Origin of the sequence: Pseudomonas sp. YuFO20, from assembly GCF_035064975.1 — a bacterium.
GTDB lineage: Bacteria > Pseudomonadota > Gammaproteobacteria > Pseudomonadales > Pseudomonadaceae > Aquipseudomonas > Aquipseudomonas putida_AE.
The window spans coordinates 55347-106656 of record NZ_JAXDEO010000022.1; the positions used below are offsets into that span (position 1 = coordinate 55347).

Here is a 51310-nt window from a genome sequence, read left to right on the forward strand (position 1 = left end):
CGCGTTGTTCGACGAGGTGGTCAACCCCTTCTATGGGGCGCCGCAGTCGATCTACTCCGACCATTTCCAGTGGCAGGACGGCACCACCGGCAAAATGGCCTACAAACTGGAGGTTCCACCGCTCCACCCGGCACTGGCGACGACGCTGCTGGGCGGTTTCGGCCAGGAAAACGCGCAACACATGGCCAATCTGCCGCATACCCACGCCATGCTCGCGCTGCTGCGCGACGGTTTTCACCCCGACAGCCAGGGCGGCACTGTGCAGTTGCGCGGCGACGACACCCCCGTGCTCGATTATCAGGTGTCTGCCTATGCCTGGGACGGATTGCGCCGGGCCTTCCACAGCATGGCCGAAATCCAGTTTGCTGGCGGTGCCAGGGCCGTGATGCCGATGCACGCCGACGCGCGTTATGTGAACACCCTCGCCGAAGCTCGCACCTTGATCGACAGCTTGAGCCTGGAGTTGTACCGCACGCGGCTCGGCAGTGCCCATGTTATGGGCGGCTGCGCGATGGGCGAAGAGCCGAAAAATGCCGTCGCCGACAGCCTCGGCCGGCATCATCAACTGGCCAATCTGTCGATTCATGACGGCTCGCTCTTCCCCACCAGCATTGGCGCAAACCCGCAGTTGTCGGTCTATGGGCTGACGGCGCAGCTGGCGACTTCCCTGGCCGAGCGTTTAAAAAACCCATGAAAAATACGATTATTCTGATCGTCTATAGTGCGTTCTTACCCAAAAGGCGACTTGGCCGACCGGTTAGGCTGCGATACCATCCGAATCCCCAACGCACTCCCGCCAGGACGACGCGATGAACCGAGTGTTGTACCCAGGTACCTTCGACCCTATTACCAAGGGCCATGGCGATCTGGTCGAACGCGCCTCGCGCCTGTTCGATCACGTGATCATTGCTGTCGCCGCCAGCCCGAAGAAAAACCCGTTGTTTCCCATGGAACAGCGTGTGGAACTGGCTCGCGAGGTCACCAAACATCTGCCGAACGTAGAAGTCGTCGGCTTCTCGACGCTGCTGGCGCACTTTGCCAAAGAGCAGAATGCCAACGTGTTCCTGCGTGGTTTGCGCGCCGTGTCGGACTTCGAATACGAGTTCCAGTTGGCCAACATGAACCGCCAGCTGGCCCCGGATGTGGAAAGCCTGTTTCTTACCCCGTCCGAGCGTTATTCGTTCATTTCTTCGACCTTGGTCCGTGAAATTGCAGCCCTGGGCGGCGATATCACCAAGTTCGTGCACCCAGTGGTGGCGGACGCCCTGACCCAACGCTTCAAGAAGTAATACCCGGACTGTAGGACCCGGCTTGCGGGCGATCAATATTACGCGGTATACCCTGACACACCGCCATCGCCAGTAAGCCGGCTCCTGCAGAACGTCGCGCCCGCGTGCATAGCGCTCACCAATGCGGCACAATTACGCGCATTGATTTATTGCGCCCGGGCCTGCCGCCCCGGCTGGAGTTAGCATGTCCCTGATCATCACCGACGATTGCATCAACTGCGACGTCTGCGAACCCGAGTGCCCCAACGCCGCCATTTCCCAGGGCGAAGAAATCTACGTGATCGACCCGAACCTGTGCACCCAGTGCGTCGGCCACTACGACGAACCGCAGTGCCAGCAGGTCTGCCCAGTGGATTGCATTCCGCTGGACGAAGCCCATCCGGAGACTGAAGAGCAGTTGATGGAGAAGTACCGCAAGATTACCGGCAAGGCTTGAGTCAGCTGTTTTTGTAGGGTTGATACCGGCCCCTTCGCGAGCAAGCCCGCTCCCACAGGGGGAGCGCATTCCAAATGTGGGAGCGGGCTTGCTCGCGAAGGCGTCAGCAGCCTCACTAACATGTAACTGACCTCACTCCCGCCGCGCGAGGGTTTTCAGCGCTGACAGCGCGGGCAAAACACGCTGGCGCGCTGCCCGAGTTTCACCTCACGCAACTGCGTACCACAGACCTTGCAGTGCTCGGCACCACGGCCGTACACGAACAGCTCCTGCTGGAAATAGCCCGGCTGCCCATCCCCGCCGATAAAGTCGCGCAGCGTGGTGCCGCCACGCTCGATGGCGGCTGCCAGAATGCGCTTGATCTCGATCGCCAGCTTCAGATACCGCGCCCGGGAAATGCTCCCGGCTTCGCGACGCGGGTCGATACCGGCGGCGAACAACGCTTCGGTCGCATAGATATTGCCGACGCCGACCACCACCGCGTTGTCCATGATGAACGGCTTGACCGCCATCGAGCGCCCGCGGGACAGCTGGAACAGCCGCTCGCCGTCGAACAGGTCGGTCAGCGGCTCCGGCCCCAGGCGAATCAGCAGCTCATGATTGAGCGGATCTAGGCTCCACAGCATTGCACCGAACCGCCGCGGGTCGGTGTAGCGCAAGGCCAGGCCCGATTCCAGCTCGATATCCACATGCTCATGCTTGGCGGCCGGCAGGCCGGCTTCCACCAGGCGCAAATTCCCCGACATGCCCAAATGGCTGATCAAGGTGCCGACCTCGGCATTGATCAACAGGTACTTGGCGCGCCGCTCCACCAACACGATGCGCTGGCCCGACAGACGCACATCGAGGTCTTCGGGAATCGGCCAGCGCAGGCGCCGATCACGCACGATCACCCGGCTGACGCGCTGGCCTTCCAGGTGCGGCGCAATCCCGCGGCGGGTGGTTTCGACTTCTGGCAGTTCAGGCATGGGGCTCTCGAATCAGGCGCTCGGTGAGAAGAGATTCGCCCCTCAGCGGTGAGCGCCGAGGTCGCGAATCGTCTGCTTGAGGGTTTCGAAATCGTAATCCGAGAGGCCGACGTAATCGAGCACCAAATGACCGATGCTGTTCCACTCGTGGTCTTCGGGCTGGTTGCCCAGCACCCGGTAAGACGCACAAATATGCTCGGCCATTTTCAGGATCGCCAACAGGTTTTTCAGGGCGCTGTTGCGCGATGACTCATCGCTGAATATCGCCAGGGCATTGTGATGATTGGCGATCGCGGCAGACACGTGATCCGGCAGGCGCCAGGACTTGGCCGTGTAGTACCCGACCACGGCGTGGTTGGTATTGAACGCCTGGTTCTCGGTGTCCACCACCCGGCAATCGGGACCGGCGTTGGCATAGGCCTGTTCCAGCACGCTCATGTAGTTGGGGAACCGCTGCAGCATCAGCGGCACGCCACAATCGTGGAACAGCCCCAGGGCATAGGCTTCATCGCCGGCCTGGGCGCCAATGCGCTTGGCCAGGGTCAGGCAGGTCATCGCCACGTCCTGGGCGGTGTCCCAGAACCGGTTCAGGGTGACGATGGTGTCGTCGTTCATCTCGCCCTTGATCGACTGCGCGTTGATCAGGTTGATGATCGAACGGCTGCCCAGCAGATTCACCGCGCGCTGGATCGAAGCGATCTTGTTGCTCAGGCCGTAATACGGCGAGTTGACGATTTTCAGCAGGGAGCCAGAGAGCCCCGGGTCCTGGGAAATCAGCTTCGCGATCACTTCCAGATCCGGGTCGGGCATGTACTGCTCCATCTGCAGATCCACCATGATCTGCGGTTGGGCCGGCACACTGATGCCTTGCAGGGATTGCTGGATTTGTTCGGGCGTCAGCTCTTGGGACATAAGTACACACTCTGGGACAGGCGCAGATTCTAACCTTTATGACATTGGATCCGACATACCAGCGAGCACATCGCCGGAACTTTCATTCCAGACCCGGCTTCGGACTTTGTAACGCTCACGGGCGAATCATTCTCTCAAGTCAGGAGCTTTTTCATGTCCAATTCCCTGAATGGCAAACGCGTCGCAATATTGGTGACCAATGGTTTCGAGCAGGTCGAACTGACCGGGCCGAAAGAAGCGCTGGAGCAGGCCGGCGCCCAGGTCGACATACTTTCCGCGAAGGAAGGCCAGGTCAAAGGCTGGAACCACGATAAACCGGCGGACGACTTCAAGGTCGACCGGACATTCCGCTCGGCCAGCATCGAGGAATACGACGCCGTGGTCCTGCCTGGCGGCGTGCAGAATTCCGACACCATCCGCATCGACCAGGATGCCCAGCATCTGGTCAAGATGGGCGCCTCTGCCGGCAAGCCCATCGCGGTCATCTGTCATGGCGGCTGGCTGCTGGTTTCGGCCGGGCTGGTCAATGGCAAGACCATGACCAGCTACAAGACGCTCAAGGACGATCTGGTGAATGCCGGCGCCCACTGGGTCGACAAGGAAGTGGTCACCGACGGAACACTGATCAGCAGCCGCCAGCCGGATGACATTCCGGCGCTCAACCGTGAGTTGATTCAGCTGTTGTCGGCGTAGTACCCAAAACCGCTATCGCGAGCAAGCTCGCTCCCACAGGGCAACGTATTCCCCTGTGGGAGCGGGCTTGCTCGCGAAGAGGCCATCAGCGTTTCATCGCCCATAGAACCCGCCGCAAGCTTCAACACGCTATACTCCCGCTCTTTTTTCCGGAGCGACGTCATGTCCCTGCCTAGCCTGCGCCTCAAAGCCAACGCCGACCGCCGTCTGCGCAACGGTCATTTGTGGGTCTACAGCAACGAAATCGATGTAGCCGCGACCCCTTTGCACGGTTTCAAGGCCGGCGACCAGGCGATCCTCGAAGCCGCCGGCGGCAAGCCGCTGGGCATCGTCGCCATGAGCCCGAACAACCTGATCTGCGCGCGCCTGCTGTCGCGCGACATCAAGCTACCGCTCGACAAATCGCTGCTGGTGCATCGCCTCAACGTGGCCCTGTCGCTGCGCGAGCGGCTGTTCGACAAACCGTTCTATCGCCTGGTCTACGGCGACTCCGACCTGCTGCCAGGCCTGGTGGTCGACCGTTTCGGCGACATCCTGGTGGTGCAGATCGCCTCGGCGACCATGGAAGCCCACAAAGACGACGTGATCGCGGCACTGACCCAGGTGCTCAAGCCAAGCGGCATCCTGTTCAAGAACGACTCCGCCGCCCGTGACGCCGAAGGCCTCACCCGCTACGTCGAAACCGTCTTCGGCCTGGTGCCGGAGTGGGTCGCGCTGGAAGAGAACGGCGTGAAATTCGAAGCGCCGGTCATCCAGGGCCAGAAAACCGGCTGGTTCTACGACCACCGCATGAACCGCGCACGCCTGGCACCCTACGCCAAGGGCAAGCGCGTACTCGACCTGTACAGCTACATCGGCGGCTGGGGCGTGCAAGCGGCCGCGTTCGGCGCCAGTGAAGTGTTCTGCGTCGATGCCTCGGCCTTCGCCCTCGACGGCGTCGAGCGCAACGCCGCACTGAACGGTTTCGCCGAAAAAATGACCTGCATCGAAGGCGACGTTTTCGAAGCCCTGAAAGAGCTGAAAGCCAGCGAAGAGCGCTTCGACGTGATCGTGGCCGACCCGCCCGCGTTCATCAAACGCAAGAAAGACATGAAAAACGGCGAAGGCGCCTACCGCCGCCTGAACGAGCAAGCCATGCGCCTGCTCACCAAGGACGGCATCCTGTTCAGTGCATCGTGCTCGATGCACCTGCCCGAAGACGACCTGCAGAACATCCTGCTGACCAGCGCCCGCCACCTGGATCGCAATATCCAGATGCTCGAACGCGGCGGCCAGGGCCCGGATCATCCGGTGCACCCGGCGATTGCCGAGACGCGTTACATCAAGAGCATTACTTGCCGGTTGCTGCCAAACAGCTGACAACACCCCCTGTAGGAGCGAGCTTGCTCGCGAAAAACGTCAACGATAACGTGGGCTGCCTGGTTATCCGCGGTGCCTATTCGTTTTTCGCGAGCAATCGAGCGTCGACCGGCTGCTCCTACAAGTCAGATCCAGATGGCATCCCACAGCGAGTAGTCGCCAACATGGGCTACAAGTCCCGCTCGCATGGGGTTGGCAATGATGTATCGGGCTGCCGCTTTCAAATCCTCATCGCGACGCAACGCGCGGTCGAAGTAACCTTTTTGCCATAGCGTCTCCTGGCGACCTCTCTCTTTGTTAATGGCGCGAGCACTTCGAGACTTGACTGATTGCATCAGCTTCGGCAAATCACCGTTATGCAGTTCAATCAGCCAGTGAAAATGATCCGGCATGACCACCCAGGCTATAGAGGTGGCGTCGCCAGATTCCTGTGCCCTCCTCAACTCGTGCACCACCAATCGACCAATGCGCCAATCCTTGAAGATCGTTTGCCGTTCGTGGGTGACTGCAGTCAGCAGATAAATACGTCCGGATTCCGACTGTTGACCGGTGCGCAAATGGTGGGTATGTGGTGGGTTGGACATTCCGTTGTCCTCCTGAGTCATTGAAAGAGAAACGGTAGGCGGCTCTGGAGAAGTTGTCGTGGTGACAGTGGGTCGAGATGTGTCCATTCGCGCTTCGGAATGCACGTACCCCCTGTAGGAGCGAGCTTGCTCGCGAAAAACGTCAACGATAACGCGGGCTGCCTGGTTATCCGCGGTGCCTATTCGTTTTTCGCGAGCAATCGAGCGTCGACCGGCTGCTCCTACAGTAGATTCAGACTTGTCCTACGCTCCCCCGCATTGACTTCAGCCCCCATCAAATCAATCCTCGCCTCCCCCCTCGCGGATCGAGAGCGAAGTTTGATGAATCGCCCCATTCACGCCAAAGAAAAATCGTCGTTCATCCTGTTGTTGATGGCTATGACGCTCCTCGCCGTATTCCCTCTCGACGTGGTTCTACCCTCGTTTCCCGCGCTGTCCGAGCACTTTCGTACCACCCCCACCGATATCGCCTTGTCGGTCAGCCTCTTTGCCATCGGCCTGGCGTTTTCGCTTTTGTTGATCGGGCCGCTGTCGGATATGTTCGGGCGCAAGAAGCTGTTGCTCGGAGGGATAGCCTTGGCGGCAGTGGGTGCGACGGGCTGTCTGTTCGCCAGTGATTTCACCTGGTTCCTGGTATTTCGCGTGGTGCAGGCGGTGGGCTGCGGGTCGTTTGCCTTGTCTCAGGCGCTGGTCCAGGATCTGTTCGCCGGCCGGGAGCTGGAGCGCCTGCGGATCTGGATGACCACCGCCGGCGGGATTTTCATCTCCAGTTCGCCGCTGATGGGCACCTGGCTGCAGTTGCATCTGGGTTGGCAGGGCAGTTTTTATGTCTTCATCAGCCTGGCGATCATTGTCTGGTTGAGATCCTGGTTTCTGCTTAGGGAAAGCCGCAGTAGTGAACGCGCACCACGGCGATTTTTCGGCGCCTATTGGCTGCTCCTTTCGGACATCCGCTTTACCGGTTACTGGCTGATTTCCGCCCTCGCCTTCGCCTGCCATTTCTCCTTTCTCATCATCTCACCGATCATTTTCATGGAGCACCTGGACCTTTCCGCCTACCAGTTCGCCTGGGCGCTGCTGTTATATGGTGCGGCCTATGTGATCGGCGGGGTTGTTGCCAGCATCCTGCATCGCCATCTGGAAGGCGGCACGCAAATCATCATCGGCCTGGGTCTGATCGCCCTGTCGGGGCTGGTGATGCTGTGGCTGGCCTGGCAGTTCGGCCTGTCGGCGGCCACTGTGCTGATCCCCATGCTGATCTGTACCGCGGGCACCACCGTTTCCCGGCCCATCGCCAACTCCAGGGCGATGAGTCTCTACCCGCAACACGCCGGCACCTCGACCTCGGCCGGCAGCCTGATGATTTTCATGTGTGGCGGCTTGGTCAGTGCGGTGATCAATCTGGCCAGCGAACACCTGACCACCGCGCTGGGCTTGTGCTTTTTGATCCTGAGCGCGGTAGGGCTGGGATTGAACGCTTTGATCAGTCGGCGTGCGTTGAGCAGTAGCAAAATAACCACGACGGTGTAGGCCGCACGTCTCGTGATGGCTGTCTGCACGCTCGCAGCCATTCCCTCCTGCCGCCAGCCGTGTAGAATCGCGAACATTCATCGCCAGTCATCCCCGGCGGGTTTATGAGCTCAAGCTGAAGCGCGCGGCGATCCCGCAAAGTTATCGGCAACTTCCGGACACGCGGCCATTTCTGAGTGTTCCAGACGTCAATAGAAGCTCACTTCCCTTTTGATACCTGATTAGCCGCCCGGAGTGCTTCATGCCTGATTACCGCTCGAAAACATCCACCCATGGCCGCAACATGGCCGGCGCCCGCGCACTGTGGCGCGCAACGGGGATGAAAGATGACGACTTCAAAAAGCCGATCATCGCCATTGCCAACTCCTTCACCCAGTTCGTACCGGGCCACGTGCACCTGAAAGATCTGGGGCAACTGGTCGCCCGCGAAATCGAACGCGCTGGCGGTGTGGCAAAAGAATTCAACACCATCGCCGTCGATGACGGCATCGCCATGGGCCACGACGGCATGCTGTACTCGCTGCCGAGCCGCGAGATCATCGCCGACTCCGTCGAATACATGGTCAACGCCCACTGCGCCGACGCCATCGTTTGCATCTCCAACTGCGACAAGATCACCCCTGGCATGCTGATGGCGTCCCTGCGCCTGAACATCCCGGTGATCTTCGTTTCCGGCGGTCCGATGGAAGCCGGCAAGACCAAACTCGCCAGCCACGGTCTCGACCTGGTCGACGCCATGGTGATCGCCGCGGACTCCAGCGCTTCTGACGAGAAAGTCGCTGAATACGAGCGTAGCGCCTGCCCAACCTGTGGTTCGTGCTCCGGCATGTTCACCGCCAACTCGATGAACTGCCTGGTCGAGGCCTTGGGCCTGGCATTGCCGGGCAACGGTTCGACCCTGGCCACTCACAGTGACCGCGAGCAGCTGTTCCTGCAGGCCGGGCGCACCATCGTCGAGCTGTGCAAGCGTTACTACGGTGAGAACGATGAGTCGGTGTTGCCGCGCAACATCGCCAACTTCCAGGCGTTCGAGAACGCCATGACCCTGGACATCGCCATGGGAGGTTCCACCAACACCATCCTGCACCTGCTGGCCGCTGCCCAGGAAGCCGAGATCGATTTCGACCTGCGCGACATCGACCGCCTGTCCCGTCACGTGCCGCAACTGTGCAAGGTCGCGCCGAACATCCAGAAGTACCACATGGAAGACGTGCACCGCGCCGGCGGGATCTTCAGCATCCTCGGTTCGCTGGCCCGTGGCGGCTTGCTGCACACCCAGCTGCCGACCGTGCACAGCCGCAGCATGGAAGAAGCCATCGCCAAGTGGGACATCACCCAGACCACCGACGAAGCCGTGCACCACTTCTTCAAGGCAGGTCCCGCAGGCATCCCGACGCAAACCGCGTTCAGCCAGTCGACCCGTTGGGACACCCTGGACGACGACCGTGAAAACGGCTGCATCCGCAGCGTCGAACACGCTTACTCGCAAGAAGGCGGCCTGGCCGTGCTCTACGGCAACATCGCCCTGGACGGCTGCGTGGTGAAAACCGCCGGCGTCGACGAGTCGATCCACGTGTTCGAAGGCAACGCGAAGATCTTCGAAAGCCAGGACAGCGCCGTACGCGGCATCCTCGCCGACGAAGTGAAGGAAGGCGACATCGTCATCATCCGCTATGAAGGCCCGAAAGGCGGCCCGGGCATGCAGGAAATGCTCTACCCGACTTCCTACCTGAAATCCAAAGGCCTGGGCAAAGCCTGCGCCCTGCTCACCGACGGCCGTTTCTCCGGCGGCACCTCGGGCCTGTCCATCGGCCACGCTTCGCCTGAAGCGGCTGCCGGTGGCGCGATTGGCCTGGTGCAGGACGGCGACAAGGTACTGATCGACATCCCGAACCGCTCGATCAACCTGTTGGTCAGCGACGAAGAACTGGCCGCACGCCGGGTCGAGCAGGACAAGAAAGGCTGGAAACCGGTTGAAGTGCGTCCACGTAAAGTGACTACTGCACTGAAGGCTTACGCCCTGCTCGCGACCAGTGCCGACAAGGGTGCTGTGCGTAACAAGGCGATGCTTGACGGGCTGTAAGGCTTAAGCGTCGAACAAAAAATGCCCCGCCCAGTGCGGGGCATTTTTTTGCCTGCGTTAATCCTGCGGGTCGAGGTTATCCAGCGCCTGGTTCACCGCCAGCTCGCCCAGCATGATGACCTGGGCAATACCCAGCATCGTGCTGCGTTGAGAGCCTTCCAGCAGTGCGGCGAAATCGCTGGCCATGACATTGGCCGAGGCGAGGGATTCGCAGGCGTGGGCCAGGAGGGTTTCGGTGTCGAGTCCGGGGGCGATGATGAAGGTTCGGCTGGGTTTTCGTGGGGTGGCGTTGATTTGGGTGGACAGGTTGTCGGTGTCCGGTGGATCAGGGGTAATTTTCAGCATTGATGATTCTCCTGGAGGTAAGGAGCCATCACCTTCGCTACCAAACGAAAGGTGGCAGCCATACGCAGGTTGGTAGACCGGTCCAGGGAGCCGGCGCGCTCGAAAGCGCCCCACGCATGACCACCATAGAAGCAGAGACGAAAAAACCTGCCAAAGGTGTAGTCATGCGCCTGGAAAATCCGGGCTACCAAACCCGATCGCTGATGGGCAGCGACACGGAGAAGATAGAACCCGCCAAACAGGCGCACAAGTCGGCGGATTCTGAAGTAGTCGTAGTCCTTTACGCAAGAACGTGCAGGTTGCGACTGTAGGAAGAAGTTGAGCAAGCAGAGGCTTTCATTGCACCGGCTGGCCTCATCGCGAGCAGGCTCGCTCCCACAATGGGTCTTCAGCGGACATGCCATGTGTGACCAATAGGGATCAACTGTAGGAGCGAGCTTGCTCGCGATGAACGCAAGGACACCGCGTAAAACCAGGAAGTACGCGTTATCGTTAACGACCATCGCGAGCAAGCTCGCTCCTACAGTGAATCAAAACCCTTACTGGATCTCTTGCGGTGTAACGATCACCCAATTCTTGTCTGCGGTCACCGGCAAGCCTTCCTTGGCCTGGGCCGCGGCGTTCTTGGCCATCATGCCCTGGATCTGGGTCATGTACTTGTCCTTGCGGTTAACCCACAGGTGGATGCCGCCCTTGGCCACGTCGACGCTGTGGAACAGCATGTAGCCATCGCTGGTGGGGGTATCGCCGCCGACCAAGACCGGTTTTTTCCATTCGTCGATGTAGGTCAGGATTGCCGCTTGTTTACCCGCCATCCAGGTCGCCGGGGTCCACAGGTACGGGGTCAGTTCCAGGCCCAGGTTGGCCTTCTCGTCATATTTACCGGCGGTGATCTGCTTGCGCGCGGTGGTCAGCTCACCGGTCTTGGTGTCCTTGAGCAGCAGCGACACGCCGATCACGTTCTGCGGTTTGACGTTGTAGCCATACTTCGGATCGGCCGCGACCATGCGCACCAGCTCTTCGGAGGCGGCGGTCATGACATAGACCTCGATGCCGTTCTCCATCAGTTTGTTGTAGAGCTCTTGCTGGCCGGTGAAGATTTTCGGCGGATTGACGTCGAGTTTCTTGACCACATCACCTTCGTAATAAGTGGCCGGCACCGGTTTGCCGGACGCCATCATCTCGTCGACATAGCCCTTGAGTTCTTGCAGCGTAAAGCCGGAGAACACTTGCGCGACCCATGGATAACACACCATGTCGTCGACTTCGCAGAGGCGGTAGTAATAGCTGAACAGGCTCTCCTTGTGGTCGGCGGTGTCCTTGAACGGCATCAGTTTCAGGGAGGGGTCGAGCTTGTCGCGGGTGATCAGGCCCTTGTTTTCCATGAACGGCAACAAAGACTCTTCAAGGTCGTAGCGGTAACTGGTGTTGTCCATGTCGAACACCGCGTAGTTACCCTTGTTGGCATTGGCCGCGATCATCGCGTCCAGCGCCTTGGCCTGATCGGCTGGCCAGTGCTTCAGATCCGTGGCGAGTACCTGGCCGGCAAGGCCCAGGCAAAGTGCGGCAACCAGAAATTTCGGTGCGAACTTCATCTGCGTTTCTCCCTGAGTGAAAGAGATCGACGCTAACAAATAACTGTGACAGTCCTCGTCTGTCAGCGACCGCCAACGTGCGTATCGCGTCAGCTGCATCCCCGGGAGCGACACCGGCTTATTCCAAAAACGACAGTCACCAGACGTTTTTGATATTAATTCATTGTAAATCAAGCTGTTAGGCTTGCCGGTTCGCAGCTGCCCCGGAAGGTAGCTGGCACAAGTCACTTTCGGAGTCCTCATGAATCTGCCGCTGATTCTCAATCTGCTGGTGTTCCTCGCCCTGCTCCTGGGCCTGGCACAAACCCGCCACACTACCTGGAGCCTGGCGAAAAAAGTCCTGCTCGCCCTGGTGCTGGGCGTGGCGTTCGGTGTGGCGTTGCACACTGTCTACGGTGCCGGTAACCCGGTGTTGAAAGCCTCGATCGGCTGGATCGACCTGGTGGGCAACGGTTATGTGCAGCTACTGCAAATGATCGTGATCCCGCTGGTATTCGCCTCGATCCTCAGCGCTGTGGCTCGCCTGCACAACGCCTCGTCGCTAGGCAAGATCAGCGTCCTGACCATTGGCACGCTGCTGTTCACCACCGCCATCGCGGCCTTGATCGGCATCGGCCTGACCAACCTGTTCGGCCTGACCGCCGAGGGCCTGGTGGCCGGCACCCAGGAAATGGCGCGCCTGCAAACCATCCAGACCGACTACGCCGGCAAGGTCGCGGACCTCAATGTGCCGCAGTTGCTGCTGTCGTTCATTCCGCAAAACCCGTTCGCCGACCTGGCGCGGGCCAAGCCGACGTCGATCATCAGCGTGGTGATCTTTGCGGCGTTCCTCGGGGTCGCGGCTTTGCAGCTGCTCAAGGATGACGTGGAAAAAGGTCAGAAAGTGATCAACGCCATCGACACCCTGCAAGCCTGGGTGATGCGCCTGGTTCGCCTGGTGATGAAGCTGACCCCGTACGGCGTGCTGGCGCTGATGACCAAGGTGGTCGCTGGCTCCAACCTGCAGGACATCATCAAGCTCGGCAGTTTCGTCGTGGTGTCCTACATCGGCCTGGGCCTGATGTTTGTGGTGCATGGCGTGCTGGTGTCGGCGGCGGGGATCAACCCGCTGCGGTTCTTCCGCAAGATCTGGCCGGTGCTGACCTTTGCGTTTACCAGCCGTTCGAGCGCCGCGACCATCCCGCTGAGCATCGAAGCGCAGACCAGCCGGCTGGGCATCCCGCAATCCATTGCCAGTTTCGCCGCTTCGTTCGGAGCGACCATTGGCCAGAACGGTTGCGCCGGCCTGTATCCGGCGATGTTGGCGGTGATGGTGGCGCCGACGGTGGGCATCAACCCATTGGACCCGTTGTGGATCGCGACGCTGGTGGCGATTGTCACGCTGAGTTCGGCGGGTGTGGCTGGCGTCGGCGGGGGCGCGACCTTTGCCGCGTTGATCGTGTTGCCGGCGATGGGTTTGCCGGTGTCACTGGTGGCGTTGCTGATTTCGGTCGAGCCGTTGATTGATATGGGGCGTACGGCGTTGAACGTCAGTGGTTCGATGACGGCCGGGGCGATTACCAGCCAGGTGATGCAGCAGACAGATAAAGAGCTGCTGGATGCGGATGAGCATTCGGCGTTGGCGCACGCTTAAGTCTTTCATTGCCTGAGCGGGCCTCTTCGCGAGCAAGCCCGCTCCCACAGGGGATGTGTGTCGTTCACAGATCCAATGTGGGAGCGGGCTTGCTCGCGAAGCTTTCAGGCTTTTTCCCAGACTTCGAAGTTGTACGCTGGCTTGTCATCCACAGCCGGATTTTCGGTGTTGGACACCAGCTTCCACTGCCCCGGATCAAACTCCGGAAACCACGCATCCCCTTCCGGGCTCAGCGCCACTCGGGTCAGGTACAACCGATCGGCCTGCGCCAACCCCTGCGCATACAACTGCGCCCCGCCAATCAGCATCAGCTCATCGACGCCCTGCTCCTTCGCCCACTCTTCAGCGCGAACCACGGCCGCCTCCAGCGACGGATAAACCTCCGCGCCTTCGAGCACCAGATCCGCCTGACGGCTGACCACGATGTTCAAGCGTCCCGGCAACGGGCGACCGAGGGAATCCCAGGTCTTGCGGCCCATGATGATCGGCTTGCCCAGGGTGGTGGCCTTGAAGTATTTGAAGTCCCCAGGCAGGTGCCAGGGCATGCTGTTGTCGACGCCGATCACGCGGTTTTCACCGAGGGCTGCGATCAGGCTGAGGGGGAGTGATTTAGTCATGCCGGCGAGGATACCAGAGCCGCGCTTCCCCCGATAAGCGCCACAGCGGTTATGCTCACAGTTCAATTAAGCGACGGGATGCTGCGTGACTGAACTGAATACTCTCTGGCTGACAGAAACCATCCGCCTGCGCGAAGAACACGCCGGGCCCCTGGAAGATCTGGAAGCCAACCGATTGGCCCGCAGCGCCGGCGGCGATCTGCCGACGCGCATTCAACGCCGGGCCCTGTGGCTGGCCGAGCGCGATGGCCTGGCTGATGCCCTCAAACACTGGCAACAAGGCGCGCGACTGGCGCTGATCGTTATGGCGGTGCTGGCCGTGGTCAGCGGCGCCGGCCTGGCCTTTGCCGCCATGGGCGACGGCCTGCACCCGGTGAATGTGTTCTGGGCGCTGGGCAGCCTGCTCGGGCTCAACTTGATCCTGCTGCTGAGCTGGGCCCTCGGCCTGGTGTTCGCCGGCGAACACGGCGCCAGCCTCGGGCGCCTGTGGTTGTGGCTCAGCGAAAAACTCGCCCGGGACGCCAAGGCCGCGCAACTGGCGCCAGCCCTGCTGCTGTTGCTGCAACGCCGGAAACTCAATCGCTGGGCCATCGGCGTACTGGTCAATGGCCTGTGGTTATTGGCGATGCTCAGTGCCCTGGTGATTCTGTTGACGTTGATGGCCACCCGACGCTACGGCTTCGTCTGGGAAACCACGATCCTCAGTGCCGACACCTTCATTGCCGTGACCCAGGCCCTCGGCGCGCTACCGGCCTTGCTCGGCTTCAGCGTGCCCACCGAGGAAATGATCCGCGCCAGTGGCGACGCCGCACTGAACATCGAAAGTGCCCGCCAAGCCTGGGCGGCGTGGTTGGTGGGTGTGTTACTGGTCTACGGCGTAGTGCCGCGCCTGGTGCTGGCGCTGTTTTGTCTGTGGCGCTGGAAGTCCGGCCGCACAAGCCTGCAGCTTGACCTGAACCTGCCAGGTTATGCCCAACTGCGCGAACGGCTGATGCCCACCAGCGAACGCCTGGGTGTCAGCGATGCCGCGCCAGCACAACTTCATCGAGTGCAAAGCGGCGTCAGCGAACAGCACAGCGATGGCGCACTCTTGGTCGCCATCGAGCTGGACGACGACCGTCCGTGGCCGCCCCAACTGGCGAAGAACGTCAGCAACGCCGGGATCCTCGACAGCCGCGAATCGCGCAACAAACTCCTCGAGCAACTGAGCCGTTTTCCTCCTGCGCGCCTGGCGATCGCGTGCGATCCACGGCGCTCGCCGGATCGCGGCAGCCTGGCGCTGATCGCCGAACTGGCCCGCAGCGCCAGCGCCACCCGCGTGTGGTTGTTGCAGGCGCCGCCCGGGGAAGCGCTGGATGCCGAACGCCTGGGCGACTGGCATGTGGCGCTGCAACAGCTGGAATTGCCGTTCGCCGATTGCGCTCCGATGAACTGGCTGGAGACGGGTCATGACTGACACCAGCAAGCAGCCCCTGAAACTCGCCGTGGTCGGCCACACCAACGTCGGCAAAACCTCGTTGTTGCGCACCCTGACCCGCGATGTCGGTTTCGGCGAAGTGTCCCACCGCCCCAGCACCACGCGGCATGTCGAAGGTGCGCGCTTGTCGGTGGACGGCGAGCCGTTGCTGGATCTTTACGACACGCCCGGCCTGGAAGACGCCATCGCCCTGCTCGACTACCTCGAACGCCTGGAGCGTCCCGGCGAGCGACTGGATGGCCCGGCGCGGCTGGCGCGTTTTCTTGAGGGCAGCGAAGCCCGGCAGCGCTTCGAACAGGAGGCCAAGGTGCTGCGCCAGTTGCTGGCGTCGGACGCCGGACTCTATGTGATCGACGCCCGGGAACCGGTCCTGGCCAAGTATCGCGATGAGCTGGAAGTGCTGGCCAGCTGCGGCAAACCCCTGCTGCCGGTGCTGAATTTTGTCAGCAGCGCCAACCACCGCGAGCCGGCGTGGCGTGAAGCCCTGGCGCGCCTTGGTTTGCATGCGCTGGTGCGCTTCGACAGCGTCGCACCGCCGGAGGACGGCGAGCGCCGGCTCTATGAAAGCCTGGCGCTGCTGCTGGAAACCGCACGGCCACAACTGGAACGCCTGATCGCCGACCAGCAGGCACAACGCCTGGCCCGTGAGCGCAGCGCCGTGCGCCTGATTGCCGAATTGCTGATCGATTGCGCCGCTTGCCGGCGCAGCGTGGTCAGCGATGTGCAGCAGGAACAGCAGGCGATCGATGAGCTGCGCAAAGCCGTACGCCAACGCGAGCAGCGTTGTGTCGAAGCGCTGCTCAAGCTCTACGCGTTTCGCCCGCAGGACGCCGCGGCGAGTGATCTGCCGCTGCTCGACGGGCGTTGGGGCGATGACTTGTTCAACCCCGAAACCCTCAAGCAACTGGGCGTGCGGGTGGGCGGTGGTATCGCTGCCGGTGCCGCCGCGGGGGCCGGCGTCGACTTGCTGGTCGGCGGCCTGACGCTCGGTGCTGCCGCGCTGGCCGGGGCGATCGCCGGTGGCGCCCTGCAAACCGCGCGCAGTTATGGCAGCCGCTTGCTGGGCAAGATCAAGGGCCAGCGCGAACTGACGGTGGATGACAGCGTGTTGCGGCTGCTGGCGTTGCGTCAGCGGCAACTGCTGCAAGGGCTGAACGCCCGTGGGCATGCGGCGATGGACAGCATTCAGGTGGCCACGCCGCAGGACAAGAGTTGGCGGGAAGGTAAATTGCCCGAGGCCCTGAACAGGGCGCGGGCGCATCCGCAGTGGTCTTCGCTTAATGCGCATCCGAAGTTGAATCAGGCGGAACGGCAGGAGCAGGTTGAGGTACTTGCGCAGCAGCTCTAGTGGCCTGACCGGCCTCTTCGCGAGCAAGCCCGCTCCCACATTGAATTTGCGGCGATCACAGATCCAATGTGGGAGCGGGCTTGCTCGCGAATGCAGCAACTCGGTATCACAGGCTTTACGCCGCCAGCAGGCGCGATGCTTTGCCCTTCAACACCGCCAGATCAATCACCGGCACATGCATCTCCTTGGCCAGCTCATCCCACTGACGCATGCGCAAACTGACCGCGCACAACGGGTCCTGCTCGAATGCATCGGCCTCGGCCTCGGACATCACGCCGCCCTGATATTCCAAGGTCCGACGGCTGGCTTCGCTCAGCCGCTCGTAGTACCCCGGCTCTCTGAGCGTCAGATAACGCTTGGCCTGCACGTGGTACTCCACCAACCGCGCCATCCGCTCGCTGAAACCTGCACGGCGCAAATAATCAGCGCCCAACCGCTCATGACTCACTATGCCGAAGCCGCCCATGTTCTCGCCACTGTCGGTACAGATATGCCCGATGTCGTGAAAAAACGCCGCCAACACCACTTCGTCATCGAAGCCTTCGGCCATCGCCAGTTGCGCGGCCTGGGACATGTGCTCGATCTGCGACACCGGCTCGCCGATGTAATCGCTGTCACCGAAGCGCTCGTACAAAGCGAACACGTCGGCGATCACTTGCTCGTTGCGTTGCATCAGATTTCTCCCAACAGGGTGGCGACGTTACGTTCGGCCATGGCCGGCCCGACGCTCATGCCAACGCCGGTGTGCATCAATGCCACAGCCAGGCCTTTTGCCGGACGCAGGAACGAAAACGGTCCCGGCCCCTGTGAACCATAGACACCCTGCCAGCGTTCGACCACTTGCACTTTGCAGCCCAGCGTCTGCTCGGCCAACTCGATCATCCAGTCGTCGACCTGCTCGGCATTGAAGGGCGACGGATCACTGCCGTAATGGTGGGAGTCGCCAATGATCAACTCGCCATAGGGCGTCGGGCTGATCAGCAGGTGAATGCCATTTTCATGCAAGTGCGGCGCGTGCCGGAGAATCTCGGCCTGCACCGCTGCGGCTTCGGGCAAGTCGGCGAAGGCACCGTAATGCACGCAGCTCAAACCGGTGAGCACTGCGTGTTGCAGGTTAAGGTTGATCTGCGGCCGGGCGCGGAGCATCTGCAGGCGGCAGATTTGCGGGTCGAGCTGGGCGATCTGCTCGGCCAGCAACGTCTGATAGTCGTGACCGGAACAGAGGATAATCTGCTCGCCACTGAAACTGCCGGCGGTGCTGTGCAGGCGGCCCGGTTCGATGTCGCGCACCAGGGTGGAGAAGTGAAACTCGACGCCCAGGTCGCGACGCAAAAAGTCGATCAGCGCCGGAATCGCTTCACGCGAATACAGTTGCTGGTCGTCCATGCCGTGCAACGCCGCGCGGTGATGGCGGAACTGGCCGTTGTACAGATCACCCAGTTGGGCGTCACGCAGCAGCTCGACGCGGTAGCCGTGTTCCACGGCGCGACCGGCGCAAAAGGCTTCCAGCAACTGTTCTTCGGCTTCGGTGCGGGCGAACAGGTATGAGCCGTTGCGCTTGAGTTGCAGGCCGGCGAGCTGCGCCCAGTCGCCCCAGATGTCGCGACTGGCCCGGGCCAGCTCCAGCATCGGGCCCGGGGGTTGGCCGGTGACCAATGCCTGGCCGAAGTTGCGCACCGATGCGCCTAGAGGTGTTGCGCTGCGTTCGAAAACCCTGACCTTGAGACCGCGCTTGGCGGCGGCATAGGCATGGGACAGGCCCAGGATGCCGGCGCCGATGATCAGCATGTCGTTGTGTTGTGTCATCTAGAGGTGCTCTGAATGAGAGACCGCCTTCGCTGGCAAGCCAGCTCCTACAAGGGGTATGCGTTCGCCTGTAGGAGCTGGCTTGCCAGCGAAGAGGTCCTGTCAGCCGATGAAGATCTTACTTGGCAGCCACTTTCTCGGACTTGCCGTCATAACGCTTGCGCCATTCGCTCAGGATCTCGTCACGGTTTTTCGAAGCCCAGGCGAAGTCGTTCTTGATCAAACGCTGCTCGTAGTCCGCTGGCAGTTCGGTCTGCGGCTTGGCAATGCCTGGCTGCGCAAGAACCGCGAAGTTCTCCTTGTACAGATCCATCGCTTCGGCGCTGGCGGAGAAATCAGCCAGTTTCTTCGCCGCTTCTTCATGTGGAGTGCCCTTGATCACGGCCGTCGCTTCGATCTCCCAGCCCAGGCCTTCCTTCGGCAGGATGATGTCCAGCGGTGCGCCTTGGCGTTTCAGCTGAACAGCCGGGTATTCAAAGGAAATGCCGATCGGGAATTCCCCTGCCGCCGCCAGTTTGCAAGGCTTGGAACCAGAGTGAACGTACTGGCCGATGTTCTGATGCAGGCCGTCCATGTACGCCCAGCCCTGCTTCTCGCCGAAAGTCTGCAGCCAGGCGCTGACGTCGAGGAAACCGGTGCCGGACGATGCCGGGTTAGGCATGACGATCTTGCCTTTGTATTCAGGCTTGGTCAGGTCCTGCCAGCTCACGGGCTTGGTCAGGCCCTGTTTCTCGGCTTCGACGGTGTTGAAGCAAATGGTCGCGGCCCAGACGTCCATGCCGACCCAGGCTGGCGGGTTGGCGGCGTCGCGGTAGTTCGCGCCGATCTTGCCCAGGTCTTTCGGGGCATAGCTTTGCAGCATGCCTTGCTGGTCGAGGATCGCCAGGCTGGAAGCGGCCAGGCCCCACACGGCGTCGGCCTGCGGACGGGCTTTTTCGGCCAGCAGTTTGGCGGTGATGATGCCGGTGGAATCGCGCACCCACTTGATTTCGACGTCCGGGTTGGCCTTCTCGAAAGCTTCTTTGTAGGTCTTCAGTTGCTCGGCTTCGAGGGCGGTGTACACCGTCAACTCGGTTTTCGCCGCAAAGGCGTTTAGGCTGAAAGCGGTGAGGACAGCAGCGGCCAGGGCCATAGGCTTGAACATGATCTTTTCCTGTATGTGAGTTGAGGGTATGAATCAGTGACCGGGCGCGGTCTGCCGCCAGGCTAGCGAGCGGCGCAGCAAACCGCGCGAAGCCCAGGCCAGCAGCAGGGACACGCCCGCCGAGGTGAACAGAATCAGGGTCGACATCGCCGCCGCACCGCCGACGTTGCCGGCGTCGTCCATGTTCAGCACCGCGACCGCCGCGAGGATGGTGTCGGGGCTGTAGAGGAAGATCGCCGCCGAGACGGTGGTCATCGCCGAGACGAACAGGTAGCGCACGATGTCCAGCAGCGCGGGCAGACAGATCGGCACGGTGACCCGCAGGTAGTGCCGATACAGCGGCGCCTTGAGCGACAGTGCGGCGGCTTCGAACTCGGCATCGAGTTGGCGCAGCGCGGTGGTGGCGGTCATTTGCGCAGTGGTCAAATAGTGAGCAATGGTGCAGACCACTAACAGCGTCATGGTCCCGTAGAGCACATGCAGCGGGTTGCCGGTGAGGTTGAAGAAGAAGACGTAACCCAGCCCCAGCACCAGCCCCGGCACCGCCATCGGTACGAAACTGAGCATTCGCAGGGTCAGGTTAAGCCCGCGCTGGCCCCTGGTTTTTTCCATCAGGTAGGCACCGGTGAAAATCAGCACACTGCCGATCAGCGCCGTGCACAACGCCATCTTCACGCTGTTGCCATAGGCCAGCCAGCCACCGCCGGCGGTTTCGTTGAACTGGTAGTGGTTGAGCGACAGCGACAGGTTGTACGGCCAGAACTTCACCAGGGACGAGAACACCGCCATGCCGAACACCAGCAGCAAGGCGCTGCAGATCAGCAGGACCACGACCAGGTAGCAGCCGTCGCGCAGTTTCGAGGGCGCAGGCTTGAACACCTGGGCACGACCGCTCATGGAATCGCCATGACGGCGACGCAACCAGGCATCGACCCCGAAGCTGAACAGCGCCGGCAGCAACAGCACCATGCCGATCAATGCGCCGCGACCGAACTGTTGCTGGCCGACCACCGCCTTGTAGGCTTCCAGCGCCAGCACCTGATAGTCGCCACCGACCACCACGGGTACGCCGAAGTCAGTGATGGTCAGGGTGAACACCAGGCAGAACGCGGCGAATACCGCCTGGCGGGTCGCTGGCCAGGTGATGCTGCGGAAGGCTTTTGCCGGGCTGGCACCCATGCTGGAAGCGGCATCGAACAGGCGCGCATCCGCCAGGGACAGGGCCGACAGCAGGATCATCAAGGCATGCGGAAAGGTGTAGATGACTTCACCGAGCACAATGCCCCAGAAACCGTAGATGTTGTCCGAGAGCAGGCTACGCAGCATGCCCTGGTTGCCGAACAGGTAAACCAGCGCAATGCCGGGCAGCATCGACGGCGCCATCAACGGCAGCAGCGAAATGCCACGCCAGATGCCTTTGCCGGGAATCAGGGTGCGTTGCAGTGCGTAGGCAAACAGGTAGGCCAGCGGTACGACAATGGCCGCCACGCTGAGGGACACCTTCAGGCTGTTGCCGAGCAACCAGTGGAAGTTCTCGCTGGTCACCAGCTCTTTGGCAGCGACCCAACCACCCCCCTGCCCGGCCTCGGCGCTGAAGCCACGCCAGAAGATCGCCAGCAACGGCATCAATACGGCGACGCCCAACAACGCCAGCAGAAGGACTTTGCCGCCGACCACGAACAGCCGGTCACCGATCTCGGCACGGGAAGTCTGCCGCACCTGATTTTGCGGCAGTGGCAGCGCGATATTCGCGCTCATCAGGCAAACACCTGCAGGCTGCGTGGCGGCAAGGCGACCATGATCTGCTGGGCGCCCAGGCGCGGCATGGCTTCCGGTGCCAGCTCCGCCAACAGCGCATGACCCGGCAATTGATCGAGTTCGAAACTCATGCGGCAACGGTTACCGAGGAAGGTGATTTCCCGAACCTTGGCCGGGAACAGGTTTTCCTCGTGCACCAGCGGGTTGACGTTGATCGCTTCCGGACGGCAGAACAGACGGCCCGACGCGGTCTTGGCGCCGCCATCGGCCAGGCGCATGTTCATCCCGCCGACCTGGGCGTGGCTGTCGCTGCTGCGCTGGAACGGCAGCCAGTTGCCCTGGCCGACGAACTCCGCCACGAACGGCGTGGCCGGGCGGTTGTAGATTTCCTGCGGCGTGGCGTACTGCTCGACCTTGCCGTTGTTCATCACGGCAATGCGGTCGGCCATCAGCATGGCCTCGTCCTGATTGTGGGTGACCATCAGGGTGGTGATGCCGAGGCTGCGTTGCAGCTGGCGCAGCTCGGTGCACAGGTGCTCACGGACGCGGGCATCGAGGGCCGACATCGGTTCGTCCAGCAGCAACAGCGAAGGTGCCGGGGCCAGGGCGCGAGCCAGCGCCACGCGCTGCTGCTGGCCGCCGGACAATTGGCCGGGGTACTTTTTCTCGCTGCCGCCAAGGCCCACCAGTTCCAGCATCTGGCCGACACGCTGGCGCACCTGGTCGCGACCACTGCCGGCCAGGCCGTAGGCAATATTGGCTTCGACGGTGAGATTGGGGAACAGCGCGTAGGACTGAAACAGAATGCCGTAGTCTCGCGCCTGGGGCGCCAGGTGGGAAACGTCGCGATCGCCCAGGTACAGCTCGCCGCTGTCCTGCTTCTCCAGACCGGCGATGCAGCGCAGCAAGGTGGTTTTGCCACAGCCCGAAGGCCCCAACAGGCACACCAGCTCACCGGCCGCCACGTCGAGGGAAACATTGTCCAGCGCGGTAAAGGCGCCAAAGCGCTTCTGTACACCGCGCACCTTCATGGGGGCGCCGGGGTTGGTCAGGGCGGTTGCGATCGAGTTGTTCATGGACGGACCTCATCTGGCAGATGGGGCCATCCTAGGGTTGTAATGCGTCCGTCATGTGGCAGTAAGGCAAAAACTGCCGATAGTGGTATTCGAGGATTTTGGTTCGGTGTCTGTGCTGACCCCTTCGCTGGCAAGCCAGCTCCTACAGTTTATCGCATTCCCCTGTAGGAGCTGGCTTGCCAGCGAAGAGGACCGAACAATCACCGCAGAGCTCAGGCCGGAGACATTTCCTGCGCCAACCCCAGGAACGCCGCCGGCAACCGGGCGTTTTTTCTATCTTTGAGGCAGTACAGATATTCAGGAATCTGCGGCGCATCCTCGATCGTCAGCACCCGCAACTGCGGATCGTGCGGCACTTCCTGGCGGGCGATGATGCTGATGCCGATGTTGCGCAACACCGCCTCGCGGATCGACTCGCGGCTGCCGATTTCCAGCAGCGGCCCGAAACACACACCGGCGCTCGCGAGCAATTCTTCGGTCAAACGACGGGTGGTCGAACCCGGTTCGCGCATCAACAAGGTATGCCCCGCCAAGGCACCCAGCGACACGTGATCGTGAACCGCCAGCGGATGATTGCGATGCACCGCCAGCACCAGCGGATCACTGCCGAGCACCCGCCGAATCAGCCGCGCATCCTCCAGCAACTGCGAGGACGCCGCGACATCGACCCGATAGTCCTCGAGCGCTTCCAGCACTTGCTGGGAGTTGCCGATCTCCACCGACACTTCCACCTGCGGCAGGCGCTCGCGGAAGGTCTTCACCAGGTCAAGGATGTAATACGGCGCCGTGGCGGCAATGCGCAACGCGCCTTGGACCTGCCCGCTGTTGCGCAGGAAAAACTCGATGTCGGCTTCCTGCTGCAGCAGCGCCTTGACCATCGGCAACAGCCGCGCACCCTCATCGCTGACGCTGAGACGGCGGCCGCCTCGGTAGAACAATTCAACCGAGTACTGGCTTTCCAGGTTGCGAATCTGGGTGGTCACCGTGGGTTGGCTCAAGCCGAGCTTTTTCGCTGCCAGGGTGATGCTGCCCAGGCGGGCAACCATGTAAAACGCCTTCAGCTCGGCACTCAGCACAACCGTCCCTCATCGTCTATTTGCGCAACAGGCGCAGTCCATTGAACACCACCAACAGGCTCACGCCCATGTCGGCAAACACCGCCATCCACATGGTAGCGAGCCCGGCGAAGGTTACCCCAAGAAAGATCGCCTTGATCACCAATGCCAGGGCGATGTTCTGCTTGAGGATGCTCGAGGTCTGGCGCGACAGGCGAATGAACGCCGGGATTTTGCGCAGATCGTCGTCCATCAGGGCGACATCCGCGGTTTCGATTGCGGTGTCGGTACCCGCGGCCGCCATGGCGAAACCAATCTCGGAGCGAGCCAGGGCCGGCGCGTCATTGATGCCGTCGCCCACCATGCCGACGTTATGCCCCTTGGCGTACAGCGCTTCGATCGCCTGCAACTTGTCGCTGGGCAGCAGATCGCCCTTGGCCTCGTCGATACCAACCTGCGCGGCAATCGCCTGGGCGGTGTGCACGTTGTCGCCCGTGAGCATCAGGGTCTTGATGCCCAGGTCATGCAGCTGCTGGATCGCTTCGCGGCTGGATTCCTTCACCGTGTCGGCCACGGCGAACAGCGCCAAAGGACCGGATTGATCTAGCAGCAGTACTACGGATTTACCCTGCTTTTCCAGCGCGAACAGCTTCTCCTCCAGCTCGGGCGAGCACAGGTTCAGCTCTTCCACCAGCCGATGGTTGCCCAGGTGATAGGTCTGACCATTGATATCACCGCGCACCCCGCGCCCGGCCAGCGCCTCGAAGTTATCCACAACCAGCGGCGCCAATTGTTTATCCACAGCCGCATTGGCGATGGCCAGCGACACCGGGTGATCCGAACGACCGGCCAGCGCGGCGGCAAGCGCCGGGGCAGATTCGTCGGCAGTCGGGTCAAGCGACAGATAATCGGTCTGCACCGGCTTGCCATGGGTGATGGTTCCGGTTTTATCCAGCGCCAGGTAATCGAGCTTGTAGCCGCCTTCCAGATAAACGCCGCCCTTCACCAGAATGCCCTTGCGCGCGGCGGCGGCGAGCCCGCTGACAATGGTCACCGGGGTGGAAATCACCAGTGCGCAGGGGCACGCAACCACCAGCAACACCAGAGCGCGATAGATCCAGTCGAACCACAACTCGCCCATGAACAGTGGAGGAATCACCGCCACCGCGAGGGCTAGGATGAACACTGCCGGCGTATAGATTTTCGAAAACTGGTCAACGAATCGCTGGGTGGGTGCCCGCGCGCCTTGAGCCTGTTCGACGGCGTGGATGATCCGCGCCAGCGTCGAATGGTTCGCTTCAGCGGTTACCGCATATTCCAGGGAACCGGCCTGATTGATGGTGCCGGCGAACACCTTGTCACCAACGGTTTTCTCCACCGGCAGGCTTTCACCGGTGATCGGCGCCTGATCGATGGTCGAACTGCCGGACACCACTTCACCGTCCAGGCCGATGCGCTCGCCAGGTCGCACCCGCACCCGGGCACCGAGCTGGATGGTTTTGACATCTTGCGTGGTCCAGCTGCCATCGGCCTGCAGCACCGTGGCCTGCTCCGGCGTCATCTGCATCAAGCCGCTGATGGCGTTGCGCGCCCGGTCCAGGGATTTGGCCTCGATCAACTCGGCCACGGTGAACAGGAACATCACCATCGCCGCTTCCGGCCACTGCCCGATGAGGATCGCGCCGGTCACGGCGATGCTCATCAGGGCGTTGATGTTCAGGTTGAGGTTTTTAAGGGCGATCCAGCCCTTTTTATAGGTACCGAGGCCGCCGCTGAGGATCGAGACCAGCGCAATGATCGCTACCACCCAGTTAGGCGCAGCGTTGGTGAAATGGATCACTTCCGCGGCCAGTGCGCCAATGCCCGACAGCGCCAGGGGCCACCAGGGTTTCTTCTCTGGAGCCGGCGCGGGTGCTTCAACGCCCTTCTCTATCGGCTCGGCCTGCATGCCGAGGGACTTGATGGCGTCGATGATCGGCGTGGTGCTCGGCAGGTCATGGGTGACGCCCAACACACGGTTGATCAGGTTGAATTCCAGCTGCTGCACACCCGCCAGCTTGCCGAGTTTGTTCTGGATCAGTGTTTGCTCGGTCGGACAATCCATGGCCTCAATGCGGAAACTGCTCAGCCGCGCGCCAGCGGTCGGCGTTTCGCTCAACTTGATCAGCGATGGCGCCGCTGCTTTCGACGAACAGCAGGAATCACCATGGGCATGTTTCTGCACAGGCTGCAGTTTGTGGCTGTGATCGTGCTCAGCCTCGGGTTTGTGGGTATGAAGGGAATCGCTCATCAGGTCGCGTCCTTGAAGGTGCCTGTTGCCAAGTAAAGACCCTGTAGCCACTATAGGGTCAAGCACCCATTTGGAGATTGCCGTCATGAAGATTGGAGAACTCGCCAAACTCACCGACTGCGCCGTAGAAACCATCCGCTACTACGAACGCGAGAACCTGCTGCCGGAGCCGGCCCGCAGCGACGGCAACTACCGCGTCTATACCCAGGCCCACGCCGAACGCCTGACCTTCATCCGCAACTGCCGCACCCTCGACATGACCCTCGAGGAAATCCGCAGCCTGCTGGCCTTTCGCGACAGTCCGCAGGATCAGTGTGAAAGCGTGAATGCGTTGATCGACGAGCACATCCACCACGTCAAGGCGCGGATCGATGGGTTGATGGCGTTGCAGACACAGTTGCTCAACCTGCGCCAACGCTGTGGTGAAGGGCCGGATGTCGATCAGTGCGGGATTTTGCAGCGGTTGGAGGTGAGTGGCGGGGTTGTGGCGACGGAGGTGGAGCATTCCCATGTCGGGAGAAGTCATGGGCATTGAGGACGCCATCGCTGGCAAGCCAGCTCCTACAGGTTCGGTGTGATCCTGTAGGAGCTGGCTTGCCAGCGATCACCGCGAAGCGGTGCCAGTCAGACGGCCATCGGCGCGGTCATGGGTGCGTGGTGCTGGTAGCCCTCGAGCGAAAAATCACTCGGCTCCACCAACTCCAGCCACTCCGGCTGATAAACACCGGTCTTGGCAAACTCCGGCACACGGTCGCTGATCACCAGCTTCGGCATCGGGAACGGCTCGCGCTTGAGCTGTTCGTTGAGCATGTCCAGGTGATTTTCGTAGACGTGGGCATCACCGATGAAATAGGTGAACCAGCGCGGCGTGTAGCCGGTCAGGCGCCCGATCAGGCTCAGCAAAGCGGCGCCTTCGGTGAGGTTGAACGGCGTGCCCAGGCCCAGGTCGTTGGAACGGATGTAGAGGGTCAGGGAAATTTCCCTGGTCTCTACATTCGGGTGGAACTGGTACAGCAGATGGCATGGCGGCAAGGCCATTTCATCGAGCTGGGCGACGTTCCAGCCGTGGAACAGGATGCGCCGGCTGCCCGGGTCCTTGATGATGGTGTCGACGCACTGGCGAACCTGGTCGATGGCCTTGTACAGCACCACGTAGGCTTGGCCATCTTCTTCACCTTCGGCGATCTGGCGGTAGCCTTGCTTCAGGGTCTGCTCGATGGCGGCCGGGTTGCTCACCGGGATCTGCTTGTAGGCCGGCCATTTGCGCCATTGCACGCCGTAGATCTCACCGAGGTCGTCTTCACCCTGGCGGAACGGGTTGGCCAGCCACTGGGCGTTTTCGTTGGCGTTCTGGTCCCAGACCTTGCAGCCCAACGCACGGAATTCGGCGGCATTGTTCACGCCACGCAGGAACCCGCACATTTCGCCGATGGCCGATTTAAAGGCCATCTTGCGCGTGGTGATCGCCGGGAAACCTTCCTTCAGATCGTAGCGCAGCATCGCGCCCGGAAAGCTGATGGTGTTCACGCCCGTGCGGTTGGCCTGTTTGGTGCCGTTCTTGATGACATGGGCGACCAGTTCGAGATATTGCTTCATGAGTTACCTGTGTCCTTGAACCCGCAGCCATCGCTGCGGGGTTCGAATTTTATACGGCTGCCGCTGGAGTTGCCGGGGCGCGGTGATACGCCAGCCAGATCAGGAACAGCCCGCCGACGATCATCGGTACGCACAACACCTGGCCCATGGTCAGCCAGTTCCAGGCCAGATAGCCCAGTTGCGCATCCGGGACGCGGACGAATTCGACGATGAAACGGAAGATGCCATAGAACAGCGCGAACATCCCCGACACCGCCATGGTCGGCCGCGGCTTGCGCGAGTAAAGCCAGAGGATCAGGAACAGCGCCACGCCTTCGAGCGCGAACTGATACAGCTGCGAGGGGTGTCGCGCCAGTTGCGCCGGATCGGTCGGGAAGACCATCGCCCACGGCACGTCGGTTGCCTTGCCCCATAACTCGGCGTTGATGAAGTTGCCGATACGTCCGGCGCCCAGGCCGATCGGCACCATCGGCGCGACGAAATCCATCAGCTGGAAAAACGACTTGTTGTTCTTTTTACCGAACCACAAGGCCGCCAGCATCACGCCGATGAACCCGCCGTGGAACGACATGCCGCCCTTCCACACTTCAAAGATCAGCAGTGGGTTGGCGATATAGGCGCTCAGGTCGTAGAACAGCACATAGCCCAGCCTGCCGCCGACGATCACCCCCATCGACATCCAGAACACCATGTCGGAGAGCTTCTCCTTGGTCCAGGTCGGGTCGAAGCGGTTCAACCGGCGCGACGCCAGCAGCCAGGCGCCGCCGATGCCGATCAGGTACATCAACCCGTACCAGTGGATTTTCAGCGGACCGATGGCCAGGGCCACCGGGTCGATCTGCGGGTAAGGCAGCATTGCGACTCCTCATGAGTTCAAATCAATTCCCGGGCGACGCTGCCACCTCAGGATTAAGCCAGGATTGTGCTGCCCGTCAGAGCAGATGCTTCAGACTAGAAAGTTCAGACCAACGCAGAACAGCAAAGCGGCAAACAGTCTTTTCAGCAACCTGGGCGACAGATTGTGCGCCAGTCGCGCGCCGAAGCGGGCGAAGACCATGCTGGTCAGGGCAATGCCCAATAACGCCGGCAAATAAATGAAACCGAGACTATGGGCTGGCAGCAATGGATCGTGCCAGCCCAGAATCATGAAAAATAATGCACTGGACAACGCGATCGGCAGGCCGCAAGCCGACGACGTCGCCACCGCTTGCTGCATCGGCACGCTGCGCCAGGTCAGGAACGGCACGGTCAGCGAACCGCCGCCAATGCCGAAAATCGCCGAAGCCCAGCCAATCACGCTGCCGGCAACAGTCAGACCGACTTTCCCCGGCACCGTTCGGCTGGCCTCGGGCCTGAGGTCCAACGCCAGCTGCGCGGCGATGACCAGGGCGAACACGCCGATGATCTTTTGCAGGTTGGGCCCGGAGATCGCTTCGGCGGTCAGTGCGCCAAAACCCGCACCGACCAGGATACCCAGGGTCATCCACGCAAAAACTGGCCAGCGCACCGCCCCGCGGCGGTGATGCTCACGAATGGCGTTGACCGAGGTAAAGATGATCGTCGCCAGCGAGGTGCCCACGGCCAGGTGCGTGAGGATCGACGGATCAAATCCCTGCGCTTTGAAACTGAACACCAGCACCGGGACGATGATGATTCCACCCCCCACGCCGAATAGCCCGGCCAGCACTCCGGCACAGGCGCCAAGCGCCAGATAGAGCAGAAATTCCATGCTGTTTCCCCACCCAACCCCAAAACCGGAGCGGCATGGTAACGGATGCATGGCCTCGGGCTCCACTGGATGGCGATGGATACCCGCACCATGACTGCGTAGAGTGGGCAAAAAAACACACAGGGATCACCTTATGTGCCTGATTGTTTTCGCCTGGCGACCGGGCCACGCCCAACCGCTGATCGTGGCGGCCAACCGCGACGAATTCTATGCCCGCCCAAGCCTGCCGCTGGCGCAATGGCCCGAAGCTCCGCAGGTGCACGCCGGGCGCGACCTGGAGGCGGGTGGCACCTGGCTGGGTGTCGGCGCCAATGGGCGTTTTGCTGCGCTGACCAACATCCGCGACCCGCATCGACCGCCGGGGCGCCGGTCTCGCGGTGAACTGGTGGCAGGATTCCTCACCAAAGACCTGCCAATTGACGACTATTTAGACGACGTTGTCGCCCGTTCGCCGGAATATGGCGGGTTTAACCTGCTGATCGGCAACGCCAACGAGCTGTGGCACTTCAATGCCCGGGAATCGGAAGCGGTGATGCTGCCGCCGGGGGTCTACGGCCTGTCGAACGCCGGGCTGGATACGCCGTGGCCGAAACTGCTCAAGGCCAGGGCGGCGTTGAGCGAGGTGTTGGATGATCCGCAACCCCAGGCGCTGCTGGCCTTGCTGAACGACCCGCAGACCGCACCCTTTGCCGAGTTGCCGGATACCGGCGTGGGGCTGGCGACCGAGACGTTGCTGTCGAGTGTGTTTATTGCCAGCCAGAGTTATGGCACTCGGGCGAGTACGGCGTTGATTGTGCAGGCGGATGGGACGCGGCGTTTGGTCGAAAGGAGTTTCGGGCCGTATGGCGGGCATTTGGGAGAGGTGGAGATCAGGATTTAGTTGCGTTGTCCGTGCCGGCCCCTTCGCGAGCAAGCCCGCTCCCACATTAGATCTATGAACGACGCAAATCCCCTGTAGGAGCTGGCTTGCCAGCGATGAGGCCCTCAGCGTTTCAGAGAACCTTGATCGCCGCCGGATTGATCATCCGCGCCAACCCAAGGTTCTTCAGCGCCAATTGCAGCGAGCTGTGGATAACCTGCGGGTTGTCGATGGTCATCAGCTCGGCGAGCAATTCCTTGGCCTTGCTCAGGTTGATCTGACGCAGCATCCACTTCACCTTCGGCAGGTTGGTGGCGTTCATCGACAGGCTGTCGAAGCCCATCGCCATCAACAGCACCGCCGCAGCCGGGTCACCGGCCATCTCGCCGCAGATGCTCACCGGCTTGCCTTCGGCATGGGCGTCGCGCACCACGTTCTGCAGGGCCTGGAGCACCGCCGGGTGCAGGTAATCGTAGAGGTCGGCCACCCGTGGGTTGTTGCGGTCCACGGCCAGCAGGTACTGGGTCAGGTCGTTGGAGCCGACCGACAGGAAATCCACCTGCCTTGCCAGTTCCTTGGTCTGATAAACCGCCGCCGGAATCTCGATCATCACGCCGACCGGCGGCATGGGCACGTCGCAACCTTCGTCGCGAACCTCGCCCCAGGCCCGGTGAATCAGGTGCAAGGCCTCTTCCAGCTCGTGAGTGCCGGAGATCATCGGCAGCAGGATCCGCAGGTTGTTCAAGCCTTCGCTGGCCTTGAGCATGGCGCGGGTCTGCACCAGGAAGATTTCCGGGTGGTCGAGGGTGACACGAATGCCGCGCCAGCCGAGGAACGGGTTGTCTTCCTTGATCGGGAAGTACGACAGCGACTTGTCGCCGCCGATGTCCAGGCTGCGCATGGTCACCGGTTGCGGGTGGAAGGCGGCGAGTTGCTCGCGGTAGATCGCCAGCTGTTCCTTTTCGCTGGGGAACCGCTGGTTGATCATGAACGGTACTTCGGTGCGATACAGGCCCACGCCTTCGGCGCCGCGTTTCTGTGCCCGCGCCACATCCGCCAACAGGCCGGTGTTGACCCACAGCGGCATGCGGTGGCCATCGACCGTGACGCACGGCAGATCACGCAGCGCATCGAGGCCCAGGGCCAGTTGCTTCTCTTCCTCGACCATCTCGGCGAACTGCTTGCGCAGCACGTCGCTGGGGTTGGTGTAGACCTCGCCGCGATGACCGTCGACGATCATGCCGATGCCATCGACCTTGGAATACGGCAGGTCGACCAGGCCCATCACCGTCGGAATGCCCATGGCCCGGGCAAGAATCGCCACGTGGGAGTTGCCCGAACCGAGTACCGACACCAGGCCCACCAGCTTGTTTTCCGGCACCTCGCCGAGCATGGCCGGCGTCAGTTCCTCGCTGACCAGGATGGTGTTGTCGGGGTAGACCAGGGTTTGCTGGCGCTCTTCCTGCAAGTAGGCGAGCAGGCGACGGCCGAGGTCCTTGACGTCCGAGGCGCGCTCACGCAGGTAGGCGTCGTCCATCAGTTCGAAACGGTTGACGTGATCGGTGACCACCTGGCGCAACGCGCCCTGGGCCCACTGGCCGGTCTTGATCACGGTGGTCACTTCGTTGCCCAGCGCCGCGTCGTCGAGCATCATCAGGTAGACGTCGAACAGGGCCCGTTCTTCCGGGCGCAACTGGGTGGCGAGCTTGGCCGAAAGGGTGCGCATGTCGGCCCGAACGCCTTCGATGGCGGTCTTGAACAGCCCGAGTTCAGCTTCGATGTCGGTAATGGTCTTGTCGGGCACCACGTCCAGGTCGGCCGGTGGCAACATGACCACCGCCGTGCCCACCGCCGCGCCAGGCGAGCCCGGCACACCGACGAACTTGGCTTCCTGGATACCCTTGCCCTGCCGGCCCAGGCCACGGATCGAACCGGTGGCCTCGGCATGGGCGATAACCCCGGCGAGCTGCGCGCTCATGGTCACGAGGAAGGCTTCTTCACCTTCATCGAACTGGCGGCGTTCTTTTTGCTGGATGACCAACACGCCAACGACGCGGCGGTGGTGAATGATCGGCGCCCCGAGGAACGACGCGTAGCGCTCTTCACCGGTTTCGGCGAAGTAGCGGTAACGCGGGTGATCCGCGGCGTTTTCGAGGTTCAGGGGTTCTTCACGCGTGCCGACCAGGCCGACCAGACCTTCATTGGGCGCCATGCTGACCTTGCCGATCGAGCGCTTGTTCAAGCCCTCGGTGGCCATCAGCACGAAGCGGTTGGTCTCCGGGTCAAGCAGATAGACCGAGCAGACCTGGCTGCCCATGGCCTCTTTGACGCGCAACACAATAATCCCCAACGCCGCCTTGAGATCCTTGGCGGAGTTAACTTCCTGGACGATCTTGCGCAGCGTATTGAGCATGGCTCGGGGTCGAACTCCGTCGTCAGTCGCGCGCTAAAAGGCGCGGGGCAAGCTCTTTGAGGGCGCGTCGATACACCTCGCGCTTGAATGTCACCACCTGGCCCAACGGATACCAATAGCTGACCCAGCGCCAGCCATCGAATTCCGGTTTACCGGTCAAATCCATCCGCACCCGCTGCTCGTTGGAGATCAGGCGCAGGAGAAACCATTTCTGTTTCTGGCCGATGCACAGCGGCTGGCTGTGCGTCCTGACCAGACGTTGCGGCAAACGATAGCGCAACCAGCCCCGGGTGCAGGCGAGTATTTCAACATCTTCGCGCTCCAGGCCCACTTCTTCGTTCAGCTCGCGGTACAAGGCGTCTTCCGGCGTCTCCTGGGGGTTGATCCCACCTTGAGGAAACTGCCAGGCATCTTGATTGATACGGCGAGCCCACAGCACCTGGCCGGCATCATTCGTGAGAATGATCCCGACATTAGGACGGAAACCATCGGGGTCGATCACGGCAACAACCTCGCAAACGCATGTCGTCGCATTGTTCCACAAAGGTTGTGAAGGCAGCAACGCGCCGGTCTACGTTATGTGCACTCTTGTGAAAAGTCCGTATTCTGGACGCCTTTCTACAGACTTTTCAGCGAGTAACTGCAATGCGGCTGGCTTTATTCGACTTGGACAACACGCTTCTGGGCGGCGACAGCGACCATGCCTGGGGCGATTACCTGTGTGAGCGCGGCTTCCTCGACGCCGTCGCCTACAAAACACGCAACGACGAGTTTTACCAGGACTACCTGGCCGGCAAGCTGGATAACGCCGCCTACCTGAACTTCTGCCTGGAAGTGCTTGGCCGTACCGAAATGGCCACCCTGGATCTGTGGCACAGCGACTACATGCGCGACTGCATCGAACCGATCATGCTGCCCAAGGCGATCGAGTTGCTGGCCAAACATCGCGATGCCGGCGACAAACTGGTGATCATCACCGCCACCAACCGCTTCGTGACCGGCCCCATTGCCACACGCCTGGGCGTCGAGACCCTGATCGCCACCGAATGCGAGATGCAGGACGGCCGTTATACCGGGCGCAGTACCGATGTACCGTGCTTTCGTGAAGGCAAGGTGACAAGGCTGAATCGTTGGCTGGAAGAGACCGGGTTTTCGCTGGAAGACAGCTACTTTTATAGCGACTCGATGAATGATCTGGCGTTGCTGGAGCAGGTGGCGAATCCGGTGGCGGTTGATCCGGATCCGAATTTGCGGGCTGAGGCTGAGAAGCGTGGGTGGCCGGTGATTAGCTTGCGCGATTAATTGAGCTCCACCCTGTAGGAGCGAGCTTGCTCGCGAAAAACTTAAGGTCGCTGCGGAGAGTCAGGCACCCCGCGTTTTCGTTAACGACCATCGCGAGCAAGCTCGCTCCTACACAGGCTTGGCCCCCATCAACCCGGCAATCGCCACAAAGCAGACAAAACTGAACAACGCCAAGGCAAAGGTAAATTTACCCACGCCACCTGGCGCTTTGCGCAATCTATTCAGGCGCACCAACAACCAGAACCACGCCAACGCCGCCACGGTGTAAAGCACACTGGAAGCCAGCAACCAAGTCTGCCCCAACGGCCAACCCACCAGGTGCACCATCCCCCAGCCGGTAAACGGCATGCTCAACAGCGCCAGCCCCATCAACAACCAAACAAACACTCGCGGCCGTTGCAGGGTGCGACTGCCCGCCGTCGCGTCGCCGCTACGCCGCGCGCGCCAGACCCACATTCCCAGGCCCAGCGCACCCAGCAGCAGCACCACCGTCGCCACCATGTGCGCCGCTTTCAGGGCGGTTAGCGTTTCCATCGTCGTTATTCCTTATGACCTGCCCATCAGCGTAGCCGCTCAGCCAAGAAACAGCTGATAGGCCGGGTTGTCGCTTTCATCCCAGTACGGGTAGCCAATTTCTTCCAGTGCCGCAGGTACCAGGTGACGTTCATCGTGAGGTACTTGCAGGCCCGCGACCACACGGCCATCGGCCGCACCATGGTTACGATAATGGAACATCGAGATGTTCCAGCGCCCGCCGAGCTTGTTGAGGAAGTTGAACAGCGCACCCGGACGTTCCGGGAATTCGAAGCGCAGGATCACTTCATCGACCACGTGCGCGGCACGACCGCCAACCATGTGACGGATGTGCAGCTTGGCCAGTTCGTTGTCGGTCAGGTCGACGACCGGGAAGCCCTGCTCGCCCAGGCTGGCGATCAACGCGCGGCGCGGGTCGGTGTCCGGATGGGTCTGCACGCCGACGAAGATGTGCGCTTCGCTGCCGGTGTTGTAGCGGTAGTTGAATTCGGTGATCTGGCGCTTGCCGATGGCTTCGCAGAACGCCTTGAAGCTCCCCGGCTTCTCGGGGATGGTCACGGCGATGATGGCTTCGCGGCCCTCGCCCAGTTCGGCGCGCTCGGCGACGTGACGCAGGCGGTCGAAGTTGACGTTGGCCCCGGAGTCGATGGCCACGAAGGTCTGGCCGCTGACGCCGCGGGACTCGACGTACTTCTTGATCCCGGCCACGCCCAGGGCGCCGGCCGGTTCGGTGATCGAACGGGTATCGTCGTAGATGTCCTTGATCGCCGCACAGATTTCGTCGGTGCTGACGGTGATGACTTCGTCGACGTAGTCTTTGCAGATCTCAAAGGTGTACTGGCCGATCTGGGCCACCGCTACGCCGTCGGCGAAGATGCCCACGGTCGGCAACACCACGCGCTCGCCCGCCGCCATGGCGGCTTGCAGGCAGTTGGAGTCATCCGGTTCGACGCCGATGATCTTGATGTCCGGCCGCAGGTATTTCACGTAGGCCGCGATACCGGCGATCAGGCCGCCGCCGCCCACCGGCACGAAGATCGCATCCAGGGGCGCGGGGTGCTGGCGCAGAATCTCCATGGCCACCGTGCCCTGCCCGGCAATGGTGTGGGGATCGTCGTAGGGGTGAATGTAGACATAGCCTTTTTCGTCGACCAGTTTCAGCGAGTAGGCCAGGGCCTCCGGAAACGAATCGCCGTGCAGCACCACTTTGCCACCGCGCGAACGCACGCCTTCGACCTTGATCTCGGGTGTGGTCTTGGGCATGACGATGGTAGCTTTCACGCCCAGGACCTTGGCGGCCAGGGCCAGGCCTTGGGCATGGTTGCCCGCGGAAGCGGTGACCACGCCGCGGGCGCGCTCTTCGTCGCTCAGTTGAGTCAGCTTGTTGTAGGCGCCGCGAATCTTGAACGAGAACACCGGCTGCAAGTCTTCACGCTTGAGCAAAATCTCGTTGCCCAGCCGCTCGGAGAGCTGACGGGCAGTCTGCAATGGGGTTTCTACGGCAACGTCATAAACGCGCGAGGTGAGGATCTTTTTGACGTACTGTTCAAGCATCGGAAAGCATCACTGAGCGGGTTGGGCAGGATCAAGGAGTCTAACCCGGCTTTTGGCCGCACGACCACCTGTTGTAGGAGCGAGCTTGCTCCGGGCGGCGTTCCGACGAAAACGCAATGACGCCGCTGGACACCTGTTTTTACGCGTTTTCGTTCACGACCATCGCGAGCAAGCAAGCGCCTACAGTGACCCGGGAGACCGACCCGCCAATCGGGCAATGACCTTCCCGGCCCCGAAGCCTATAATGCCGGCCTTTCGTTCCCTCTTCGGCACTTCGGAGCCCGCATGACCCAGGATCAACTCAAACAGGCCGTAGCCCAGGCCGCCGTCGACTTCATCCTCCCGAAACTCGATGACAAGAGCATCGTCGGGGTCGGCACCGGCTCCACCGCCAACTGCTTCATCGACGCCCTGGCTAAGCACAAAGGTGCATTCGACGGCGCGGTCGCCAGCTCCGAAGCCACCGCGGCACGCCTCAAGGGCCACGGCATTCCGGTGTACGAGCTCAATACGGTCAGCGACCTGGAGTTCTACGTCGACGGCGCCGACGAGAGCGACGAGCACCTGAACCTGATCAAGGGCGGCGGCGCGGCCCTGACCCGCGAGAAAATCGTCGCGGCCGTGGCCAAGACCTTCATCTGCATCGCCGACGCCAGCAAGCTGGTGCCGGTCCTGGGCGCGTTCCCGCTGCCTGTAGAAGTGATCCCGATGGCCCGCAGCCATGTGGCCCGCCAGCTGGTGAAACTCGGCGGTGACCCGGTCTACCGTGAAGGCGTGCTGACCGACAACGGCAACATCATTCTCGACGTGTTCAACCTGGAGATCACCAACCCGGTCGAGCTGGAATCGCAGATCAATGCGATCGTCGGCGTGGTCACCAACGGCTTGTTCGCGGCACGTCCGGCGGATCTGCTGTTGCTGGGCACGAGCGAAGGCGTAAAAACCCTGCGCGCCCAATAAGAACACGCACAACCCCTGTAGGAGCTGGCTTGCCAGCGATGGCGGCGTGACATCCAACGAAGATGTTGAATGTTATGGCCTCTTCGCTGGCAAGCCAGCTCCTACAGGGTGCGTGTTTCAGCTTCAGGGTTGTGCAGGCTTCTTGAAGACGTAAAACAAGTTCGGCTCACTCACCAGGTACATCGTACCGTCGTCATCCATGGCGATCCCTTCCGCTTGCGGCACGGTCTTTTGCAGACCCTGACGCCCCTTGTTCAGCGACATGGTGCTCAGCGGCCGACCGTCCACATCCAGCTCCAGAATCAGTCGCGACTCGTCGGACAACGCCAGCAAGTGCCCGCTGCGCTCGTCGTATTGCAGGCTCGACAGATCTCGCACAAACATCCCGGCGTCGCGCTTGGGATTGTTGACCACATGCACCGCGTAGGATTTTTCCGGATTGAAATGCGGAAACCCGTGCACTTCGTAGATCAGCATCGGGTCACGCTCCTTGGCCACGAACAGCCGTTTGCCCACCGAATCATAAGCCAGCCCCTCGAAACCCTTGTTGCCGCTCATGTGCACACCGAGGGTCATCTGCTCCGCGTCCGCGGCGTCGAGGAAGGTGGTGTCATGCTCAAGATGAATCTTGATCAACCGTTGCTGGCGCTCGTCCGTGATCACGTAGGTGTCGGCGCTGATGAACTCAACGGCCTCAGGATCACCAAAGCCGACCATCGCGATGCGGCGCAGAATCTTGCCGTCGAGGGACAGCTCGATCAATTCGGAGTTTTGGTTGGTGACGGTGAACAGGCTTTTGCGCACCGGATCGAAGGTCAACGCTGACACATCGTCGTCCAGCCCTTCAATGACCTGCCCCTCCAACACCACCCGATACTGGTCCAGGCCAATGGACTGGCTGTTCGTCGGCTGCCAGAGCGTGTGCAGGTTGAACCAGCCGCGCTCGAACAGGCGCAGGTACTGGCCGACCGCGATCAATACGCTCAGGGCAATCACCGACAAGAGCAAAAGCAGGGGTTTGGGGCGGGCTAATCGACGCATTCAGGTGGGCTCGGGATTCAGAACAGGCGGATGAAATATCACGCCTGGCTGAACTGAAGCTTAATGGCCATTGGCCTGATCCTACAACCAGCGGCAAAAATACCTACAGGTAAAGGCGATTACTTCTGTTTTTCCAAGCGATAAAACAGGTTTGGCTCACTCATGATGTAAATCGTGCCGGCCTCGTCCATGGTCACGCCTTCGGCCCGCGGAATGGTCTTCTTCAGGCCGTTGAAGCCAGCCAGCAAGGTCATGAAGCTGACCTGCTCGCCTTTCTCGTCCAGCTCCAGCAACAGGTGCGAGTCAGCAGACAACACCAGGGTGTGGCCGGTCCGTGGATCGATGGCCAGGGCAGACAGGTTGCGGATGTCCAGCTCATCGCTGGCAAGCTTTTGCTTGCCAGCGATGAGTGTCTTGCCGTCGCCTTTCCAGGTGAACAGCGCGGGCGGACGTTCTTCACCCAACAGCAATTGCTGATTGCGCGCATCCCAGGTGACAGCCTCGAAGGCCTTGTTCTGGTCTTTCGAAGGGCCGAGGTCGTACTTCGGATAATCAGCGATGTTCAGCTCGCGAGTGTCGGCGTCGACCTTGACGAGGATCACCTGGTGGTCACGTTCATCGACAATGGCCAGCATCCCGTTGCCCAGGGCCGTCACCCCTTCAGGATTGCTCCAGCCTACCAATGGCATTTTGCGCAGCACATCGCCTTGCAGCGACAACTCGACCAGGAACGGATTTTTACCCATCACCGAAAACAGGGTTTTGGTCTGGGCATCGTAGGTGACGTCCGACGCTTCGTCCTTTTCCATACCCGGCAGTGGCTTGGCGTCGATCACCGCATGGTAGTCCGGCAGCCAGACACTGTCCTGGCGCTCGGCCGGGCTTTCAAAACGCTCCTGCAGCCAGAGCACGCCACGGTCATCCCAATGCATGGCAAACGCCAGGCCATAGGCGGCGGCGACCAACAGCAACAGCCAGAAATACCAACGCAGGGCAAAGCGCGAGCGACGGGCAGGTTTGAGCGACGAGAGCGGTTGAGTGGCCATCAGGGCATGCGTTCCAGAAATTCAGGCTTGGGGTAATAGCACAACCGCACCCCCTGTAGGAGCTGGCTTGCCAGCTCCTACAAGGGTTTTGTGTTGCTTAGCGAACGCTGCTGGTGAAGCTGCTGGCGCCCGGCAGTTCCAGGACGATCTCGTCACCGACATTCAGCGGGCCAACACCCACTGGCGTACCGGTGAGGATCACGTCACCGGCCTGCAGCGAGAAGCAGCCAGCCATGTGCTGGATCATCGGCACGATCGGGTTGAGCATCGCGCTGCTGTTGCCGTCCTGGCGCACTTCGCCATTGATGGTCAAGCGAATGCCGATGTCGGTCAGGTCGGCGAAGGTGCCGCCGGAGACGAACGGCGCAATCACCGCCGCACCGTCGAAGGACTTGGCGATTTCCCAGGGCAGGCCCTTGGATTTCAGCTCGGCCTGCTTGTCGCGCAGGGTCAGGTCCAGGGCCGGGGCGAAGCCGGAGATGGCGTCGAGCACTTCCTCAACGCTGGGTTTGGTCGACAAGGGCTTGCCGATCAGCACCGCGATTTCCGCTTCGTAGTGCACCGAGCCACGCTCGGTCGGAATGCTGAAACCGCCTTCCAGCGGCACCACACAACTGCCGGGCTTGATGAACAGCAGCGGCTCGGTCGGTACCGGATTGTCCAGTTCCTTGGCGTGTTCGGCGTAGTTACGGCCAATGCACACCACTTTCCCCAGCGGGAAGTGAATACGCGTTCCGTCGACATACTGGTGCTGATAGCTCATTACCGACTCCTGCTTCGTTGCACTTAAATTCGAAAATCAAACAGCGAAAATCTTGCCCGGGTTCATGATGCCGTTCGGGTCGAACACCGCCTTGACGGCTTTCATGTACTCGATTTCGACTGGCGAACGGCTGTAGGTCAAGTAATCGCGCTTGGTCATGCCCACGCCGTGTTCGGCGGAAATCGAACCGTTGTACTTCTCGACGGTTTCGAACACCCACTTGTTGACGGTGGCGCACTTGGCGAAGAACTCGTCCTTGCTCAGGTTATCCGGCTTGAGGATGTTCAGGTGCAGGTTGCCGTCGCCGATGTGGCCGAACCAGACGATTTCGAAGTCCGGGTAGTGTTCGCCGACGATCGCGTCGATTTCCTTGAGGAACGCCGGGACTTTCGAAACAGTGACCGAAATGTCGTTCTTGTACGGCGTCCAGTGGGAAATGGTTTCGGAAATGTATTCGCGCAGTTTCCACAGATTCTGCAGCTGGGTTTCGCTCTGGCTCATCACGCCGTCCAGCACCCAGCCCTGCTCGACGCAGTGCTCGAAGGTTTCCAGGGCGTGGTTGGCCACTTCCTCGGTGGTTGCTTCGAATTCCAGCAGCGCATAGAACGGGCAGTCGGTTTCGAACGGCGCCGGCACGTCACCACGGCCCATGACCTTGGCCAGGGCCTTGTCGGAGAAGAATTCGAAAGCGGTCAGGTCCAGCTTGCTCTGGAACGCGTGCAGCACCGGCATGATCGAGTCGAAATCGGCAGTACCCAGGACCATGGCGGTCAGGTTTTTCGGCGCGCGATCCAGGCGCATGGTCGCTTCGACCACGAAACCGAGGGTGCCTTCTGCACCGATGAACAGCTGGCGCATGTCGTAGCCGGTGGCGTTCTTGATCAGGTCGCGGTTCAACTCCAGCACGTCGCCCTTGCCGGTGACGACTTTCATGCCCGCCACCCAGTTACGGGTCATGCCGTAGCGAATTACCTTGATCCCGCCGGCATTGGTGCCAATATTGCCGCCAATCTGGCTGGAACCTGCCGAGGCGAAGTCCACCGGGTAGTACAGGCCTTTTTCTTCGGCCACGTTCTGCAGATGCTCGGTAACCACGCCAGGCTGGCACACGGCGGTGCGGTCGGTCAGGTTCACGTCGAGGATCTGGTTCATGTAGTCGAACGACACGACGACTTCGCCATTGGCTGCGACGGCAGCGGCAGACAAGCCGGTACGACCACCGGATGGCACCAGCGCCACCTTGTGTTTATTGGCCCACAGGACAATGGCCTGGACCTGCTCCGTGGTCTTGGGGAACACGATGGCGGTCGGGGCAGGAGCGAAATGCTTGGTCCAATCCTTACCGTAAGCATTCAGGGAGTCGGCGTCGGTCAGCACCTTGCCAGGCTCAACCAGGGTCTTCAGCTCATCAATCAGGGCAGGATTGGTCATCGACAGAACTCTCGAACAATTCATGGTCATCCTGAGAACGCTTCACGTCGCAGGAATGAGTGTTTAGCGGGGTGCATATGCTAGCATACCGACCCCGCAGCATAGTGCCCAACGGCTGTTCTGCGGCGACGGCATTCTTGTCGTCCGGGTCAGCGTCTGTTGACCATTTCCTGCCATTTTTCTCCGGGATACAGGTTTACGCAGATGAGCAAGACTTCTCTCGATAAGAGCAAGATCAAGTTCCTTCTTCTCGAAGGCGTCCACCAATCGGCTGTCGACGTCCTCAAGGCGGCGGGCTACACCAGCATCGAGTACCTCACAGGTTCTCTGCCGGAAGCCCAGCTCAAGGAAAAGATCGCTGATGCTCACTTCATCGGCATTCGCTCGCGCACTCAACTGACCGAAGAGATCTTCGATCACGCGAAGAAGCTGGTGGCGGTAGGGTGTTTCTGCATCGGCACCAACCAGGTCGACCTGAGCGCTGCCCGCGAACGCGGTATCGCCGTGTTCAACGCGCCGTACTCCAACACCCGTTCCGTTGCCGAACTGGTGCTGGCCGAAGCGATCCTGTTGCTGCGCGGTATCCCTGAGAAGAACGCTTCCTGCCACCGTGGCGGCTGGATCAAGAGCGCGGCCAACTCCTTCGAGATCCGCGGCAAGAAGCTGGGCATCGTCGGCTACGGCTCGATCGGTACCCAACTGTCGGTCCTGGCCGAAGGCCTGGGCATGCAGGTGTACTTCTACGACACCGTGACCAAGCTGCCACTGGGTAACGCCACCCAGGTCGGCAACCTGCACGAACTGCTGGGCATGTCCGACATCGTGACCCTGCACGTACCGGAAACCGCTGCGACCCAGTGGATGATCGGCGAGAAGGAAATCCGCGCCATCAAGAAGGGCGGCATCCTGATCAACGCCGCACGCGGCACCGTGGTCGAACTGGACGCCCTGGCGGACGCGATCAAGGACAAGCACCTGATCGGCGCGGCCATCGACGTGTTCCCGGTGGAGCCACGCTCCAACGACGAAGAGTTCGAAAGCCCGCTGCGTGGCCTGGACAACGTGATCCTGACCCCGCACATCGGTGGTTCCACCGCCGAGGCGCAGGCCAACATCGGTCTGGAAGTGGCTGAGAAGCTGGTCAAGTACAGCGACAACGGTACTTCGGTATCGTCGGTGAACTTCCCGGAAGTGGCCCTGCCGGCTCACCCTGGCAAGCACCGCCTGCTGCACATCCACGAGAACATCCCGGGTGTGATGAGCGAGATCAACAAGGTCTTCGCCGAAAACGGCATCAACATCTCCGGTCAGTTCCTGCAGACCAACGAGAAAGTCGGCTACGTGGTCATCGACGTAGACGCCGAGTACTCGGACCTGGCGCAACAGAAGCTGCAACACGTCAACGGCACCATCCGTAGCCGTGTGCTGTTCTAAGCACAGCGTGCAGCGCTAAAAAGGGAGCCCCTTCGCAGGGGCTCCCTTTTTTTATTTCACATTGACGGTAATCTTCTCCGATACGATCGGCGGATCGAACGGCATGTGGCCGCTGTCGCCCAGCTCCAGCTGCAAGGTATGCTTGCCTGGCGTCAGCTTTACTTCAGCCTGGGTCTGCGCCTTGCCGAAGTGCAGGTGGTTGGCATCGTTGGGGATCGGCTGGCCGGCGGCCGGCAGTTCATCGACATCGATCAGCAGGTGGTGGTGACCGGTGTTCTTGGTGACATCACCCGCTGGCGCCAGCGCAATGTCCTTGACGGCGAACTTGACCACGACAGTCTGCGGGACCGTTGCACCGTCTGCCGGAGAAACGATGGACACTTCAGCGCCCTTGGGCGCTGGCGTTGCGGCACTGGCCAACACTGAAACGCCCATCAACAGGCCAGCGAAAGCAGCACGTGACATAAAGGTTTTCATTCTCTTCTCCAGTTTTTCCGTAAAATTTCCGTGACCATCACAACTTCATGGTCAATCGTTGTCGAAGGCACTCGACAACCATAGCAAAGCGAGCCTGATCCAGAGCGTCGCGATAATGATTTCAAAGGAGTGACCATGCGTTTTCTGCCTGGCCTGATCTGCCTGCTACCCCTTTTGAGCCCGTTGGCTCATGCCGAGCTGATTGATGACGTGAACGACCGCGGTGAATTGCGCATTGCCCTTGAGGCTAATACACCGCCCTTCAATTTCAAGAAAGACGGCAGCCTGACGGGCTTCGAAGTCGAATTGGGTCAAATGCTGGCCAGCGAGCTGGATGTGCGCGCCGACTTTGTCGTCACTGACGCCAGTGACCTGCTGACCGGCGTGGAAAGCGGCAAGTACGACGTCGCCATCAATCACATTGCAGAGACCTCGGCGCTCAAGGATCGTTTCGATTTCAGCGAACCTTACATCAAGACCAATGCGCAATTGATCGCGCAGAAGGACGAGCCGCAATCGATCCTGCTGGTGCAGTCGCTGACGGAAGAAAAGCCCAAAGCCAACCCGGCCGTGAGCCTGGCGATTCCGTTCCAGAAGGGTAACCCGGCGTTTCACGCCAGCCTGGAAAGCGCGTTGCAGCGGATCAAGGCCGATGGCCGCCTGCAAGCGCTGGAGGAGAAATGGTTTGGGGCGGAATCGGGGGCGGCACCCAAGCCCTGAATTCGCGCAATAACCCTGTGGGAGCGGGCTTGCTCGCGAAAGCGGTGTGTCAGGCGATATGATTGTCGGCTGACACTACGCCTTCGCGAGCAAGCCCGCTCCCACATTGGTCCTGTGTTGGTAGTTAGTCGAGTGCTGCCAAGGATTCAGCTGCTTCGGCCAACTCCAGCTCGCTGAAAACCTGGACGCCATGGCGCCTGAGCAGCGCCGCCGTCACACCTTCGCCAGTGACTTTCACCCCACTGAACGTCCCGTCATAGGTCAGCAGGTTGCCGCACGAGGGGCTGTTGGCCTTGAGCACGGCAATACGGATGCCATGCCGTTGCACCAACTCCAGCGCCAGATAAGCCCCCGACAGAAACTGCGCGCTGACGTCCTCGCCCTCGGTGGTGATCACCGACGCCTGGCCATCCAGCACTTCACCGCCCTGCCCGCCCGGAATCTCCGCCGCCGCACGGGGCGTTGGCAGGCCACCGGCGACTTCCGGACACAACGGCACGACCCGACCTTCGTCGAGCCACGCCTGAAGCTGATCGAACGGCCCGCTGGCCCCGCCGTCGTAACGTACGCGGTGACCCAGCAGGCAGCGGCTTACCAGTATTTTCTGCATGATCAGAACGGCTCGTTGCCTCGACGCCGGAACCAGCCGGTCAACGACAGGCGCTCGCGGTTCGCAGGCAGGACTTCATGGGGGACCTCCCCCGACAGGAACACCACCAGGCATCCACCGACGGGTACCACATCGTATTGCTCAGCATCGTTCAGGTACATACGCAGCTGCCCCCCATGCTCCGGAAGCCAGGCGTCATTGAGGTAGACCACCGCCGACACCATGCGTCGGTCGTCGTCACGAAAACGGTCGACGTGCTTGAGGTAGAACGCACCGGGTGGATACATCGCGAAATGGCTCTCGAAATCCTCCAGCCCCAGGAACAGGCCGCGGTTCAGCGCCTCGCGCAGGCTGTCCATCAAGCCCAGATAGCTGTCGCAGACCTCGGCCTGGCCTGACTCGATCCACTGGATATGATCACCGCGAATCCCCTCGCGGATCTCCGACGACGGGCCTCGCCCCACGGCGGCCGGGGCCAGCTCACCCTCGGCGGCACGTTTACGGCACTCGGCCGCCAGCGCTCGGGTCAGATCCTGAGACAGGAAAATATTCTGCTGCGACCAACCGCTGGCGGCCAGGTCGTCGACGATTCGTAACAGCAGCGGGTGATCAGAAGGTATTTGCATGGCGCGCATAGTATTCCTGCGCCTGGAAATCCGACAGAGCCACGCAGCGGGTTGATACGAATTCTCGACAAGACTCTATGCCACACGGAGAATAGTCGCCTGCTGACAGGAGTCCCTATGCGCCGTTTGCTTTTCTCCCTGCTGATGCTCTGTGTGATGCCCGCCTGGGCAGACGGCCACGACCAACTGTACAAGGTCGCCGGCTGGCCAGAACAACGCGCGCATTTCAACGACGCCCTCTCGGCCGCCCAACAGCGCTACCAGAGCAGCCTGCCACCTGCGGTGTTCCAGGCGTTGGTCGCCAACAGCAATCAACGTTTCGACCCCAAGGCCGTGGACCAGCGTGCCGAAGCGCAATTGCGCAAGAACCTCGCCGATCCGAAACCGGCCCTGGCGTTCTTTCAATCACCCCTGGGCAAGAAGATCGTCGCCGCCGAATTGCTCGCCACCCGCCGCGATCAACTGGCGAAAAACGCCAAGGGCTTGCCCAAGATGCAGGCCAGCGATAGCCGCCTGTTGATCATCGGCCACCTGGCCCAGGCCCTGCCTGCACGCGAGGCCGGCGCGGAAGTCAGCCTGGCGATTGCCGGTGTCGCGGCCGACAGCCTCAGTTCGATGATTCCGGGGCTGCTCGGTGCAGGACAGGCCCAAGGCATGTTGAACGGGCAGCGTCAGCGCTTGATGGAGCAGATCGGCAGCGACCTGAACAACACGCTGCTGTACGTCTATCGCGATCTGTCGGATGAGGAACTGGAAGAGTTCGCCACCTTTGCCGAGTCGGCTGAAGGCAAGGCGTATTACCAGGCGGCGCTGGCGGCGATTCGGGCGGGGTTGGCGGTGGGGCAAAGTACTTCGAACCTGACCCAGTAATTTTCTGCGCCTGATCAATTGCGTTCGCGAGCAAGCCCGCTCCCACAGTGGACCGAGTTTTTCAGATAGACGCGGTCTAATGTGGGAGCGGGCTTGCTCGCGAAGAGGGCCGAATGGTCACACAGAATGGCGCCCCTTGATCCGCTTGCTCAAAAACCCGAAATACTCCCCGCGCAACACCAGCGTTTCATTCGCCAGATGATGCCGCGCCTCTGGCAGCAGCAATACCTGCGGCCGATCGAACTTGCCCCGCAGCACTTCAAGGTTGTGCTGCCAATCCACGGTCATGTCCGCCTGCCCCTGCACGATCAGCGGCCGGCGCGCGCTGGGCGGTGCCGCTTCGACGCGCTTGATCCAGCGCGCCAACGCTCCCACCCACGCCGTCGGCAGGCGTAGCGGCTGCAACGGGTCGGCTTGCAGGAACGGCAGGAAGGCCGGGTCGCCGGAATTCTCGCTGAAGCGCCGGGCAATGGCTTTGACGAAAGGCCTGAGCAGGTAATAACTCACTTGCGACCAGCCCCACGCCCGTGGCCGCACCAGCGGCGCCAACAGGATCACCTGGCCCTGGGCCGGGCTGCTCGCCCCGGCATTGAGCACATGATCGACCACGATCGCGCCCCCCGTGCTTTGCCCGCACAGGTGCCACGGTTGCGGCAGGCCGATGGACAACGCCTCGGCGAACAACCCTTGCAGGGTGTCCTGATACTCGGCGAAATCCTTGATGCTCGCCCGCTCGCCACTGGACAGCCCATGGCCCGGCAAATCGCAGGCAATCACGGCGAAGCCCTGCTCCAGCGCCCACTCGATCACATGCCGGTAGAGACCGGTGTGGTCGTAGAAACCGTGAAAGACAAACAGCGTCGCCTTCACCTGCTCTGGCCACCAGACCTGGCTGACCACCTCATAACCATCGACCTTGAAACACCCCAGGCCGCTGCGGACATTGCGCGACGAAAAATCCAGCCCATAAAACCGTTGATAAGCCTGCGCCTCCGCAGACAAGGGCAGCCCCTGCGCCAGCGGCCGCAGGCTGGCACGCAGATGATCGGGGTCGAAGGTCACTGACATGGGCATTCCAGAGCGCGAAACGGACTTTATGGACCTGCGATATTCATCTGTCGCAGCAAGCATGGCAAGCTAGTCGACCTTCAAGGAGTGAACCCATGCGCTCGCCCTATCGCGCCGCCCTGCTCGCCAGCCTGCTTGCCCTCGTGTGCGCCGCAGTGCTGTGGGCCGCCTACGACTGGTTTCAGGGGCGCTACCTGCGGGCATTCAGCGAGCATACGGCGATGTTCTCCGGTGATCCGTTGCGCCTGCCCGACAACCTCGCCGGCCCCGGTGCCATCCGACTCGTGCACTTCTGGGACCCAGCCTGCCCGTGCAACGTCGGCAACCAGCAACACCTCAGCGAACTGGTTGAACTCTATGAGCCCCAGGGCGTGGAGTTTTATGCCGTGCAAAAACCAGGCAGCCACGGCCAGTTGCCAGGCACCTTGAACACCTTGAAACCTATCAGCGTCCTGCCCGGCTCCGAACAGATCCCCGCCAGCCCCGCCGTGGCGATATGGGATCGCGCCGGCAAACTGGCGTACTTCGGGCCCTACAGCGAAGGCCTGACCTGCAACTCCAGCAACAGTTTTATCGAACCGATCCTGCAAGCGCTGAACCAGGGCCGCGAAGTGAATGCCACCCACACACTGGCCGTGGGGTGTTACTGCCCCTGGCCTGTCACCCCTACGCAGTAACGCAGACAGCCGACGAGAATCCCTCCTACGGGCGATGGGCCAAAACAGGCCTGTCGTGTTAAACAGTCTCGCCAGGGAATGCTGTCACCGATAACAATAAAAGGAGTCACCATGAAACGTAGCCTGACCGCGCTCGGTTTGCTGATCGTCGCGCTCGCCGCTGGCGGCGGCTGGTATGTCTACAGCAAGCAGCCGACTCGCCAGGGCATGGTGGAACTGCAGCACCTGCAAGGTTCGGTCACCGTGCGTTATGACGAGCGCGGCATCCCGCACATCCGCGCCGACAACGAAACCGACCTGTACCGCGCCCTCGGCTACGTCCATGCCCAGGATCGTCTGTTCCAGATGGAGGTCCTGCGTCGCCTGGCCCGTGGCGAACTGGCCGAAGTGCTCGGGCCGAAACTGCTCGACACCGACAAGCTCATGCGCAGCCTGCGCATTCGCGAACGCGCCGAAACCTACCTGGCGAACATGGATAAGCAATCGCCCGCCTTTCTTGCCCTGCAGGCCTACCTGGACGGCATCAACCAGTACCAGGACAGCCACGCCAAACCGATAGAGTTCGATGTGCTGGGCATCGCCAAGCGCCCGTTCACCGCGCAGGACACCATCAGCATCGCCGGTTACATGGCCTACAGCTTTGCCGCGGCGTTTCGCACCGAACCGCTGCTGACCTACGTGCGCGATCAATTGGGTGCCGACTACCTGAGCGTCTTCGATCTCGACTGGCAGCCCAAGGGCGTGCTGGCAAACCAACACAACAAAGCCCCCTCATCTCTGGCCAGCGCCGACTGGAACGACCTCAACGCCCTCGCCCGCCTGAGCGAACAGGCCCTGGCCGACAATGGCCTGCCACAATTCGAAGGCAGCAATGCCTGGGTGGTTTCCGGCAACCACACCAAAAATGGCAAGCCGCTGCTGGCCGGTGACCCGCACATCCGCTTTTCCGCGCCGTCGGTGTGGTACGAAGCGCAGCTCTCGGCGCCGGGCTTCGAGCTCTATGGCCATTACCAGGCCTTGATGCCTTTCGCGTCCCTGGGCATGAACCGCGACTTCGGCTGGAGCATCACCATGTTCCAGAACGATGACCTCGACCTGATCGCCGAAAAGGTCAATCCGGACAATCCCAACCAGGTCTGGTACCGCGGCAAGTGGGTGGACATGGTCAGCAGCGAGCAGCAGATCGCGGTCAAGGGCCAGGCACCTGTGACCCTGACGCTGCGCCAGTCACCCCACGGTCCGATCGTCAACGATGCGCTGGGCAAGGCCGGCGGCAAGACGCCGATCGCCATGTGGTGGGGGTTTCTCGAAAGCCAGAACCCGATCATCGAAGGCTTCTACCAGCTCAACCGCGCCGACACCCTGGCCAAGGCCCGTAGCGCGTCTGCGAAGGTCCAGGCGCCCGGCCTGAACATCGTCTGGGCCAACGCCAAGGGCGACATCGGCTGGTGGGCCGCGGCGCAACTGCCCAAGCGACCTGCCGGAGTGAAGCCGTGGTTCATCCTCGATGGCAGCACCTCGGATGCCGACAAGGACGGCTTCTACCCGTTCAGCGCCAACCCGCAGGAAGAGAACCCGGCCCGGGGCTATATCGTCTCGGCCAATTTCCAGCCGCTGTCGTCGACGGGGATGGAGATCCCCGGTTACTACAACCTCGCCGATCGCGGCCAGCAACTCAATCGCCAGCTCAGCGACAAGACCATCAAGTGGGACCTGGAAAACAGTCAGGCGCTGCAACTGGGCACCACCACCGCCTACGGCCCGCGCCTGTTGGCGCCCCTGCTGCCGACGCTGCGCGAGGTGATCAGCGATCCTGCAGAGCTCAAGCTGGTGGAGCAGCTGTCCCAGTGGCAGGGTGACTACCCGCTCGAGTCCACCAGCGCCACGCTGTTCAACCAGTTGCTGTTCAACCTTACTGACGCGGCGATGCGCGATGAATTGGGCAATGATTTCTTCGAAACGCTGCTCTCAACCCGGGTGATCGATGCCGCGCTGCCGCGCCTGGCGGCCACGGCAGACTCACCCTGGTGGGACAACCGCAATACCCCCGCCAAGGAAACCCGCGCCGATACCGTCAAGGTTGCCTGGCAGGCCAGCATCGCCCACCTCAAGGCCACGCTGGGTGGCGATTTCTCGCAATGGCAATGGGGCAAGGCGCACACACTCACCCATGGTCATCCGCTGGGGCAGCAAAAGCCGCTGGACCGGCTGTTCAATGTCGGCCCGTTCGCGGCTCCCGGCACCCATGAAGTGCCGAACAATCTCTCGGCCAAGATCGGCCCGGCGCCGTGGCCGGTGACCTACGGCCCATCGACCCGGCGCCTGATCGACTTCGCCGACCCGGCCCACAGCCTGACGGTCAACCCGGTCGGCCAGAGCGGCGTGCTGTTCGACAGGCACTTTGACGATCAGGCCGAGGCGTATATCGAGGGGATGTATTTCCAGGCGCATCTCAATGATGAAGAGGTGACGGCGAATACTCGGAGTACGTTGAAGCTGTTGCCGGCGCGTAGCGCTCAGTAGTTTTGTATTGGCTGGACTGTCCTCTTCGCGAGCAAGCCCGCTCCCACAGTTGAATTGCATTCCAATGTGGGAGATTCTATGTTTGGGGGGAAGCCCCCAAGACTGGATTTGGCTGATACTCGCTCTGGTTCTTCATCAGGGCGAACGCCACTCGTGCCAGCTTTCGAGCCAGGATGACCAGCACTTGAGTCGTCTTTAATCCTCGCTCCAGATAGCGTTCGTAAAACGGCTTCCAGGTCTTCGAGCGACTGGCAGCCATCGCGGCGTTATGCAGCAGACGCCGTATTTCTGAGTCACCTTTCTTGGTCAGCTTTCGACGTCCGTTCATTTGCCCCGAATCAGAGACTCTCAAATCCATTCCAAGGAACGCGATATAGGCGTCACCACTGGTGAAGTCGCCACGTTGAAATGCCATCGTCAGTGCGGTGGCGGTAAGAAAACCGACCCCCTCTACGGCCTGGCAGCGTTTGACTTGATCCAACAGACCCGCCTCTTTGACGACTTCCAACAGCTTCTTCTGGATGAGTAAATCCAATCGACCCATGGCAGCTATCTGTTGTTTGAATGCCGCTTTCAGCAGCGGCTCGTCGTTCCAGCTTTGAGTCAGGCTGACACGCGCCTGGACCAATGTCGCTCGTCTTCGAAGCAGGCTTTGAAGCTTGGTATAGACCTTCGGCGGCGGGCTCCAAGGACGTAGCTCTTCCTCTTCGTTCTTCAAGTAACGCGCCAGTAAACGCGCGTCGCTGGCATCTGTTTTGGCGCGGCCACCCACTCCTTTGCGGTAGTTACTCAAACGGAAACCGTCGATGACATAGACGGCATGTCCCATTGCATGAGCCAGCTCAACCGTATCCAGGTGATAGATATTGGTGGCTTCAATCGCGATGGCGCTGTTTGCAGGTAACGTTTTCAGCCACTTTGTAAGAGACGGTTTATCGTTTGACACGGGCAACAGCAGATCCGTGTCGGCCTGATAGACCACCACTTCGGCCTTGGCGACATCCACTCCGACTACAGAACGCGAGACACTCATTGCCACAAAGAAAGCTCCGGGTTAGGGTTTAAAGGCTTGTCGGGGC

Annotated in this window: 49 protein-coding genes (1 of these 49 running past the window's edge); 19 read left to right on the forward strand and 30 right to left on the reverse strand. The window is 61.3% G+C overall.

The genetic code is table 11. The features are described from left to right. The 3 genes from SOP85_RS14370 to SOP85_RS14380 form a co-directional block, all read left to right on the forward strand. Positions 1–694: the 3' end of a GMC family oxidoreductase gene (locus SOP85_RS14370; protein WP_323627299.1), read on the forward strand. 902 nt of this gene lie to the left of the window's left edge; the window shows 694 of its 1596 coding nt (coding positions 903–1596); its start codon lies off the left edge, out of view; it ends in the stop codon at positions 692–694. Positions 695–809: 115 nt separating this feature from the next. Then, a complete protein-coding gene (gene coaD / locus SOP85_RS14375) occupies positions 810–1289 on the forward strand; it encodes a pantetheine-phosphate adenylyltransferase (RefSeq protein ID WP_274075676.1) in 480 nt (159 codons plus the stop codon). Positions 1290–1473: 184 nt separating this feature from the next. Continuing rightward, on the forward strand, positions 1474–1725 hold the full coding sequence (locus SOP85_RS14380) for a YfhL family 4Fe-4S dicluster ferredoxin (protein ID WP_003195146.1): 252 nt from the start codon (positions 1474–1476) through the stop codon (positions 1723–1725). 155 nt (positions 1726–1880) lie between these two features. Here the strand turns inward: SOP85_RS14380 and mutM are convergent, their stop codons facing one another. Both mutM and SOP85_RS14390 read right to left on the reverse strand, forming a co-directional pair. Further along, positions 1881–2693, reverse strand: coding sequence for a bifunctional DNA-formamidopyrimidine glycosylase/DNA-(apurinic or apyrimidinic site) lyase (gene mutM / locus SOP85_RS14385; RefSeq protein ID WP_323627300.1), 813 nt, complete (start codon positions 2691–2693; stop codon positions 1881–1883). A gap of 42 nt (positions 2694–2735) precedes the next feature. Further along, a complete protein-coding gene (locus SOP85_RS14390) occupies positions 2736–3551 on the reverse strand; it encodes an HDOD domain-containing protein (protein ID WP_274075697.1) in 816 nt (271 codons plus the stop codon). Positions 3552–3758: 207 nt separating this feature from the next. On the opposite strand from SOP85_RS14390, the gene SOP85_RS14395 reads away from it, so the two are divergent. Together SOP85_RS14395 and SOP85_RS14400 are read left to right on the forward strand one after the other, a co-directional pair. Next, positions 3759–4298, forward strand: a complete 540-nt coding sequence (locus tag SOP85_RS14395; RefSeq protein WP_323627301.1) for a type 1 glutamine amidotransferase domain-containing protein — start codon at positions 3759–3761, stop codon at positions 4296–4298. A 162-nt stretch (positions 4299–4460) separates the two neighbouring features. After that, the gene (locus SOP85_RS14400) at positions 4461–5657 is read left to right on the forward strand and encodes a class I SAM-dependent rRNA methyltransferase (RefSeq protein WP_046818366.1); all 1197 of its coding nucleotides are present in this window, start codon (positions 4461–4463) and stop codon (positions 5655–5657) included. Between the two features lie 125 nt (positions 5658–5782). Here the strand turns inward: SOP85_RS14400 and SOP85_RS14405 are convergent, their stop codons facing one another. Then, positions 5783–6241, reverse strand: coding sequence for an REP-associated tyrosine transposase (locus tag SOP85_RS14405; RefSeq protein WP_323627302.1), 459 nt, complete (start codon positions 6239–6241; stop codon positions 5783–5785). A 321-nt stretch (positions 6242–6562) separates the two neighbouring features. On the opposite strand from SOP85_RS14405, the gene SOP85_RS14410 reads away from it, so the two are divergent. Further along, on the forward strand, positions 6563–7771 hold the full coding sequence (locus SOP85_RS14410) for an MFS transporter (RefSeq protein ID WP_274075679.1): 1209 nt from the start codon (positions 6563–6565) through the stop codon (positions 7769–7771). Between the two features lie 241 nt (positions 7772–8012). Next, positions 8013–9854 (forward strand): dihydroxy-acid dehydratase, encoded by a 1842-nt coding sequence (ilvD, locus tag SOP85_RS14415; RefSeq protein WP_046818369.1) that lies wholly within the window; start codon positions 8013–8015, stop codon positions 9852–9854. A gap of 57 nt (positions 9855–9911) precedes the next feature. Here ilvD and SOP85_RS14420 read toward each other — a convergent pair whose 3' ends face one another. Genes SOP85_RS14420 through SOP85_RS14430 form a run of 3 tightly spaced genes read right to left on the reverse strand, consistent with a single transcriptional unit; the run spans position 9912 to position 11794 of the window. Beyond that, positions 9912–10199 (reverse strand): DUF6124 family protein, encoded by a 288-nt coding sequence (locus SOP85_RS14420; RefSeq protein WP_323606636.1) that lies wholly within the window; start codon positions 10197–10199, stop codon positions 9912–9914. Beyond that, positions 10193–10711, reverse strand: a complete 519-nt coding sequence (locus SOP85_RS14425; protein ID WP_323627303.1) for a hypothetical protein — start codon at positions 10709–10711, stop codon at positions 10193–10195. Before SOP85_RS14425 ends, SOP85_RS14420 begins: the two co-directional genes overlap by 7 nt. A gap of 27 nt (positions 10712–10738) precedes the next feature. Continuing rightward, positions 10739–11794 carry a haloacid dehalogenase-like hydrolase gene (locus tag SOP85_RS14430; protein WP_323627305.1) on the reverse strand — a complete coding sequence of 352 codons (1056 nt, stop codon included), beginning with the start codon at positions 11792–11794 and terminating at the stop codon, positions 10739–10741. A gap of 241 nt (positions 11795–12035) precedes the next feature. Here SOP85_RS14430 and SOP85_RS14435 point away from each other — a divergent pair, with 241 nt between their 5' ends. Continuing rightward, entirely contained in the window at positions 12036–13427 is a 1392-nt protein-coding gene (locus SOP85_RS14435; RefSeq protein WP_323627306.1) for an L-cystine transporter, read from the forward strand. A gap of 104 nt (positions 13428–13531) precedes the next feature. Here SOP85_RS14435 and SOP85_RS14440 read toward each other — a convergent pair whose 3' ends face one another. Beyond that, positions 13532–14044, reverse strand: coding sequence for a dihydrofolate reductase (locus SOP85_RS14440; protein WP_323627307.1), 513 nt, complete (start codon positions 14042–14044; stop codon positions 13532–13534). An 85-nt stretch (positions 14045–14129) separates the two neighbouring features. Here SOP85_RS14440 and SOP85_RS14445 point away from each other — a divergent pair, with 85 nt between their 5' ends. After that, the gene (locus SOP85_RS14445) at positions 14130–15500 is read left to right on the forward strand and encodes a DUF2868 domain-containing protein (protein ID WP_323627308.1); all 1371 of its coding nucleotides are present in this window, start codon (positions 14130–14132) and stop codon (positions 15498–15500) included. Next, on the forward strand, positions 15493–16869 hold the full coding sequence (locus SOP85_RS14450; RefSeq protein ID WP_323627310.1) for a GTPase/DUF3482 domain-containing protein: 1377 nt from the start codon (positions 15493–15495) through the stop codon (positions 16867–16869). The genes SOP85_RS14445 and SOP85_RS14450 overlap by 8 nt, the downstream gene beginning before the upstream one ends. 115 nt (positions 16870–16984) lie before the next feature. Here the strand turns inward: SOP85_RS14450 and SOP85_RS14455 are convergent, their stop codons facing one another. From SOP85_RS14455 to SOP85_RS14485, 7 genes are all read right to left on the reverse strand, one after another. Continuing rightward, complete coding sequence (locus tag SOP85_RS14455) at positions 16985–17542, reverse strand: phosphonate degradation HD-domain oxygenase (RefSeq protein ID WP_323627311.1); 558 nt, start codon at positions 17540–17542, stop codon at positions 16985–16987. Continuing rightward, a complete protein-coding gene (locus SOP85_RS14460; protein ID WP_323627312.1) occupies positions 17542–18675 on the reverse strand; it encodes a TIGR03364 family FAD-dependent oxidoreductase in 1134 nt (377 codons plus the stop codon). The genes SOP85_RS14455 and SOP85_RS14460 overlap by 1 nt, the downstream gene beginning before the upstream one ends. Positions 18676–18793: 118 nt before the next feature. Next, a complete protein-coding gene (locus SOP85_RS14465; protein ID WP_323627313.1) occupies positions 18794–19819 on the reverse strand; it encodes a putative 2-aminoethylphosphonate ABC transporter substrate-binding protein in 1026 nt (341 codons plus the stop codon). A gap of 33 nt (positions 19820–19852) precedes the next feature. After that, the gene (locus SOP85_RS14470; RefSeq protein WP_323627314.1) at positions 19853–21577 is read right to left on the reverse strand and encodes a putative 2-aminoethylphosphonate ABC transporter permease subunit; all 1725 of its coding nucleotides are present in this window, start codon (positions 21575–21577) and stop codon (positions 19853–19855) included. Then, the gene (locus SOP85_RS14475) at positions 21577–22653 is read right to left on the reverse strand and encodes a putative 2-aminoethylphosphonate ABC transporter ATP-binding protein (RefSeq protein WP_274075690.1); all 1077 of its coding nucleotides are present in this window, start codon (positions 22651–22653) and stop codon (positions 21577–21579) included. The genes SOP85_RS14470 and SOP85_RS14475 overlap by 1 nt, the downstream gene beginning before the upstream one ends. Positions 22654–22865: 212 nt before the next feature. After that, positions 22866–23729, reverse strand: a complete 864-nt coding sequence (locus SOP85_RS14480) for a LysR family transcriptional regulator (RefSeq protein WP_323606644.1) — start codon at positions 23727–23729, stop codon at positions 22866–22868. Positions 23730–23745: 16 nt separating this feature from the next. After that, positions 23746–25998, reverse strand: coding sequence for a heavy metal translocating P-type ATPase (locus SOP85_RS14485; protein WP_323627315.1), 2253 nt, complete (start codon positions 25996–25998; stop codon positions 23746–23748). An 85-nt stretch (positions 25999–26083) separates the two neighbouring features. Here SOP85_RS14485 and cadR point away from each other — a divergent pair, with 85 nt between their 5' ends. After that, complete coding sequence (gene cadR / locus SOP85_RS14490) at positions 26084–26533, forward strand: Cd(II)/Pb(II)-responsive transcriptional regulator (protein ID WP_274075693.1); 450 nt, start codon at positions 26084–26086, stop codon at positions 26531–26533. A gap of 89 nt (positions 26534–26622) precedes the next feature. Here the strand turns inward: cadR and SOP85_RS14495 are convergent, their stop codons facing one another. The 3 genes from SOP85_RS14495 to SOP85_RS14505 form a co-directional block, all read right to left on the reverse strand. Further along, positions 26623–27594: a thymidylate synthase gene (locus tag SOP85_RS14495; protein ID WP_274073599.1), complete on the reverse strand. Its 972-nt coding sequence runs from the start codon at positions 27592–27594 to the stop codon at positions 26623–26625. 49 nt (positions 27595–27643) lie between these two features. Further along, the gene (lgt, locus tag SOP85_RS14500) at positions 27644–28450 is read right to left on the reverse strand and encodes a prolipoprotein diacylglyceryl transferase (protein WP_274073600.1); all 807 of its coding nucleotides are present in this window, start codon (positions 28448–28450) and stop codon (positions 27644–27646) included. A gap of 90 nt (positions 28451–28540) precedes the next feature. Next, positions 28541–29323, reverse strand: a complete 783-nt coding sequence (locus tag SOP85_RS14505) for a sulfite exporter TauE/SafE family protein (RefSeq protein WP_323627316.1) — start codon at positions 29321–29323, stop codon at positions 28541–28543. Between the two features lie 133 nt (positions 29324–29456). Here SOP85_RS14505 and SOP85_RS14510 point away from each other — a divergent pair, with 133 nt between their 5' ends. Continuing rightward, positions 29457–30203: an NRDE family protein gene (locus tag SOP85_RS14510; RefSeq protein ID WP_323627318.1), complete on the forward strand. Its 747-nt coding sequence runs from the start codon at positions 29457–29459 to the stop codon at positions 30201–30203. A 112-nt stretch (positions 30204–30315) separates the two neighbouring features. On the opposite strand, the gene ptsP is transcribed toward SOP85_RS14510, so the two are convergent. Together ptsP and SOP85_RS14520 are read right to left on the reverse strand one after the other, a co-directional pair. Next, positions 30316–32595: a phosphoenolpyruvate--protein phosphotransferase gene (gene ptsP, locus SOP85_RS14515; RefSeq protein ID WP_274073603.1), complete on the reverse strand. Its 2280-nt coding sequence runs from the start codon at positions 32593–32595 to the stop codon at positions 30316–30318. A gap of 22 nt (positions 32596–32617) precedes the next feature. Continuing rightward, positions 32618–33097 (reverse strand): RNA pyrophosphohydrolase, encoded by a 480-nt coding sequence (locus SOP85_RS14520; protein ID WP_007897732.1) that lies wholly within the window; start codon positions 33095–33097, stop codon positions 32618–32620. Positions 33098–33240: 143 nt separating this feature from the next. On the opposite strand from SOP85_RS14520, the gene SOP85_RS14525 reads away from it, so the two are divergent. Continuing rightward, positions 33241–33897, forward strand: a complete 657-nt coding sequence (locus tag SOP85_RS14525; protein ID WP_323606647.1) for an HAD family hydrolase — start codon at positions 33241–33243, stop codon at positions 33895–33897. A gap of 108 nt (positions 33898–34005) precedes the next feature. Here the strand turns inward: SOP85_RS14525 and SOP85_RS14535 are convergent, their stop codons facing one another. Both SOP85_RS14535 and ilvA read right to left on the reverse strand, forming a co-directional pair. After that, positions 34006–34431, reverse strand: coding sequence for a DUF2269 domain-containing protein (locus SOP85_RS14535; protein ID WP_323627320.1), 426 nt, complete (start codon positions 34429–34431; stop codon positions 34006–34008). A 39-nt stretch (positions 34432–34470) separates the two neighbouring features. Beyond that, positions 34471–35985, reverse strand: a complete 1515-nt coding sequence (ilvA, locus tag SOP85_RS14540; RefSeq protein WP_274073606.1) for a threonine ammonia-lyase, biosynthetic — start codon at positions 35983–35985, stop codon at positions 34471–34473. A gap of 285 nt (positions 35986–36270) precedes the next feature. Here ilvA and rpiA point away from each other — a divergent pair, with 285 nt between their 5' ends. Continuing rightward, the gene (gene rpiA, locus SOP85_RS14545; RefSeq protein WP_323627322.1) at positions 36271–36945 is read left to right on the forward strand and encodes a ribose-5-phosphate isomerase RpiA; all 675 of its coding nucleotides are present in this window, start codon (positions 36271–36273) and stop codon (positions 36943–36945) included. A gap of 123 nt (positions 36946–37068) precedes the next feature. Here the strand turns inward: rpiA and SOP85_RS14550 are convergent, their stop codons facing one another. The 4 genes from SOP85_RS14550 to SOP85_RS14565 form a co-directional block, all read right to left on the reverse strand. Next, positions 37069–37986 (reverse strand): SdiA-regulated domain-containing protein, encoded by a 918-nt coding sequence (locus SOP85_RS14550; RefSeq protein ID WP_274073607.1) that lies wholly within the window; start codon positions 37984–37986, stop codon positions 37069–37071. Between the two features lie 119 nt (positions 37987–38105). After that, the gene (locus tag SOP85_RS14555) at positions 38106–39032 is read right to left on the reverse strand and encodes an SdiA-regulated domain-containing protein (protein ID WP_323627323.1); all 927 of its coding nucleotides are present in this window, start codon (positions 39030–39032) and stop codon (positions 38106–38108) included. A gap of 97 nt (positions 39033–39129) precedes the next feature. Continuing rightward, positions 39130–39795, reverse strand: coding sequence for a fumarylacetoacetate hydrolase family protein (locus SOP85_RS14560; protein ID WP_160386172.1), 666 nt, complete (start codon positions 39793–39795; stop codon positions 39130–39132). Between the two features lie 36 nt (positions 39796–39831). Continuing rightward, positions 39832–41226, reverse strand: coding sequence for an FAD-binding oxidoreductase (locus SOP85_RS14565; protein ID WP_060543975.1), 1395 nt, complete (start codon positions 41224–41226; stop codon positions 39832–39834). A 204-nt stretch (positions 41227–41430) separates the two neighbouring features. On the opposite strand from SOP85_RS14565, the gene serA reads away from it, so the two are divergent. Beyond that, positions 41431–42660 (forward strand): phosphoglycerate dehydrogenase, encoded by a 1230-nt coding sequence (serA, locus tag SOP85_RS14570; RefSeq protein WP_020797315.1) that lies wholly within the window; start codon positions 41431–41433, stop codon positions 42658–42660. 51 nt (positions 42661–42711) lie between these two features. On the opposite strand, the gene SOP85_RS14575 is transcribed toward serA, so the two are convergent. After that, positions 42712–43137, reverse strand: a complete 426-nt coding sequence (locus tag SOP85_RS14575) for a DUF4399 domain-containing protein (protein WP_274073610.1) — start codon at positions 43135–43137, stop codon at positions 42712–42714. 135 nt (positions 43138–43272) lie between these two features. Here SOP85_RS14575 and SOP85_RS14580 point away from each other — a divergent pair, with 135 nt between their 5' ends. Further along, positions 43273–43857 (forward strand): transporter substrate-binding domain-containing protein, encoded by a 585-nt coding sequence (locus tag SOP85_RS14580; RefSeq protein WP_274073611.1) that lies wholly within the window; start codon positions 43273–43275, stop codon positions 43855–43857. 124 nt (positions 43858–43981) lie between these two features. Here SOP85_RS14580 and SOP85_RS14585 read toward each other — a convergent pair whose 3' ends face one another. Next, positions 43982–44467 carry a DUF523 domain-containing protein gene (locus SOP85_RS14585; protein ID WP_323606651.1) on the reverse strand — a complete coding sequence of 162 codons (486 nt, stop codon included), beginning with the start codon at positions 44465–44467 and terminating at the stop codon, positions 43982–43984. Positions 44468–44469: 2 nt separating this feature from the next. After that, on the reverse strand, positions 44470–45102 hold the full coding sequence (locus SOP85_RS14590; RefSeq protein ID WP_323627324.1) for a 2OG-Fe(II) oxygenase: 633 nt from the start codon (positions 45100–45102) through the stop codon (positions 44470–44472). 108 nt (positions 45103–45210) lie between these two features. On the opposite strand from SOP85_RS14590, the gene SOP85_RS14595 reads away from it, so the two are divergent. Further along, positions 45211–45963 (forward strand): DUF2059 domain-containing protein, encoded by a 753-nt coding sequence (locus SOP85_RS14595; RefSeq protein WP_323627325.1) that lies wholly within the window; start codon positions 45211–45213, stop codon positions 45961–45963. Positions 45964–46080: 117 nt separating this feature from the next. Here SOP85_RS14595 and SOP85_RS14600 read toward each other — a convergent pair whose 3' ends face one another. After that, entirely contained in the window at positions 46081–47031 is a 951-nt protein-coding gene (locus SOP85_RS14600; protein ID WP_323627326.1) for an alpha/beta hydrolase, read from the reverse strand. Between the two features lie 95 nt (positions 47032–47126). On the opposite strand from SOP85_RS14600, the gene SOP85_RS14605 reads away from it, so the two are divergent. Together SOP85_RS14605 and SOP85_RS14610 are read left to right on the forward strand one after the other, a co-directional pair. Then, the gene (locus tag SOP85_RS14605; protein ID WP_323606653.1) at positions 47127–47708 is read left to right on the forward strand and encodes a DUF6436 domain-containing protein; all 582 of its coding nucleotides are present in this window, start codon (positions 47127–47129) and stop codon (positions 47706–47708) included. A gap of 111 nt (positions 47709–47819) precedes the next feature. Next, positions 47820–50231, forward strand: a complete 2412-nt coding sequence (locus SOP85_RS14610; protein ID WP_323627327.1) for a penicillin acylase family protein — start codon at positions 47820–47822, stop codon at positions 50229–50231. 76 nt (positions 50232–50307) lie between these two features. On the opposite strand, the gene SOP85_RS14615 is transcribed toward SOP85_RS14610, so the two are convergent. Next, positions 50308–51270, reverse strand: coding sequence for an IS110 family transposase (locus SOP85_RS14615; protein ID WP_323627328.1), 963 nt, complete (start codon positions 51268–51270; stop codon positions 50308–50310). Positions 51271–51310: the final 40 nt, after the last annotated feature.

Coding starts and splice junctions, on each gene's coding strand:
- coaD (WP_274075676.1), top strand. CDS start 810: ATGAACCGAGTGTTGTACCCAGGTACCTTCGACCCTATTACCAAGGGC.
- SOP85_RS14380 (WP_003195146.1), top strand. CDS start 1,474: ATGTCCCTGATCATCACCGACGATTGCATCAACTGCGACGTCTGCGAA.
- mutM (WP_323627300.1), bottom strand. CDS start 2,693: ATGCCTGAACTGCCAGAAGTCGAAACCACCCGCCGCGGGATTGCGCCG.
- SOP85_RS14395 (WP_323627301.1), top strand. CDS start 3,759: ATGTCCAATTCCCTGAATGGCAAACGCGTCGCAATATTGGTGACCAAT.
- SOP85_RS14400 (WP_046818366.1), top strand. CDS start 4,461: ATGTCCCTGCCTAGCCTGCGCCTCAAAGCCAACGCCGACCGCCGTCTG.
- SOP85_RS14405 (WP_323627302.1), bottom strand. CDS start 6,241: ATGTCCAACCCACCACATACCCACCATTTGCGCACCGGTCAACAGTCG.
- SOP85_RS14410 (WP_274075679.1), top strand. CDS start 6,563: ATGAATCGCCCCATTCACGCCAAAGAAAAATCGTCGTTCATCCTGTTG.
- ilvD (WP_046818369.1), top strand. CDS start 8,013: ATGCCTGATTACCGCTCGAAAACATCCACCCATGGCCGCAACATGGCC.
- SOP85_RS14420 (WP_323606636.1), bottom strand. CDS start 10,199: ATGCTGAAAATTACCCCTGATCCACCGGACACCGACAACCTGTCCACC.
- SOP85_RS14430 (WP_323627305.1), bottom strand. CDS start 11,794: ATGAAGTTCGCACCGAAATTTCTGGTTGCCGCACTTTGCCTGGGCCTT.
- SOP85_RS14435 (WP_323627306.1), top strand. CDS start 12,036: ATGAATCTGCCGCTGATTCTCAATCTGCTGGTGTTCCTCGCCCTGCTC.
- SOP85_RS14440 (WP_323627307.1), bottom strand. CDS start 14,044: ATGACTAAATCACTCCCCCTCAGCCTGATCGCAGCCCTCGGTGAAAAC.
- SOP85_RS14450 (WP_323627310.1), top strand. CDS start 15,493: ATGACTGACACCAGCAAGCAGCCCCTGAAACTCGCCGTGGTCGGCCAC.
- SOP85_RS14455 (WP_323627311.1), bottom strand. CDS start 17,542: ATGCAACGCAACGAGCAAGTGATCGCCGACGTGTTCGCTTTGTACGAG.
- SOP85_RS14460 (WP_323627312.1), bottom strand. CDS start 18,675: ATGACACAACACAACGACATGCTGATCATCGGCGCCGGCATCCTGGGC.
- SOP85_RS14465 (WP_323627313.1), bottom strand. CDS start 19,819: ATGTTCAAGCCTATGGCCCTGGCCGCTGCTGTCCTCACCGCTTTCAGC.
- SOP85_RS14470 (WP_323627314.1), bottom strand. CDS start 21,577: ATGAGCGCGAATATCGCGCTGCCACTGCCGCAAAATCAGGTGCGGCAG.
- SOP85_RS14475 (WP_274075690.1), bottom strand. CDS start 22,653: ATGAACAACTCGATCGCAACCGCCCTGACCAACCCCGGCGCCCCCATG.
- SOP85_RS14485 (WP_323627315.1), bottom strand. CDS start 25,998: ATGAGCGATTCCCTTCATACCCACAAACCCGAGGCTGAGCACGATCAC.
- cadR (WP_274075693.1), top strand. CDS start 26,084: ATGAAGATTGGAGAACTCGCCAAACTCACCGACTGCGCCGTAGAAACC.
- SOP85_RS14495 (WP_274073599.1), bottom strand. CDS start 27,594: ATGAAGCAATATCTCGAACTGGTCGCCCATGTCATCAAGAACGGCACC.
- lgt (WP_274073600.1), bottom strand. CDS start 28,450: ATGCTGCCTTACCCGCAGATCGACCCGGTGGCCCTGGCCATCGGTCCG.
- SOP85_RS14505 (WP_323627316.1), bottom strand. CDS start 29,323: ATGGAATTTCTGCTCTATCTGGCGCTTGGCGCCTGTGCCGGAGTGCTG.
- SOP85_RS14510 (WP_323627318.1), top strand. CDS start 29,457: ATGTGCCTGATTGTTTTCGCCTGGCGACCGGGCCACGCCCAACCGCTG.
- ptsP (WP_274073603.1), bottom strand. CDS start 32,595: ATGCTCAATACGCTGCGCAAGATCGTCCAGGAAGTTAACTCCGCCAAG.
- SOP85_RS14525 (WP_323606647.1), top strand. CDS start 33,241: ATGCGGCTGGCTTTATTCGACTTGGACAACACGCTTCTGGGCGGCGAC.
- SOP85_RS14535 (WP_323627320.1), bottom strand. CDS start 34,431: ATGGAAACGCTAACCGCCCTGAAAGCGGCGCACATGGTGGCGACGGTG.
- ilvA (WP_274073606.1), bottom strand. CDS start 35,985: ATGCTTGAACAGTACGTCAAAAAGATCCTCACCTCGCGCGTTTATGAC.
- rpiA (WP_323627322.1), top strand. CDS start 36,271: ATGACCCAGGATCAACTCAAACAGGCCGTAGCCCAGGCCGCCGTCGAC.
- SOP85_RS14550 (WP_274073607.1), bottom strand. CDS start 37,986: ATGCGTCGATTAGCCCGCCCCAAACCCCTGCTTTTGCTCTTGTCGGTG.
- SOP85_RS14555 (WP_323627323.1), bottom strand. CDS start 39,032: ATGGCCACTCAACCGCTCTCGTCGCTCAAACCTGCCCGTCGCTCGCGC.
- SOP85_RS14560 (WP_160386172.1), bottom strand. CDS start 39,795: ATGAGCTATCAGCACCAGTATGTCGACGGAACGCGTATTCACTTCCCG.
- SOP85_RS14565 (WP_060543975.1), bottom strand. CDS start 41,226: ATGACCAATCCTGCCCTGATTGATGAGCTGAAGACCCTGGTTGAGCCT.
- serA (WP_020797315.1), top strand. CDS start 41,431: ATGAGCAAGACTTCTCTCGATAAGAGCAAGATCAAGTTCCTTCTTCTC.
- SOP85_RS14575 (WP_274073610.1), bottom strand. CDS start 43,137: ATGAAAACCTTTATGTCACGTGCTGCTTTCGCTGGCCTGTTGATGGGC.
- SOP85_RS14580 (WP_274073611.1), top strand. CDS start 43,273: ATGCGTTTTCTGCCTGGCCTGATCTGCCTGCTACCCCTTTTGAGCCCG.
- SOP85_RS14585 (WP_323606651.1), bottom strand. CDS start 44,467: ATGCAGAAAATACTGGTAAGCCGCTGCCTGCTGGGTCACCGCGTACGT.
- SOP85_RS14590 (WP_323627324.1), bottom strand. CDS start 45,102: ATGCGCGCCATGCAAATACCTTCTGATCACCCGCTGCTGTTACGAATC.
- SOP85_RS14595 (WP_323627325.1), top strand. CDS start 45,211: ATGCGCCGTTTGCTTTTCTCCCTGCTGATGCTCTGTGTGATGCCCGCC.
- SOP85_RS14600 (WP_323627326.1), bottom strand. CDS start 47,031: ATGTCAGTGACCTTCGACCCCGATCATCTGCGTGCCAGCCTGCGGCCG.
- SOP85_RS14605 (WP_323606653.1), top strand. CDS start 47,127: ATGCGCTCGCCCTATCGCGCCGCCCTGCTCGCCAGCCTGCTTGCCCTC.
- SOP85_RS14610 (WP_323627327.1), top strand. CDS start 47,820: ATGAAACGTAGCCTGACCGCGCTCGGTTTGCTGATCGTCGCGCTCGCC.